The organism is Streptomyces sp. NPDC045998 (genome assembly GCF_056430285.1).
On sequence record NZ_JBWKLJ010000002.1, the window covers coordinates 792,319 to 847,425 of the forward strand.

Annotated in this window: 53 protein-coding genes (1 of these 53 only partly in view); 29 read left to right on the forward strand and 24 right to left on the reverse strand. The window is 73.1% G+C overall.

Annotated elements, in window-relative coordinates:
- Window positions 1-98: 98 nt before the first annotated feature.
- Together AC07FJ_RS08510 and AC07FJ_RS08515 are read right to left on the reverse strand one after the other, a co-directional pair.
- Complete coding sequence (locus AC07FJ_RS08510) at window positions 99-1,415, reverse strand: SWF or SNF family helicase (protein WP_479046698.1); 1,317 nt, start codon at window positions 1,413-1,415, stop codon at window positions 99-101.
- Window positions 1,412-4,399, reverse strand: coding sequence for an SNF2-related protein (locus tag AC07FJ_RS08515; RefSeq protein ID WP_479046700.1), 2,988 nt, complete (start codon window positions 4,397-4,399; stop codon window positions 1,412-1,414). The genes AC07FJ_RS08510 and AC07FJ_RS08515 overlap by 4 nt, the downstream gene beginning before the upstream one ends.
- A gap of 253 nt (window positions 4,400-4,652) precedes the next feature.
- Between AC07FJ_RS08515 and AC07FJ_RS08520 the strand changes: the two genes are divergently transcribed.
- The 4 genes from AC07FJ_RS08520 (at window position 4,653) to AC07FJ_RS08535 (ending at window position 6,932) form a co-directional block, all read left to right on the forward strand.
- Entirely contained in the window at window positions 4,653-5,738 is a 1,086-nt protein-coding gene (locus AC07FJ_RS08520) for a fatty acid desaturase family protein (RefSeq protein ID WP_479046701.1), read from the forward strand.
- Between the two features lie 82 nt (window positions 5,739-5,820).
- Window positions 5,821-6,003 (forward strand): hypothetical protein, encoded by a 183-nt coding sequence (locus AC07FJ_RS08525; protein ID WP_361427255.1) that lies wholly within the window; start codon window positions 5,821-5,823, stop codon window positions 6,001-6,003.
- Between the two features lie 86 nt (window positions 6,004-6,089).
- Window positions 6,090-6,635: an MOSC domain-containing protein gene (locus AC07FJ_RS08530; RefSeq protein ID WP_479046703.1), complete on the forward strand. Its 546-nt coding sequence runs from the start codon at window positions 6,090-6,092 to the stop codon at window positions 6,633-6,635.
- Between the two features lie 51 nt (window positions 6,636-6,686).
- Window positions 6,687-6,932, forward strand: a complete 246-nt coding sequence (locus AC07FJ_RS08535) for a hypothetical protein (RefSeq protein ID WP_479046704.1) — start codon at window positions 6,687-6,689, stop codon at window positions 6,930-6,932.
- 23 nt (window positions 6,933-6,955) lie between these two features.
- Here the strand turns inward: AC07FJ_RS08535 and AC07FJ_RS08540 are convergent, their stop codons facing one another.
- The 5 genes from AC07FJ_RS08540 to AC07FJ_RS08560 form a co-directional block, all read right to left on the reverse strand.
- Window positions 6,956-7,813, reverse strand: coding sequence for a hypothetical protein (locus tag AC07FJ_RS08540; protein WP_479046954.1), 858 nt, complete (start codon window positions 7,811-7,813; stop codon window positions 6,956-6,958).
- A gap of 204 nt (window positions 7,814-8,017) precedes the next feature.
- Window positions 8,018-8,323 (reverse strand): hypothetical protein, encoded by a 306-nt coding sequence (locus AC07FJ_RS08545; RefSeq protein ID WP_479046706.1) that lies wholly within the window; start codon window positions 8,321-8,323, stop codon window positions 8,018-8,020.
- 72 nt (window positions 8,324-8,395) lie between these two features.
- Window positions 8,396-9,004 carry a class I SAM-dependent methyltransferase gene (locus tag AC07FJ_RS08550; protein WP_479046708.1) on the reverse strand — a complete coding sequence of 203 codons (609 nt, stop codon included), beginning with the start codon at window positions 9,002-9,004 and terminating at the stop codon, window positions 8,396-8,398.
- Window positions 9,005-9,098: 94 nt separating this feature from the next.
- The gene (locus AC07FJ_RS08555; protein WP_479046710.1) at window positions 9,099-9,272 is read right to left on the reverse strand and encodes a hypothetical protein; all 174 of its coding nucleotides are present in this window, start codon (window positions 9,270-9,272) and stop codon (window positions 9,099-9,101) included.
- Window positions 9,273-9,392: 120 nt separating this feature from the next.
- On the reverse strand, window positions 9,393-10,820 hold the full coding sequence (locus AC07FJ_RS08560) for a UDP-glucose dehydrogenase family protein (RefSeq protein WP_479046712.1): 1,428 nt from the start codon (window positions 10,818-10,820) through the stop codon (window positions 9,393-9,395).
- A gap of 329 nt (window positions 10,821-11,149) precedes the next feature.
- On the opposite strand from AC07FJ_RS08560, the gene AC07FJ_RS08565 reads away from it, so the two are divergent.
- The 3 genes from AC07FJ_RS08565 to AC07FJ_RS08575 all read left to right on the forward strand — a co-directional run bounded on the left by AC07FJ_RS08565 (window position 11,150) and on the right by AC07FJ_RS08575 (window position 14,526).
- Window positions 11,150-11,545, forward strand: coding sequence for a roadblock/LC7 domain-containing protein (locus tag AC07FJ_RS08565; RefSeq protein ID WP_479046714.1), 396 nt, complete (start codon window positions 11,150-11,152; stop codon window positions 11,543-11,545).
- A 98-nt stretch (window positions 11,546-11,643) separates the two neighbouring features.
- Window positions 11,644-12,666 carry a DUF6397 family protein gene (locus AC07FJ_RS08570; protein WP_479046717.1) on the forward strand — a complete coding sequence of 341 codons (1,023 nt, stop codon included), beginning with the start codon at window positions 11,644-11,646 and terminating at the stop codon, window positions 12,664-12,666.
- Window positions 12,667-12,969: 303 nt separating this feature from the next.
- Entirely contained in the window at window positions 12,970-14,526 is a 1,557-nt protein-coding gene (locus tag AC07FJ_RS08575) for an ATP-dependent DNA ligase (RefSeq protein WP_479046718.1), read from the forward strand.
- Here AC07FJ_RS08575 and AC07FJ_RS08580 read toward each other — a convergent pair.
- Window positions 14,502-15,050, reverse strand: coding sequence for a DUF6328 family protein (locus AC07FJ_RS08580; protein ID WP_479046720.1), 549 nt, complete (start codon window positions 15,048-15,050; stop codon window positions 14,502-14,504). The genes AC07FJ_RS08575 and AC07FJ_RS08580 overlap by 25 nt on opposite strands.
- Before the next feature lie 309 nt (window positions 15,051-15,359).
- Between AC07FJ_RS08580 and AC07FJ_RS08585 the strand changes: the two genes are divergently transcribed.
- Complete coding sequence (locus AC07FJ_RS08585; RefSeq protein WP_479046722.1) at window positions 15,360-16,031, forward strand: HAD family hydrolase; 672 nt, start codon at window positions 15,360-15,362, stop codon at window positions 16,029-16,031.
- 34 nt (window positions 16,032-16,065) lie between these two features.
- Here AC07FJ_RS08585 and AC07FJ_RS08590 read toward each other — a convergent pair whose 3' ends face one another.
- Window positions 16,066-16,452, reverse strand: a complete 387-nt coding sequence (locus AC07FJ_RS08590; protein ID WP_361427290.1) for a plasmid stabilization protein — start codon at window positions 16,450-16,452, stop codon at window positions 16,066-16,068.
- Window positions 16,453-16,620: 168 nt separating this feature from the next.
- On the opposite strand from AC07FJ_RS08590, the gene AC07FJ_RS08595 reads away from it, so the two are divergent.
- The 4 genes from AC07FJ_RS08595 (at window position 16,621) to AC07FJ_RS08610 (ending at window position 19,777) form a co-directional block, all read left to right on the forward strand.
- Window positions 16,621-17,007 (forward strand): hypothetical protein, encoded by a 387-nt coding sequence (locus AC07FJ_RS08595; RefSeq protein WP_361427293.1) that lies wholly within the window; start codon window positions 16,621-16,623, stop codon window positions 17,005-17,007.
- Window positions 17,008-17,095: 88 nt separating this feature from the next.
- The gene (locus AC07FJ_RS08600) at window positions 17,096-17,575 is read left to right on the forward strand and encodes an SRPBCC family protein (protein WP_479046724.1); all 480 of its coding nucleotides are present in this window, start codon (window positions 17,096-17,098) and stop codon (window positions 17,573-17,575) included.
- 23 nt (window positions 17,576-17,598) lie between these two features.
- Window positions 17,599-19,272, forward strand: coding sequence for a phytoene desaturase family protein (locus tag AC07FJ_RS08605; RefSeq protein ID WP_479046727.1), 1,674 nt, complete (start codon window positions 17,599-17,601; stop codon window positions 19,270-19,272).
- 106 nt (window positions 19,273-19,378) lie between these two features.
- Window positions 19,379-19,777: a response regulator gene (locus AC07FJ_RS08610; protein WP_361427302.1), complete on the forward strand. Its 399-nt coding sequence runs from the start codon at window positions 19,379-19,381 to the stop codon at window positions 19,775-19,777.
- Between the two features lie 143 nt (window positions 19,778-19,920).
- Here AC07FJ_RS08610 and AC07FJ_RS08615 read toward each other — a convergent pair whose 3' ends face one another.
- Both AC07FJ_RS08615 and AC07FJ_RS08620 read right to left on the reverse strand, forming a co-directional pair.
- The gene (locus tag AC07FJ_RS08615) at window positions 19,921-20,913 is read right to left on the reverse strand and encodes a hypothetical protein (protein ID WP_479046730.1); all 993 of its coding nucleotides are present in this window, start codon (window positions 20,911-20,913) and stop codon (window positions 19,921-19,923) included.
- A 334-nt stretch (window positions 20,914-21,247) separates the two neighbouring features.
- Window positions 21,248-21,682: a subtilase-type protease inhibitor gene (locus tag AC07FJ_RS08620; RefSeq protein ID WP_361427308.1), complete on the reverse strand. Its 435-nt coding sequence runs from the start codon at window positions 21,680-21,682 to the stop codon at window positions 21,248-21,250.
- Between the two features lie 660 nt (window positions 21,683-22,342).
- Between AC07FJ_RS08620 and AC07FJ_RS08625 the strand changes: the two genes are divergently transcribed.
- Window positions 22,343-23,881 (forward strand): SulP family inorganic anion transporter, encoded by a 1,539-nt coding sequence (locus AC07FJ_RS08625; RefSeq protein WP_479046732.1) that lies wholly within the window; start codon window positions 22,343-22,345, stop codon window positions 23,879-23,881.
- On the opposite strand, the gene AC07FJ_RS08630 is transcribed toward AC07FJ_RS08625, so the two are convergent.
- Window positions 23,854-24,207, reverse strand: a complete 354-nt coding sequence (locus tag AC07FJ_RS08630; RefSeq protein WP_479046734.1) for a hypothetical protein — start codon at window positions 24,205-24,207, stop codon at window positions 23,854-23,856. The two genes, AC07FJ_RS08625 and AC07FJ_RS08630, sit on opposite strands and share 28 nt — an antisense overlap.
- 186 nt (window positions 24,208-24,393) lie before the next feature.
- On the opposite strand from AC07FJ_RS08630, the gene AC07FJ_RS08635 reads away from it, so the two are divergent.
- Together AC07FJ_RS08635 and AC07FJ_RS08640 are read left to right on the forward strand one after the other, a co-directional pair.
- A complete protein-coding gene (locus AC07FJ_RS08635) occupies window positions 24,394-24,861 on the forward strand; it encodes an SPW repeat protein (RefSeq protein WP_468282487.1) in 468 nt (155 codons plus the stop codon).
- Between the two features lie 195 nt (window positions 24,862-25,056).
- Window positions 25,057-26,349 carry an MFS transporter gene (locus AC07FJ_RS08640; protein ID WP_479046736.1) on the forward strand — a complete coding sequence of 431 codons (1,293 nt, stop codon included), beginning with the start codon at window positions 25,057-25,059 and terminating at the stop codon, window positions 26,347-26,349.
- 25 nt (window positions 26,350-26,374) lie between these two features.
- Here AC07FJ_RS08640 and AC07FJ_RS08645 read toward each other — a convergent pair whose 3' ends face one another.
- Genes AC07FJ_RS08645 through AC07FJ_RS08655 form a run of 3 tightly spaced genes read right to left on the reverse strand, consistent with a single transcriptional unit; the run spans window position 26,375 to window position 29,325 of the window.
- Complete coding sequence (locus tag AC07FJ_RS08645; RefSeq protein WP_361427322.1) at window positions 26,375-26,938, reverse strand: cupin domain-containing protein; 564 nt, start codon at window positions 26,936-26,938, stop codon at window positions 26,375-26,377.
- Window positions 26,935-28,185: a cytochrome P450 gene (locus tag AC07FJ_RS08650; protein WP_479046738.1), complete on the reverse strand. Its 1,251-nt coding sequence runs from the start codon at window positions 28,183-28,185 to the stop codon at window positions 26,935-26,937. The genes AC07FJ_RS08645 and AC07FJ_RS08650 overlap by 4 nt, the downstream gene beginning before the upstream one ends.
- A gap of 51 nt (window positions 28,186-28,236) precedes the next feature.
- On the reverse strand, window positions 28,237-29,325 hold the full coding sequence (locus AC07FJ_RS08655; protein WP_479046740.1) for a type III polyketide synthase: 1,089 nt from the start codon (window positions 29,323-29,325) through the stop codon (window positions 28,237-28,239).
- A gap of 319 nt (window positions 29,326-29,644) precedes the next feature.
- Between AC07FJ_RS08655 and AC07FJ_RS08660 the strand changes: the two genes are divergently transcribed.
- Genes AC07FJ_RS08660 through AC07FJ_RS08670 form a run of 3 tightly spaced genes read left to right on the forward strand, consistent with a single transcriptional unit; the run spans window position 29,645 to window position 30,623 of the window.
- Window positions 29,645-29,872: an acyl-CoA carboxylase subunit epsilon gene (locus AC07FJ_RS08660; protein ID WP_479046741.1), complete on the forward strand. Its 228-nt coding sequence runs from the start codon at window positions 29,645-29,647 to the stop codon at window positions 29,870-29,872.
- A 14-nt stretch (window positions 29,873-29,886) separates the two neighbouring features.
- Entirely contained in the window at window positions 29,887-30,381 is a 495-nt protein-coding gene (locus AC07FJ_RS08665) for a metallophosphoesterase family protein (protein WP_479046955.1), read from the forward strand.
- A 29-nt stretch (window positions 30,382-30,410) separates the two neighbouring features.
- Complete coding sequence (locus AC07FJ_RS08670) at window positions 30,411-30,623, forward strand: hypothetical protein (RefSeq protein WP_479046743.1); 213 nt, start codon at window positions 30,411-30,413, stop codon at window positions 30,621-30,623.
- 129 nt (window positions 30,624-30,752) lie between these two features.
- Here AC07FJ_RS08670 and AC07FJ_RS08675 read toward each other — a convergent pair whose 3' ends face one another.
- Together AC07FJ_RS08675 and AC07FJ_RS08680 are read right to left on the reverse strand one after the other, a co-directional pair.
- Window positions 30,753-31,139, reverse strand: a complete 387-nt coding sequence (locus AC07FJ_RS08675; RefSeq protein ID WP_479046745.1) for a rodlin — start codon at window positions 31,137-31,139, stop codon at window positions 30,753-30,755.
- A 210-nt stretch (window positions 31,140-31,349) separates the two neighbouring features.
- Entirely contained in the window at window positions 31,350-32,345 is a 996-nt protein-coding gene (locus AC07FJ_RS08680) for a zinc-binding dehydrogenase (RefSeq protein ID WP_479046748.1), read from the reverse strand.
- Between the two features lie 114 nt (window positions 32,346-32,459).
- Between AC07FJ_RS08680 and AC07FJ_RS08685 the strand changes: the two genes are divergently transcribed.
- Together AC07FJ_RS08685 and AC07FJ_RS08690 are read left to right on the forward strand one after the other, a co-directional pair.
- Complete coding sequence (locus AC07FJ_RS08685) at window positions 32,460-32,933, forward strand: hypothetical protein (protein WP_479046751.1); 474 nt, start codon at window positions 32,460-32,462, stop codon at window positions 32,931-32,933.
- 17 nt (window positions 32,934-32,950) lie between these two features.
- The gene (locus tag AC07FJ_RS08690) at window positions 32,951-33,568 is read left to right on the forward strand and encodes a flavodoxin family protein (RefSeq protein WP_479046754.1); all 618 of its coding nucleotides are present in this window, start codon (window positions 32,951-32,953) and stop codon (window positions 33,566-33,568) included.
- Between the two features lie 30 nt (window positions 33,569-33,598).
- Here AC07FJ_RS08690 and AC07FJ_RS08695 read toward each other — a convergent pair whose 3' ends face one another.
- Entirely contained in the window at window positions 33,599-34,870 is a 1,272-nt protein-coding gene (locus AC07FJ_RS08695) for a glycoside hydrolase family 10 protein (protein WP_479046755.1), read from the reverse strand.
- Between the two features lie 422 nt (window positions 34,871-35,292).
- Entirely contained in the window at window positions 35,293-36,327 is a 1,035-nt protein-coding gene (locus AC07FJ_RS08700) for a LacI family DNA-binding transcriptional regulator (protein ID WP_479046757.1), read from the reverse strand.
- A gap of 177 nt (window positions 36,328-36,504) precedes the next feature.
- On the opposite strand from AC07FJ_RS08700, the gene AC07FJ_RS08705 reads away from it, so the two are divergent.
- The 4 genes from AC07FJ_RS08705 (at window position 36,505) to AC07FJ_RS08720 (ending at window position 42,040) form a co-directional block, all read left to right on the forward strand.
- Window positions 36,505-37,809, forward strand: a complete 1,305-nt coding sequence (locus AC07FJ_RS08705; RefSeq protein ID WP_479046760.1) for an ABC transporter substrate-binding protein — start codon at window positions 36,505-36,507, stop codon at window positions 37,807-37,809.
- 12 nt (window positions 37,810-37,821) lie between these two features.
- On the forward strand, window positions 37,822-38,715 hold the full coding sequence (locus AC07FJ_RS08710) for a carbohydrate ABC transporter permease (RefSeq protein WP_479046762.1): 894 nt from the start codon (window positions 37,822-37,824) through the stop codon (window positions 38,713-38,715).
- A complete protein-coding gene (locus AC07FJ_RS08715; RefSeq protein WP_479046764.1) occupies window positions 38,715-39,533 on the forward strand; it encodes a carbohydrate ABC transporter permease in 819 nt (272 codons plus the stop codon). Before AC07FJ_RS08710 ends, AC07FJ_RS08715 begins: the two co-directional genes overlap by 1 nt.
- Window positions 39,534-39,676: 143 nt before the next feature.
- Complete coding sequence (locus AC07FJ_RS08720) at window positions 39,677-42,040, forward strand: beta-xylosidase/alpha-l-arabinosidase (RefSeq protein WP_479046957.1); 2,364 nt, start codon at window positions 39,677-39,679, stop codon at window positions 42,038-42,040.
- On the opposite strand, the gene AC07FJ_RS08725 is transcribed toward AC07FJ_RS08720, so the two are convergent.
- From AC07FJ_RS08725 to AC07FJ_RS08735, 3 genes are all read right to left on the reverse strand, one after another.
- A complete protein-coding gene (locus AC07FJ_RS08725; RefSeq protein ID WP_479046767.1) occupies window positions 41,973-43,058 on the reverse strand; it encodes a DUF4185 domain-containing protein in 1,086 nt (361 codons plus the stop codon). The genes AC07FJ_RS08720 and AC07FJ_RS08725 overlap by 68 nt on opposite strands.
- Before the next feature lie 77 nt (window positions 43,059-43,135).
- Window positions 43,136-44,374 (reverse strand): MFS transporter, encoded by a 1,239-nt coding sequence (locus AC07FJ_RS08730; protein ID WP_479046769.1) that lies wholly within the window; start codon window positions 44,372-44,374, stop codon window positions 43,136-43,138.
- A 144-nt stretch (window positions 44,375-44,518) separates the two neighbouring features.
- Window positions 44,519-46,123, reverse strand: a complete 1,605-nt coding sequence (locus AC07FJ_RS08735; RefSeq protein WP_479046770.1) for a TROVE domain-containing protein — start codon at window positions 46,121-46,123, stop codon at window positions 44,519-44,521.
- Between the two features lie 373 nt (window positions 46,124-46,496).
- Between AC07FJ_RS08735 and AC07FJ_RS08740 the strand changes: the two genes are divergently transcribed.
- The 5 genes from AC07FJ_RS08740 (at window position 46,497) to xdhC (ending at window position 53,996) form a co-directional block, all read left to right on the forward strand.
- Window positions 46,497-48,515 (forward strand): hypothetical protein, encoded by a 2,019-nt coding sequence (locus AC07FJ_RS08740; RefSeq protein ID WP_479046771.1) that lies wholly within the window; start codon window positions 46,497-46,499, stop codon window positions 48,513-48,515.
- 4 nt (window positions 48,516-48,519) lie between these two features.
- Window positions 48,520-48,870, forward strand: a complete 351-nt coding sequence (locus AC07FJ_RS08745; RefSeq protein ID WP_479046773.1) for a DUF3592 domain-containing protein — start codon at window positions 48,520-48,522, stop codon at window positions 48,868-48,870.
- A 440-nt stretch (window positions 48,871-49,310) separates the two neighbouring features.
- Window positions 49,311-50,795 (forward strand): xanthine dehydrogenase small subunit, encoded by a 1,485-nt coding sequence (locus tag AC07FJ_RS08750; protein WP_479046775.1) that lies wholly within the window; start codon window positions 49,311-49,313, stop codon window positions 50,793-50,795.
- On the forward strand, window positions 50,792-53,173 hold the full coding sequence (gene xdhB, locus AC07FJ_RS08755) for a xanthine dehydrogenase molybdopterin binding subunit (protein WP_479046777.1): 2,382 nt from the start codon (window positions 50,792-50,794) through the stop codon (window positions 53,171-53,173). The genes AC07FJ_RS08750 and xdhB overlap by 4 nt, the downstream gene beginning before the upstream one ends.
- 1 nt (window position 53,174) lies before the next feature.
- The gene (gene xdhC, locus AC07FJ_RS08760) at window positions 53,175-53,996 is read left to right on the forward strand and encodes a xanthine dehydrogenase accessory protein XdhC (protein WP_361427373.1); all 822 of its coding nucleotides are present in this window, start codon (window positions 53,175-53,177) and stop codon (window positions 53,994-53,996) included.
- 101 nt (window positions 53,997-54,097) lie between these two features.
- Here xdhC and AC07FJ_RS08765 read toward each other — a convergent pair whose 3' ends face one another.
- On the reverse strand, window positions 54,098-54,739 hold the full coding sequence (locus tag AC07FJ_RS08765) for a carbonic anhydrase (RefSeq protein ID WP_479046778.1): 642 nt from the start codon (window positions 54,737-54,739) through the stop codon (window positions 54,098-54,100).
- A gap of 109 nt (window positions 54,740-54,848) precedes the next feature.
- Window positions 54,849-55,107 carry the final stretch of a TetR/AcrR family transcriptional regulator gene (locus tag AC07FJ_RS08770; RefSeq protein WP_479046780.1) on the reverse strand. Its footprint extends 527 nt past the window's final position, so 259 of the gene's 786 nt are visible here — the last part of the coding sequence; its start codon lies beyond the right edge, outside the window; its stop codon occupies window positions 54,849-54,851.

The window sequence follows — 55,107 nt, forward strand, 5'->3', positions numbered from 1 at the left end:
TACGCTCCACCCGTCACCCCCCACCACCCCCCCCCCCCCCCCCCCCCCCCCCCCCCCCCCCCTCCCCCCCCCCCCCCCCCCCCCGGGCCGGGCGCTCATCAGCCGCCGGCCTCCGCCAGGGCCGACGCCGGGTCCGGTGCCGCCGGGCCCGCCGGCGCCCAGCGGGCGCCCTCCTTGCGGTACGGCCACCAACGGCCGTCCCCGCCCAGACGGAGCTGGACGTCGGCGCCCGGCACCGTCCAGCGGCCGGGGGCGGACGCCCGCAGCGCGGGACGCTCGCCGTCCTCCCACGCCTCCGCCAGCAGCGCCTCCGCCCGCGCGAGGAGCTCCGGGGCGGGCGCCGCGTCCTCCTCCAGTACGGCGAGAGCGGCGGCCCCGCCGAGGCGCCACGCGCGCGTGGCCAGGGCCAGGTCCGCCTGGCGCCGGCCGGTGGCGGCGGCCAGCCGTACGGCGGCCCAGGAGGACGCACCGTCCGGCTCCAGCGCCGCCGCCAGCCGCACCGCGTCCTGAGCAGGCGTCAACTCCGGTTCCCAGGGCTGGTCCTCATGGCCGGGGCCCAGCGCGTCCGCCAGCATCCGGTGCGCCCGCGCCGCCGCGTCCGCCGCGAGGAGCTCCAGGGCGGCCGCGTCGACGCCCGGCGCCGGCTTCGCCTCCGTGTCGAGCGAGGGCGGCTCGCCCGGCTGTCCGGGCAGCGGGGGAGGGGCGGGCAGGGGCGGCAGGATGTCCCGCGCGGCGAAGGCCTCGTCGGCGCGTACGCCCGCGGACACGGCAGCCTCCGCGCGGTCGCCGTCGCCTTCCCCTCCCGCGTGTTCCTCCTGTGCGGCGCGCGCCGCGCTCCGTACCTGCAACTCGTCCAGCAGCCGCCGCTCCCCGCGCCCCCGTACGAGCAGCAGCACGAAAGGATCCCGGTCGAGCAGCCGCGCCACCTGGTAGCAGAGGGCCGCCGTGTGCGGACAGTGGTCCCAGGCCTCACACGCGCACTCCGGCTCCAGGTCGCCGATGCCCGGCAGCAGTTCGATGCCGGCCGCCGCCGCGTCCTCCACGAGGTGCGGCGGCATGTCCCGGTCCAGCAGCGCCGCGATGTGGCCCGCCCGGTCCACCGCCATGTCGAGGAACCGGTCCCACTCCTCGTCCGTCAGCTCCTGCAGCAGGACATCGCTGCGCAGCGCCGTGCCGTCCCGGTCTGTCACGACCGCGGTGATCCGCCCGGGCCGTACCGACACCGCCCCCACGGCGCCGTCACGCGCGTGCTTGCGGCCCTTCTTCAGCTGCCGGCCGTCGAGAGCCGTGTCCTCCAGGGCCTTCAGCCACGCCCGGCCCCACCAGGTCTCGGCGTAACCCCGGCCCCGCGCGGGAGGGAGCGCCGCGAACGTACGCTCCGCGTCCGTACGCGCCGTGTCGTCCCGATGGTTCATCGTCCGCTCCCTCGCAGCTCCACCAGTTCCGCCAGTTCGGCGTCGGTCAGTTCGGTCAGCGCGGCCTCGCCGGCGCCGAGGATGGCGTCGGCCAGCTCCTTCTTGCGCGCCAGCATGGCGGCGATCCGGTCCTCGACGGTGCCCTCGGCGATGAGCCGGTGCACCTGCACGGGCTGGGTCTGGCCGATCCGGTACGCCCGGTCCGTGGCCTGCGCCTCGACGGCGGGGTTCCACCAGCGGTCGTAGTGCACGACGTGCCCGGCACGCGTGAGGTTGAGCCCGGTGCCGGCCGCCTTCAGCGACAGCAGGAAGACCGGCACCTCACCCTCCTGGAACCGGGCCACCATCGCCTCCCGCGCGGCCACCGGCGTGCCGCCGTGCAGGAACTGGGTGCGTACGCCCCGCGCCGCCAGGTGCCGCTCCAGCAGCCGCGCCATCGCCACGTACTGCGTGAACACCAGGACGCTCGCCCCCTCCGCGAAAAGGGTGTCGAGCAGTTCGTCCAGCAGTTCCAGCTTCCCGGACCGGCCGGCGATCCGGGGGTCGTCCTCCTTCAGGTACTGGGCGGGGTGGTTGCAGATCTGCTTGAGCGCGGTGAGCAGCTTGACCACCAGGCCCCGCCGCTCCATCCCGTCCGCCTCGGCGACGGCCGCCAGCGTCTCGCGCACCACCGCCTCGTACAGCCCGGTCTGTTCCGCCGTCAGCGACACGGCGCGGTCGGTCTCCGTCTTCGGCGGCAGCTCCGGCGCGATCCCGGGGTCGGACTTGCGGCGTCGCAGCAGGAACGGCCGGACCAGCGCCGCGAGCCGCTCGGCGGCGGCCGGGTCGGTGCCGCCCTCCACGGCGTCGGCGTAGCGGCTGCGGAACGTCCCGAGCCGGCCCAGGAGTCCGGGCGTGGTCCAGTCGAGGATGGCCCACAGTTCGGAGAGGTTGTTCTCCACCGGTGTGCCGGTCAGCGCCACGCGCGCGCGTGCGCCGATGGTGCGCAGCTGGCGGGCGGTCGCCGAGTAGGGGTTCTTCACGTGCTGCGCCTCGTCGATGACGACCATGCCCCAGTCCACCCCCGCGAGCCGCTCCGCGTCGAGCCGCATGGTGCCGTAGGTGGTCAGGACGAACTCGCCGTCGGCCAGGCCGTCCAGGACACGCGTGGGCCCGTGGAAGCGGCGCACCGGGGTGCCCGGCGCGAACTTCTCCACCTCGCGCTGCCAGTTGCCCATCAGGGACGTGGGGCAGACGACGAGCGTGGGGCCGGCTGCGGACGGATCGGTCTGCCGGTGCAGATGCAGCGCGATCAAGGTGATCGTCTTGCCCAGGCCCATGTCGTCGGCGAGGCAGGCGCCGAGGCCGAGAGAGGTCATGCGGTGCAGCCAGTTCAGGCCGCGCAGCTGGTAGTCGCGCAGGGTCGCGGTGAGCGCCGTGGGCTGGCCGACCTCCGGCGTCCCGCCCTCCGGGTCCGCGAGCCGGTCCCGCAGCGCCCGCAGCCATCCCGTCGCCTGTACGTCGACCCGGCGGCCGTCCACCTCGGTGCTGCCGGTCAGTACGGCGCCGAGCGCGTCGACCGGGGTGAGGGACCGGTCCCGCGTGTCACAGGCCCGCCGTACCTCCTCCGGGTCGATCAGGACCCACTGGTCGCGCAGCCGCACGACGGGACGGGCGGCCTCGGCCAGCCGGTCCAGCTCGGCTCGCGTGAGGGGCTGGTCGCCCAGCGCGAACCGCCAGTCGAAGGCGAGCAGCGCGTTGGCGGAGAGGAACGCGGGCAGCGCCGAGGTGTCTCCGTACGCTCCGCCGCCCGCCGCGTTCCCCGCGTCGTCCTGCGCGTTGTCCTCCGGCGGGCCGATCACCACGCGCGCGGTCAGCGAACGCGCCAGCTGCTTGGGCCAGTGCACCTGTACGCCGGTCGCCGCCAACGCCCGTGCCGCCTCGCCCAGCAGCTCGGCGACCTCGTCGTCGGCCAGGTCGACCGCGTCGGGGACGGCGGCCGAGAGCAGCGGTGCCAGCGGCGGCCAGGCACGCGCGGCGCGGCGCAGCGCGACCAGCGCGTCCATCCGGGCGCCCGCGTCGCCGATCTCGGGGGCCGCACCCGACCACACGTCGGCGGCGTCGGCGACCAGCGCCGGATCGTTGACGCTGTGCATCTGCACCACGGCACGGAAGGCGGGACCTTCGGCGGTGTCCAGCGCTTCAGTCGTGTCCAGTCCTTCGGCCGTGTCCAGTCCCGTCGCCTCGACGCGCAGCGACACCCGTACGCCCGCGTCGTGGCCGGCCGCGACGTCCGCCGCCCACGCGCGCTGCTCCGGCACATGCTGGGCGGCCCGCTCCGCGTACGCGCCGCCGCCCGCGAGGAGGGGCGCCGCGGGTGTACGCGGCAGTGCGTCGGCGACCGCGTCCAGGAACGCCCGCAGCAGCCGCTCCGGTTCGGGCAGCAGGACCATGCCGTCGTCCGCCGCGCCGACGGGCACCGCGTGGGCGTCCGGCGGCATCGAAGCGGCCAGCGTACGGAGCCGCTCCAGGTCCTCTGCGGCGAGCGGTCCCACCCGCCAGGCGTCGTGGTCCGTCGCGCTCAGGCCGGGCAGCAGGCGCCCGCGTGCCACCAGTTGCAGGGCCATCAGGGCGGCCGCGCCCCAGAACGCCACGGAGGGGGAGGCGTGGGGGGACAGGCGTGCCCGGGTGAGGAGGGGCAGAGCGTCGGACACGGGAACCGCCAGTGCCCGTACGGTCCGGGCGGCCGGCCCACCGCCGTCACCGCCCTCGCCGTTCCCGTCGTCCTCGCCGTTCCCGTCGTCCGTGACGACGGTCAGGTCCTCGACCGCGGCGGCGCGTGTCACCGAGGGCTCGACGCCGTCAGGGAGCAGGAACCCGAAACGCCCCGCACGGGCGGGGTCGGCGGCCAGGAAAACCGTGGAGCAGCGGAGCAGTAGGGGCAGTTGAGTGGGTCGGGCGACGTCGGGGTGAGGGGAGGGCGTTGCTTCGGTGAGTCTCTGCACAGCGCTGACGCATTCCTCAAATTTGACTAGTGCGAGCCGGAGCCGCCGAGAGTACCGGACGGCGTCTCGCCACGCGCCCAAGAACGTCGTGACATAGCCCACTTCGCGCCCGGGGTGCAGGTAGCACCACCCCAGTACGCTGGAAAGCCCCCGCCCGCTTCCGGGTGGTGGTGCCATGGCTCTGGGCGCTCGCTCATCCGTACGTTCATCAGGTCGGCGCATGTCAGCGCACGGACCTACCTCCGGAGAACCCATGCCCCAGGCTTTTGCCACCCTCGCCGCCCCACCGCCCTCACCGCCCGCCACCGCCGCCCGGGGCGCCCAGCGCCCGGCCAGCGAGTTCACGCCCCTGCTGCGCACCGTCAAGGAGCAAGGGCTGCTGCAGCGCCGCACCGGCTGGTACGCGCTCGGCATCACCGCCAACCTGCTCGCGCTGACGGCCGTCGCCGTCGGGCTGATGCTCTTCGGGCACTCCTGGTGGTCCCTGCTGCTCGCCGTCCCGCTCGCCCTGCTGTCCGCCCGCGCCGCCTTCTACGGCCACGACGCGGGCCACGCCCAGATCAGCGCGGACAAGCGCACGGACCGCCTGATCCAGCTCCTCCACGCCAACCTGCTGCTCGGCATGAGCCAGGAGTGGTGGAACGACAAGCACAACCGCCACCACGCCAACCCCAACCACGAGGACAAGGACCCGGACGTGGCCCCGGACGTCCTCGTCTTCTCCCCGCACCAGGCCGAGGGCCGCTCCGGACTGCGCGGCTGGCTCACCCGCCACCAGGCGTGGCTGTTCTTCCCGCTGACCACGCTCGAAGGGCTCGCCCTGAAGGTGTACGGCTTCCAGGCGCTGTTCTCCAAGGACGGACCGCGCCAGACCCCGCGCGAGCGCCTCGTCGAAGGCGGCCTGCTGTTCGCCCACGTCGCCGGGTACGCCACGCTGCTGCTGACCACCATGTCCGTCGGACAGGCCGTGGTCTTCGCCCTGATCCACCAGATGCTGCTCGGTGTCCACCTGGGGATGGCCTTCGCGCCCAACCACAAGGGCATGGAAGTCCCCGACCCGGACGGCGAGCCGTGGGGCCATCTGCGCCGCCAGGTGCTCACCTCCCGCAACATCCGCGGCGGAGCCCTCACCGACTGGTTCCTCGGCGGCCTGAACTACCAGGTCGAACACCACCTCTTCCCGAACATGCCCCGTCCCCACCTGCGGCTCGCCCAGCCCCTGGTCCGCGCCCACTGCCGCGCGCTCGGCGTCCGGTACACCGAAACCGGCTTCGTCGACTCCTACCGCCAGGCGCTGGGGCATCTGCACCAGGTCGGCGAGCCGCTCCGCGCCTCGTAGGCACGGGGCCGGGGAACCCGGACGCCCGATCCGGCGTTCTCCAGGGCAGAGAGCGGCCCCGGCCGTCAAGGAGGCGTCGAACATGTCGACACGGACAAAAATCATCATCGGGGGAGTGGCCGTCGGCCTCCTCCTGATGCCGCTGATCGGATTCTGGCTGTCCCTGCTGGTACTGCTCGGCGTGCCCGCCGTGGCCTACCTGGCCCTGGACCCCGGCCAGCGACGCAGGCTCCGCCGCGTCGCCCGCAAGGAACTGGGGCGCTAGCCGGCGGCCGTCCAGTAGGCGGCTAGCATGTTCATGATCATTGATCGTTCAATGATCATCCGTAGGGGAGAGGGGAGCTCCACGCGATGGGCGGGACGGTCACGACGGTCAGCAGCCATGGAGAGCACGCGTTCAGCAAGACGAACCGGCCGGCGATCACCCTGCTGGCCGGGCTCGGAGTGGAGGGTGACGCCCACGCGGGCGTCACGGTCAAACACCGCTCCCGCGTCGCTCAGGACCCCACCCAGCCCAACCTCCGCCAAGTGCACCTGATCCACGATGAGCTCTTCGACGAGGTCGCCGCGGCGGGCTTCACCGTCGCCCCCGGCGACCTCGGGGAGAACATCACCACCCGCGGCATCGACCTGCTCGGCCTGCCGACCGGCACCCTCCTGCGCATAGGCCGGGAGGCCGTCGTCGAGATCACCGGCCTGCGCAACCCCTGCGGGCAGATCGACGGCTTCCAGCACGGACTGCTGAAGCAGGTCGTCGGCCGCGACGAGGAGACGGGCGAGATCGTCCGCAAGGCCGGGATCATGGGCATCGTCAGGACCGGCGGAGTGGTCCGCCCCGGCGATCCCATCGAGGCCGAGCTCCCGGATGGACCGCACCGCCCGCTGGAACGGGTCTGAGCCGCGCACACGTGGGTACCCGACCGTGACACACGGTCGGAGGGAGACACCATGGAAGAGGACGACGAGCGGCGTCAGGGGCCCGGTGCGGACGGGCCCAGGGAGAGCCAGGCCGGCATCCCGAGGGATCTTCCCGACGAACAGGCGGGGAACGGCTCCGACCACTGGGACGCCGACCTCTCACGAGCGGCGGACGACACCCGCGGCGGCACCCCCGCCGGAGAACCCGCTCCCGTCGACGACCCGGAGGGCGGTCAGCCCGCCGAGGAGCCCGCCCCCGACGAGCCCACCGGTTAGGCGGTCTCTCGGTCTCCCGCCCGTCAGGCCGGACGTACCGCCATCGCGTCGAGGGCCGCCAGCAGACCGGGCAGCCGCGGCCCACGCCCCACGGGGAGCACCTCGCGCGGCAGGTCGTCGAGGAGGACGAAGGCGATGTCGTCGGTCCGCGCCACCAGCGACCAGCCCGGCCCGTCCGCCCGCAGCAACCGCGCCCCGTCGGGTGCGAAACCGGAGCGCACCCGCCCCAGCGGGGGCGGGTCCTCCAGATAGCCGCCCAGCTCGTCCAGCACGCGCCGCAACGCGGCCTTGCCGCGGTCTCCGGTGCCCTCGTCGCCGCCGAAGGCGCCGATAGGTGTCCCAGCGTCCCCGGGAGTCTCCGATGGCGGCGCGAAGTCGCCGTCGCCGAGCCGGCTCCGCCAGGACGCCCAGTGCAGCGCGACCTCGTCCGCGCCCAGCCGCCGCAGCGCCGGGCCCCAGGTGCCGGCGTCCGGAGGGCGCAGCGGGGCCGGCTCGTCGGGGCCCGTCACCGGGTCGTGCGGCGCGGGCAGCCCCGGCGCGGCGACCGCGAGCTCCAGCGGCCAGCCAGGCAGGGCCATGACCACGCTGCGCTCGTCGGGGGAGAGGTCGTACTCCATCCCGCAGTCCCACGACGCGATCGCGACGGCGACCAGCGACACGTCGTCGACGGCCACCGTCCACCGTGCGCCGTCGCCGTCCTGCCCGAGCACCAGCCCGTACCCGTCGGCGTACGGCTCCAGGCCCAGCGCGGCGCACGCCGCGGGATAGTCGTCCCCGAGCACACTCGGGAACTGCGCGGGCGTCAGCAGCGCGGCCGTCAGCACGTACAGCGCGTCATCCTCCGCCGCCTCGCCCGCCTTCCGGCCTGGCGCCTCATCCACCGTCCCGCCCTCGGCGTCCCCGAGATCCCGCGTACCGGCCACGACACCCTCCCCTCCGGTTCCCCGGTGCCCGGTCCTCCGGTATCCCCGGCCCTCCGGTTCCTCCGACCGGTGTTCCGGCCGCTTGCCGGCGCACCTTAACCAGCGAGTAACCCCCGCGTCGAGAGGCGGCCGCCCGAAGAACGGGCCGGTACGCCGACGACGTCAGGCGGCGGGCAGGCCCAGGAGGCTCCGCGCCACGCTCTGGGGCGACTCGTTCCGCTCCCGCGCGAGGGCGATGACCGCGCGGCAGGCCAGCTCGCTGACCCCGAACGACAGCGCCTCCGGCGAGACCCAGCCCGTCGCCTCGTCGGCCCTTTCCTGGTCGTCGTCCGCGCACGCGGACACGTACACCGCCGCCGCCTCGAAGAGGTTGTGCTGCCGGGAGCGGGGGGAGCCGTTCCCGCCCCCCGGTGCCGGGGACTTGGGGAACCTGGGGTACCTGAAGAATGTGCGGAGTCTGCTGAACACCGGGCCCACCTTCCCCTCGACCTGGACTGCCCCTCCAACGTAGGGCCCGCTCCCCGGCTGCAGAAGAGGACGTCAGTACTGATGTTCGTCCCGTACGGCGAGGGCCAGGAAGCGGTCCTCCTCGTCCGCGTACGACACCATCCGCCACCCCGAACCCGCCAGCAGCGGGCGCAGGTTGGGTTCGGCCCGCAGATCGTCGGCGGAGAGCGGCCGCCCATGACGCGCGGCCAGGGCGGCGCGGCCGACCGCGTGGAACAGCGCCAGCCGCCCGCCGGGCCGGACGACCCGTGCCAGCTCCCGCAGATCGTCCGCCGGCCGCGGCAGGTGCGAGACGAGGCCGGCGCCGAAGACGGCGTCCAGTACGCCGTCGCGCAGCGGCAGCCGGGCCACATCGGCGAGCAGCAGCGTCCCGCTGCCGTCGCGCCGGGCCCGTACCGCCGCCGCCAGCATCGCGGGGGTCACGTCCACCCCGATGACCGTGCCCGTCGGGCCCACGGCGTCCCGCAGGGGCGGCAGGGCGCGTCCGGTGCCGCAGCCCGCGTCCAGGACCGCGTCGCCGGGGCGCAGCCCGAGCTCGTGGACGGCCGCCGCGAAAGCGGGGCCGTCGTCGGGGAAGCGGGTGTCCCAGTCCGCCGCCCGGGCGGTGAAGAACTGCTGCACATCCGTGTGGTCATCGGCCATACGGACATGATCCCTCACGCCGCGGCCGCCCGGGCGGCCCCGTCCGCGACCAGGAGGCCGCGGGCTACGGGCCACGGGCCACGGGCTACGCGGGCTACCTCGCCTCGTAGTCGTCCCGGTCGACACCGGCCTCTTCCAGCGCCTCGCGCATGGAGCGGCCACCCTCCTGCCGTTCCCGGTCACGGTCCCGGGTCTCCTTGTCCGGACGGACGGCCGGGGTGTCGTCGGTCGTCCTCGTCTTGGGGCGGTTCTCCTCGGGAACGGTCATCGCGGAACCCTTCTGTGTCGTCGTCGGAGGTCCGGGCGGCCGCTGCCGCCCGCGACCGGGTACCCAGGCCCCCGGCACCGGAACGGTCACCCGGCTCACCTGCTCACCCGGCTCACCTGCTCACCCGGTCGGGTCGCCGGCCGGCCGGGCGCGGTCGTCCCGGGGCGGGGCGCCCGGCTCGCCGAACAGCACGTCCCGGCCGGCCGCGGCCGTGGGGAGCCCCCCGGCGGCCCCGGTGACCTCGCCGCGTGGGTGCATCCGGTTGCCGACGCTCCGGTACGTGAACGGCAGGCCGGCCAGCCGCTCGGGGAGCAGGCAGTTCTTGCCGTCCACCACCACGGCGGGTGATGCCATCCGGGCACCGAGCGCCGACCAGTCGGCCTCGATCGTCTCGGGCCACTCGGTGAGGATCACCGCCGCACGGGCGCCCTCGACGGCCGTACGGAGGTCCGGGCACGGCCGGGCACCGGGGAAGAGGCGGCCGAGGTGCTCGGCGTCCATGGCGGGGTCCCAGACCCGTACCCCTGCCGCGTCCTCGAGCAGCTGCGGCACGACGACGCGGCTGGGAGCCGCCCGCATGTCGTCGCTCCACGGCTCGTAGCGCGCCCCCAGCACCGCGACCTCACAGCGCGCCAGGTCGTCACCGAGCTCCGCGCGCAGCGTGTCGCGGACCAGCCCGGGCTGCGCGCGGTTGACCGCGACCGCCGCGTCCAGCAGCGGGGTGGGCAGGCCGCGGGCCACCGCCCAGTGCGTCAACGCGGCGGTGTCCTTGGGCAGGCACGAGTCACCGAAACCGAGCCCGGGCTGGAGGAAGGCGTGCCCGATGCGCGGGTCGAGGCCCACGCCCTGCATCACGTGGTCGATGTTCAGCTCGGGAGCCGTGCACAGCCGGGCGAACTCGTTGGCGAAGCTGATCTTCATGGCGAGGAAGGTGTTGCTGGCGTACTTGACCATCTCCGCCGACGCCGGTGTCGTCACCACCCAGGGGCAGGCCAGCGGTCCGTACAACTCCCGCAGCGCCGGCAGGACGAGAGCCTGCGACCACAGGCCCACGACCACCCGCGACGGCGTCGACCAGTCGTCCAGGGCGCTGCCCTGGTTGAGGAACTCGGGGGTGTAGGCGTACCGGTCCCGCAGCTGCGGATACGCCACGAGGAAGCCGTCGCTCGTGCCGGGCGGCACCGTGGACTTGAGCACCACGTACGGCGCCGGGAGCAGGGCGGCCGCCTCCGCGAGCGCGACACCGACCTGGGACAGGTCCGCCGAGCCGTCCTCGGTGGGCGGGGAGCCCACGGTGATCAGCACCACGTCGAAGGGCTCGCGGAGGTGCGTGTGCGCGAGATCGGGGGCGAACCGCAGCCGCCCGGTTCCCAGGGCGAGGGACAACTCCTCCTGGAGGCCGGGCTCCGACACGGGCGTCCGGCCGGCCGTCAGCGACTCCAGCCGCGTGGCGTCCCGTTCGATGCCGGTCACGTGGTGGCCCTGCCGTGCGAGGGCGACCGCTCCGGCCACTCCCACGTAGCCCTGCCCGACGACGGCGACACGCATGGGAGGCTCCTGACGCTGGTCCGGTGTGGCGGCCATGCCCAGCTTCACCGCGCCTTCACCACCCGGCCACCCGCCACGGGCGGAAGGGTGACCGGCCCGGACGGCGCGGCCGTCCGGTCGTGGTGACGGAGCACTCTTGCCCTGCTCACGTCATTGCGGAAGGCTTACGGACGCAGGACGACCGAAGGGCACGGGCCGGCGGGCAAGACGCCGACGGGGAACGCAACGACAGTCGCAAGATCGGCCGCAACAACGGTCGCAACGACGCTCGTAAGAACGGGCGCGGGACCGCACGCGGGACCGAACGCGGACGAGGGGGAGATGCGCACATGGCTCCGGACAAGGGACTCGACTGGTTGCTGGACGACCTGACGCAGCGGGTCGCGTACATACGGCACGCCCTGGTGCTGTCCAACGACGGCTTGGTGACCGGGGCGAGCAGCGGTCTCGCCCGCGAGGACGCGGAGCACCTCGCCGCGGTCTCCTCGGGGCTGCACAGCCTGGCCCGCGGGTCCGGGCGCCACTTCGGGGCCGGCAACGCGCGGCAGACGATGGTCGAGTTCGACGACGCGATGCTGTTCGTCACCGCCGCCGGCGAAGGCAGCTGCCTGTGCGTGCTGAGCGCCGCCGAGGCCGACGTCGGCCAGGTCGCCTATGAGATGACGCTGCTCGTCAACCGGGTCGGCGAGCACCTCGCGGTCGCCGCGCGGCGGCCCGGCACCTGAGTTATCCACAGGCCTGACGCGACCGGCCTCCTCCGCGTTACCTTCGTGACACAGAGTGATGACGCACAGTGTGTCACCTTTCACGGGGGAGGACCGTCATGACGGCCACCGAGACCACCGCACGCACCGTCGCCTTCGGGCGCGCCGCGCAGGAACTCGCGCTGAAACCCAGCGAGTTCGACCTCGCGGTCCAACTCGGACTCGTGCGCACCGTGCCCGTCACCGGTACCAGTACCGGCGCGGGGGGTGGGCGGCGGCGCGTCGCCCAGGCCGAGATCGACCGGCTGCGCGGCGCGCCCGACTTCCCGGACGGCCTGCGCGAGCGCGTCCGCACCGTCGGCACGGCCGAGGCGGCCGAGCTCGTCTCGATCACCGCCGATCGTTTCACCAAGCTCGCCAGGACCGGGCACTTCACGCCGGTGAGGTTCTACCTCAACCGCTACCGCGCCATCGTCTGGCTCTATCTCGCCGGTGAGGTAAAGGAGTTCGCCGCGCACCACCCGGAGCTCCTTACCGGCAGGCTGCCCGACACCCTGCGCACCAAGCTCGACGCCGGGGACGACGCCCGTCCGCGCAACTGGCGCGCCCGCCGCCTCGGCCTGCTGCTGCGCAGGGCGGAGGACCCCTGGGCTGCCGCGGCGGCCATCGCCACGCTGCTCGACCCCATCCAGCTCGCCGAGGTGGTCGACGACCCGTACGAGCGCGCCTACCTCGACCGCCTGAGGCCGGCACCTCCCTACGGCCGCCCGGAGTCCGTCTCCGCCCGCGAGATCGGCGACCGGCTGCTGCTGGCGGACGAGCCGGACGAGATCCTGTGGCACCGCCTCAACCTCGCGCTCACCCTCGACGAGGCCCGCGCGGCACGGCAGGCCCCACGCCCCGACGGCGGCGTCACCCCGGCACCCGGCCCTGTACGGACCTCCACCCCACCGGTCACCGGGGCGGCCTCCGCGCTTCCGCCCGCGCGATCCGCGCCCGGGCGCAGCGGCCTGCTCGCCCGCCTCCGGCTGCGGCGCCGCAAGGCGGTGCCCGGGGGCAACGGGGCGCCCACCGGCCCCGGCCGCTCCAGCGGGCGGCGAGCGGCGACAGGGACCGAGGCCTCTGCGTTCGGGGGTGAGTGACAGGGTCCGAGGGTCGGCGCCCGAGGCGGGCGAGGATCGGCAGCGCCCACGAGGCCGTCCGGCGAGAGACGGGCGACGGGCGACGAGCGACAAGCGGCGAGGGCGGACGGGCGCAGGCGGGGCGGGCGGCGCGGGCGGCGCAGGGAACCCGCGGCCCGCACGGCGTGGACGGGCGCGGCCGGCACGCGCGGGCACGCGCGGGCGCGGCCGGCGGTTGCGGGCGGTTGCGGACGGCGGGTGCGGGTGCGGCCCGAAAGCGGCGGTCCGCGTGCGTGCGGCGCGCCGGGCGTGCACCATGGCCGCATGCTGCTGGCCCGTCTCGCGGAGGTCTCCCGCCAGGTCGCCGCCACCTCCGCGCGCTCGCGCAAGACCGCCGCCCTGGCCGACCTCTTCGCGGCGACCCCGCCCGAGGAGGCGCCGCTGGTCATCGCCTACCTCGCGGGACGCCTCCCGCAGGGGCGGATCGGCGTCGGCTGGAGCACGCTCAAGGACCCCGTCCCGCCGGCCGCCGAGGCCACGCTGACCGTCGCCGCCACCGATGCCGCGTTCACGGCCCTCGCCCGGGTCGCCGGGCCCGGCGCGCAGGCCGAGCGGCAGCGCCTCGTACGGGAGCTGATGGGCGCCGCCACCGCCCCCGAGCAGGAGTTCCTGCTGCGGCTGCTCACCGGAGAGGTCCGGCAGGGCGCGCTGGACGCCGTCGCCCTCGAAGGGGTCGCCCTGGCGGCCGCTGCACCCGCCGCGGACGTACGGCGTGCCGTGATGCTCGACGGGTCGCTGCCACGGGTCGCCCAGGCGCTGCTCGCCGAGGGTCCGGCGGCCCTGGAGCGGTTCCGGCTGCGGGTCGGCAGCCCGGTGCAGCCCATGCTGGCGCACACGGCCAAGAGCGTCACCGAGGCGATCGCCGCGCTCGGCCCGTGCGTGGTGGAGGAGAAGCTCGACGGCATCCGCGTCCAGGTCCACCGCTCCGGCGGCGACGTCCGCGTCTACACCCGCTCACTCGACGACATCACCGACCGCCTCCCCGAGATCACCACGACCGCCCTCGGCCTGGCGGGCGACGAGTTCGTGCTGGACGGCGAGGTGATCGCCCTCGACGCGGCCGACCGCCCGGTTCCCTTCCAGGACATCGCCTCCCGCGTCGGCTCGCGCCTCGACGTGACGACCGCGGCGGCCGCGCTACCCGTGTCCCCGGTCTTCTTCGATGTCCTCGCAGCGGACGGCCATGTCCTGCTGGACCTGCCCGGCCACGAGCGGCACACCGTGCTCGCCCGCCTGGTCCCCGAACCGATGCGGGTACGCCGTACCGTCGTCCAGGACCCCTCCGACCCGGCCGGCACCGAGGCGGCGGAGGCCTTCTTCGCCGACACCCTGCGCCGCGGCCACGAAGGCGTGCTGGTCAAGGCGCTCGACGCGCCGTACAGCGCGGGCCGACGGGGCCGCTCCTGGCTGAAGGTGAAGCCGGTGCACACCCTCGACCTGGTCGTGCTCGCCGCCGAGTGGGGCCACGGCCGCCGCACCGGCCTGCTCTCCAATCTGCACCTGGGGGCGCGCGCCGCCGACGGCTCGTTCGTCATGCTGGGCAAGACGTTCAAGGGCCTGACCGACGCCATGCTCCACTGGCAGACGGAACGGCTGCGTGACCTGGCCGTCGAGGACGACGGTTTCACCGTCCGTGTCCGCCCGGAGCTCGTCGTGGAGATCGCCTACGACGGCCTCCAGCGTTCGCCCCGCTACCCCGCCGGGGTCACCCTGCGCTTCGCCCGCGTCGTACGCCACCGCCCCGACAAGCGGGCCGAGGAGGCGGACACCGTCGACCGGGTGCTCGCGAGCGGCCCTCAGGGGGCGTCCCGCATCGTGTAGCGGTGCCGGACCCACAGCGGCAGGACGTACCAGCACACCAGGTACCAGCCCACCACGCCCGCGACCAGCCACGGCACGAAGTGGTCGCTGGTGGCGACGCGCAACACCAGGAACAGCGCCGACACGAGCGTCGCCAGCAGCAGCAGAAGCCCGATGAAGGTCAGCCGGGACGCCCACTGCACGGTCTGCGGTTTGATCCGCCGCCCGGCCACGATCCGGTGGAAGGAGACCGGGCCTATCAGCGCCCCGGTGGCCGAGGCGCCGAGCGCGACCGTCGCGATGTAGATGCCCTTGTCGGTGGAGGCCAGCTCCTGGTACCGCGGGGTGAACACCACCGTGAGCAGGAAACCGAAGAGGATCTGCACGCCCGTCTGGGCCACCCGGATCTCCTGGATCAGCTCACCCCAGCGCCGGTCCGCGCGCTCCTCCTCCGTCTCGTTCCGCCCCCGTGCCAGCCCCGAGGCGCTCTTGGCGTCGCGTCCGGCGGCACGCCCCGAAGCGCCTCTCTCGTCCTGGTCCGCCATGTCTGCCTCCCGCGGTCGGCTTGAGCACTTCCCTTGTATCCCGGCGGAACCCGCTCAACCAGGGTGGTACGGCACCCGACGGAACTCCGCGGGTGTCGCGCCGCCCGGTAAGGGCCGACGGCCCCCTCGCACCCATGCTCGTACGAAAAACGGAAACGGAAACGGGAACAGCACGGAAACCGGCACCGGAAGCCGGCACCGGAAACCGGCGACACCGACACCGGAAACCGGCACCGGAAACCGGCGACACCGGCACTGGAATCCGGCGCCGGGATCCGGAAGCGGAAGCGACGAAGGAAGAGAGACGACATGACGACCCGCGCGGCGGTCTTCGACGTGGACGGCACCCTCGCCGACACCAATCACCTGCACGTCGTCAGCTGGTGGGAGGCGTTCCGGCAGGCCGGGCACCACGTACCCATGCACGCCGTCCACCGCTCCATCGGTCTCGGCTCCCACGACCTGATCGCCCGCGTCCTCGGCGAGGACCGCGACCGCGACCGCGACGACGAGCTCAGCGCCGCCCACAAGACCCTCTACGGCACCTACTTCGACCGGCTGCCGGCCTTCCGGGACGCGGGCCGGCTCCTGCGCACGCTGGCGTCGGACGGCTGGACGGTAGTCCTCGCCACCTCCGCCGGGGGTGCGGAGCTGTCCGCCCTGCGCCGTGCCATCGACGCCGACGACGCCATCACCGCCACCGCGAGCGCCGACGACGTGGAGGAGGGCAAACCCGCACCGGAGCCGGTGCGGCACGCGCTGGAGCTGGCCGGGGCACCCGCCGACACGGCGGTCTTCGTGGGGGACACGGTGTGGGACATGCGCGCGGGGACCCGCGCGGGCGTCACCTGTGTGGGGCTGCTGTGCGGCGGCATCCCGGGCGCCGACCTGACGGAGGCGGGGGCCGCCGTGATCCACGACGACCCCGCCGACCTGCTCGCGCACCTGGAGGACGGTCCGTTCGGCCGCCCCGCCCCCTGACCCGGCCGCCCCGCCGCCTCCCGGCGCGCACTCGTCACTTGCCGAGTTCGCGCTGGAGCTCGGCCTTGTTCATGGACGACCGGCCCTGGACGCCCTTGCGCTTGGCCTCCTCGTACAGCTGGTCGTACGTGGCCTCCTTCGACCCGCCGCCGCCCGACTGCCGACCGCCCCGCTTGGCGCCGGACGACGAGGACGTGTCCTTCGACGACTGGCTCGACCGGCTGGACTTGTTCGACTGGCTCGACTTGCCCGAGCGGCTCGACCCACCAGAACTCTTGGCCTCACCGCTCTGCGCCCGCTGCTTGTTCACCGTCCGGGCGGCGATCTCCTCGGACCGCTCCTCGCTCGCGCCGCGCTTCTTCGAGCTCTCCTTGATGTGCTCGTACTGCCGCTCCCGCTTGGGGCTGGATCCTGCGGGCATCGTTCCTCCTTACGGCCCCCCTTGCCTGCCCTCACCCTCGTACCAGGCGCCCACCCCCGCAAACGCGCGCCCCGGATCCAGATTGGAGCTCCGGAGGCGAGGTATACGTGCCTGTACGACGCTGAACGGGTACTCCCTGCGGACCAGCGGACCAAGGAGTGGAGCGACGTGGAGAACAAGGCAACGAAGAACCACCCTGCGGACTGTGACGTCACCGTCCAGCTGAGCGACTGCGGACGCGAGGAGGCGCGCATCGTCTTCGACACGCTCGACCACGTCTTCTCGGCCTGCGACGCACCCGCCACCGGACCGGAGCAGCGCCACGACCACGAGCCGACCGTCTGGGTGGCGACGTTCGACAGCTCGGCGCACTCGAGCGAGCAGCCCCCCGGCCCGCCGCACCTCGGACACCCCGTCCAGGCCCTGCTGACGGGCGACCACCAAGCGGTGGCCGAGGTGGAGAAGGCGCTCGGCCGCCTCTTCGAGGTACGCACCTCCGAGTCGGTGTCCGGCGAGCACGAGAAGGAGTCGCGCCTGCTGCTCGCCCCGCGCTGAGCCGCCGCTCATCCTCATCCCCGCGACCGTCCGACCGTCTGAAGGACGCCTGGAGGCTCTGAAGGACGCCTGGAGGCATGGAGGCACCATGGCTGTACGGCACCGGTTGATCAGAAGACCCCCCGAAGCGGTGTGGGCCGTCCTCGCGGACGGATCGCGGTACGCCGACTGGGTCGTCGGCACCGACTCGTCCCACCAGAAGGACGACAGCTGGCCCGAGGTCGGCTCCGAGATCGCGTACACCGTGCGCCTCGGCCCGTACACGGCCGAGGGTGACACCGTCGTACGCATCTGCGACCCGCCCCGGACCCTGGAACTGGAGGCCCGCAGCGGCGCCCTCGGCACCGCCAGGATCGCCATCGAGCTGCGCCCCTGGGGAGACGAGACGCTCCTCGTCCTCGACGAGCACCCGCTGCGCGGGCCCGGCGGGTTCCTGCACAACGCGGTCCTCGACGCCCTGCTGCAACTGCGCCACCGGGCCATGCTCGGCCGCCTCGCCGACGTGGTGGAGCGGACCGCCCCCGACGCGCCGCGGACCGCCGAAGCCCGCACCGCCGGCACACCCTGAGGGCCGACCGGACGGAGAGAGCGATGCCACGGACACCGGACCCGGCCTGGCACACCCCCGCCCTGGAGACCACCGCGCCCGACGCGGTCGTCATCGGAGCGGGCCCCAACGGGCTCGTCGCGGCGAATGTCCTCGCCGACGCGGGATGGCGCGTCGAGGTCCTGGAAGCCAACGACGAGCCCGGCGGGGCGGTCCGCAGCGACCGCGGCGTGGACGCGGGGTACGTCAGCGACGTGTTCAGCGCCTTCTACCCGCTCGCCGTCGCCTCGCCCGTGATCGCTCGCCTGAACCTCCACGAGGAGGGCCTGCGCTGGAGCCACGCGCCCCGCGTCCTCGCCCACCCCCTGGGCGACGGCCGCTGCGCCGTCCTGGAGCGGGACCGGGCGGCCACGGCGGCCGGCCTCGAACGGTTCGCCCCCGGCGACGGCCTCGCCTGGGACGGCCTGTGCGACATCTGGGACCGGGTCGGCGAGGACATCCTGGGCGCCCTGTTCACCCCCTTCCCGCCGCTGCGCTCCTCGGGCCGCCTGCTCGCCCGGCTGCGCGCCCCCGGAGGCCTGCACCTCGCCCGTACGCTGCTGCTGCCCGCGCGCCGCCTCGGCGAGGAGGAGTTCCACGGCGAAGGCGGCCGGCTGCTCCTGGCGGGCAACGCCCTCCACGCGGACCTCGCGCCCGAGTCCGCGGCCAGTGGCGGCTTCGGCTGGCTGATGTCCATGCTGGGCCAGACCGTCGGCTACCCGGTCCCGGTCGGCGGCTCCGGCGCCCTCATCGCGGCCCTCGTACGCCGCCTGGAGCGGCGCGGAGGGGTGCTGCGCTGCGGGGAGCGGGTCGCGGAGGTCGTCGTACGCTCCGGACGGGCCGTGGCGGTCCGCACCGACGACGGGGAGACGGTGCCCGCCGGCCGGGCGATCCTGGCCGACGTCGCCGCGCCGGCGCTGTACGGGGAGCTCGTCGGCCCCGAGCACCTGCCCGCACGGCTCCTGGACGACCTGCGCCGCTTCCAGTGGGACTGGGCCACCTTCAAGGTCGACTGGGCCCTGTCGGGGCCCGTGCCGTGGACCGCGGAGCAGGCCGCCGGGGCGGGCACCGTGCACCTGGCCGACGGCATGGACGAGCTGACCCGCTTCGCGGCCCAGATCGCCATGGGCCGGGTGCCCGACCGGCCGTTCCTCCTCGTCGGCCAGATGACCACCGCCGACCCGACCCGCTCGCCGGCGGGGACCGAGTCGGCCTGGGCGTACACCCACGTGCCGCACCGCGTACGCGGCGACGCGGGCGACGACGCCCTCACCGGCACCTGGGACCCGCGCGAGCAGGAGGCCATGGCCGACCGCGTCGAGGCGCAGGTCGAACGGTTCGCCCCCGGCTTCCGCGCCCGGATCCGCGCGCGCCGCGTCCTCGCGCCGCCCACCCTGGAGGCCCTGGACGCCAACCTCCGCGACGGCGCCGTCAACGGCGGCACGACCGCCCTGCACCAGCAGCTCGTCTTCCGGCCCACCCCGGGCACCGGCCGCCCCGAGACGCCCGTCGAGGGCCTGTACCTCGCGTCGGCGGGAGCACACCCCGGGGGCGGCGTGCACGGCGCCCCCGGCGCGAACGCCGCGCGCGCCGCCCTGCGCAGCACCCGCCCGGTCCGCCGCACCCTGGCCCGCGCGCAGAGCGTTCTGGCGAGGAGGGGCCACCGCGGCGGTTTCTGAGCCGAACGACCTGCCACGGACGGCGTAAGGAGCGCATGCTGGGTGAGTGGGGTCGCGCGGCCGCCCGCCGGCCCCGTCGAGCGGCATGGAGCGGAGGTGAGGAGCCATGGCCGTCGGGGACAAGGTCCTGCTGGTGGACGACCACGAGGACAACCTGCTCGCACTGCAGTCCGCCATCGCGCCACTCGGCCACCCCATGGAACTGGCGACCAGCGGCGACGCGGCTCTCAAGGCGGTGCTGCGCGGTGGGATCGCCGTCACCGTCCTCGACGTCGTCATGCCGGTGCTGGGCGGACTGGACGTCCTGCTCTACATGCAGCGGCTCGAACACACCCGGCACATCCCGGTCATCCTCATCACCGGCTGGGGCGCCAGCGCGCAGCTGCAGCGTGACGCGCTGCGCCTGGGCGCCGCGGACCTCCTCGTCAAACCGATCGACCCGTGGGCGCTCCGCATCAAGGTGGGCTACCTCCACGGCACCAGCCGGCGCCTCTCACCGGCGTAGAGCGCCACCCGGACCCCGCCGCGCCGTCGCTCCCTGCCCACCCCCGGGCCCCGCCGCGCGGTCGCTCGTTGCCCAGCCCGGACCCCGCCGCGCGGGTGCTCACCCGCCCCTGCCGGCCTGCCCGGGCTCCGCCGCGCGGGTGCTCACCCCGCCCCGGCCGGCCCACCCGGGGGCCGCTCCTCGCGGGCCGCCTCCCCGGCCGCGTCCTCGGCCCGACGGCGCGCCCGGCGCGCCTCGCGCTCGGTCTCCCGGGCCCGGTCCCGCGCCTCCCGGGCCCCGGCGGCGGCCGTGCGCCGCCGCTCCTCGGCGGCTCTCAGCTCCTCGGCGAGGGCGGCTGCCCGCCGTTCCGCCTCGTGCAGCTCCTCGGCCAGCCCGGCTGCCCGCTGCTCCGCCTCGTGCAGCCTCTCCTCCGCGCGCTCCCGGTCCTCCCGCGCCCGCCGGTGCCGCTCCTCCCGCTCCCGTGCCTCCCGCTCGGCCGCCGCGGCCTGCCGGCGGGCCTGCTCCAGCCGCGCCTGCCGTTCCAGCCCCTCGCGCCGCCGCCGCTCCTGCCGTTCCTCCCCCTGGTGCTTCCGCTTCGCCTCCCGGGCCTTGTCCCCGGTCCCGGGCGGCGGCGGAGGAGGAGGGCGCCGCGGCCGCTCCGCCACCGCGTCCGGCGAGGCCGCCGTGAAGCCGACCGGCGCGCTCAGCGGTCTCGCCAGCCGCCCGGCCGCCCACTCCTCGGCCGCCCCCGCATCGACGAACGCCGCGTTCAGCGTCCCTTCGACCTCGTGCAGGACGTCCTCGCCGACCGGTTGCCCCGCCTCGGCCGCCAGCTGCCCCGCCTCCCGCGCAAGCGCCCTGACCACGAGATGGCGGCGGTGGCCGAGCACCCGCAGCCGCTCCCCGTCCAGTTCGTGGTGCGCCCGCCGCAGGGCCTCGCCGAGGGCGACGAGCGACCGTGTCTCCTCCGGCCGCTCCCGTACGAGCAGATTGCCGGCCCACGCGGCCAGGGTCGGTTTGCGCAGGGCCCTGATCCGGTCCGCGAGAACCTGGTCGCCGGCCTTGCGAGCTTCGGCGGCCCGCGCGTTCCGGGCCGAGGTGAAGCGGTCAGGCCGCAGCCCGTAGAGCTCGTCGGCGACGCTGTCCAGATCCCGCATAGGACCACTGTGGCCGTCCGCGCCGGGTTTCTCCTCCCGGGAGCGTGGCAGTCGTAGCACGCGGGAGCCGGGCACCTCCCGAGCGGACCGGACCGCCGCCGGGTCAAGGGATGGTATACGAAACGTAATGCCGCGGAGCGGTGAACGACCCGGGCGAAGACCCCGGGGAAAGGACGGGGAAACTCCGGCCGTCACGCAGGGTACGCACGCATGGCGACGGCCCGCACGGCCGTCTTGGTGCCGGCCGTGCGGGCCGCGGGGGAGGGCACACCCGGGCAGTCCGTCCCGCCCGTTCGCCCCTCACGCGTAGGACCGAAGAAGTACGGAGGCGGGATCAGAAAGCGAAGACGCTGTCGCTTTCGGTCTCCATCACGCAGGAATTGGGGAATGTGCGGGTGTAGTCCACACGTCGGCCTTCCCAGACGCCTTGCGCGGTGACGACCACCGGGTCGTAGATCTTGATGCAGGGGCGCTGTTCGTCTCCGCCGAGCTGGTCGAACCGGCCCTGCGCCGCACGCAGTTCCTCGCACGCCCGCTTCGGTGCCGGGTGCGTGCCGCCGGGGGTGGGGGCGCAGGTCAGCGTGGTCGCCCGCAGGGGCGTCGAGGACGCGACGTCCTCGCCCTGCCCGATGGTGAGGACGAGCGCGCTCGGGGCGTAGAGCCGCTGCCCGGCCTCGGCGGACTCCGCGGCCTCCGCAGCGGTCAGCGGTGCGACGGCGGCCACAGTGGCCAGGCCGCATATGAGGGCGCGCTTTACCAGCGTCCGCATGGCATGAATCCTCTCGTTCGGTTTCCCGGATGGGTGCGGTGGACACACTGCCTGGTACGGGCTGTTGACGCACATTCAGCGATGCTTTTCAGTTTTGTCTGTTATTCAAGCAGTGACGCGAAACCGCCTGCCCGAAAGCCTCCGCCGACTCACCCGACGCCTCGTCACCAGGCCGGACAGGACCGCCCGATACGGTTCAAAAGTTCACGATGCGTAGAACCCTGCGGACCGGCGCCGGGTCAACACGGCTGAAACGTAACGGCAACATGGCTCAGGGTGGCGCTGGAGCCGGCTTTCATCTGAAGGTAATGTTCAGGCAAAGTCGGCGACGTCGCAGTGGGGCACGCTCGCATGGACACCGCACCACGGTGTCGCGCCCCCCGACGCAGCCGCGGAGACCCCGCGGTCCGCCGGCCCCGTCCATGACCCGACCACACCGCGCCCCAGGCCACGGCCCGGCGCGCAGGAGGCAGGCCAGATGTACCACCCGAAAGCCGCTGTTCCTGAACGGGCGACCGCCCACCGGCCGTACCCACAAGGGGAGTTCGGGTCGCCGTGAGGCGCTCGGCCCCCTGTCCCGGCCCGCTCGGCCTCCTCGCCGTCCGACGTCCGCTGCCCGCCGCCGTTGTCGGCGGACCGCAACGCTAGGAACACACCGTCATGCTCACCGCTTTGAAAGATCCTTCCGTATTGCGCCGCGACTTCCTCGCGTCGCTCGTCGTCTTCCTCGTCGCCGTGCCCCTGTGCGTGGGCATCGCGGTCGCCTCCGGCGTACCGGCCGAACTGGGCCTGATCACCGGCATCGTCGGCGGGCTCGTCGTCGGCGCGCTACCCGGCAGCTCCCTCCAGGTGAGTGGCCCCGCCGCCGGCCTGACGGTCCTCGTCTTCGAGGCCGTGCAGGAGTTCGGCGTCGGCGCGCTCGGCGCCATCGTCCTCATATCGGGGCTGCTCCAACTCGCCCTCGGAGTTCTGCGGTTCGGCCGCTGGTTCCGGGCCATCTCCGTCGCCGTCGTCCAGGGCATGCTCGCGGGCATCGGCCTCGTCATCGTGCTGGGCCAGGTGTACGCGATGGCCGACACCACCCAGCCCTCCGGCGGTCTCGGCAAGCTCGCCGGACTGCCCTCGCTGGCCGCCGCCGTCGCCTCCGGAGGCACCGCGCTCACCGCGTTCCTCATCGGCGCGGGCACCGTCGCCGTCCTCGTCCTGTGGCCGCGGCTGCCCGCCCGGATCCGGGCGGTGCCCGGCCCGCTGGCCGCGGTGGGGCTGGCCACGGCCGTCGCCGCGCTGTTCGAGCTGCCCGTCGCCAAGGTGGAGGTGCAGGGGCTGCTGGAAGCCGTCCAGCCGCCAGGCCTCGGCGACTTCACCGACCTCGCCGGAGTGGCGGCGATCGGGACCATCCTCGCCTTCACCCTGATCGCCTCAGCCGAGAGCCTGTTCAGCGCGGCGGCGGTGGACCGCATGCACGACGGTCCGCGCACCGACTACGACAAGGAGCTCATGGCGCAGGGCGTCGGCAACACGATCTGCGGGGCGCTCGGCGCCCTGCCGATGACCGCCGTGATCGTACGCAGCGCCGCCAACGTGCAGGCGGGCGCCCGCACATCGCTCTCACGCTTCCTGCACGGTCTGTGGCTGCTGCTGTTCGCCGCCCTGCTGCCCGCGACGATCGGCGCCATCCCGCTCGCCGCGCTCGCCGGCGTCCTGGTCCACGCGGGCTGCAAGCTCGTACCGGTCAAGGATCTCGGCCCGCTGTGGCGTGAACACCGGGGCGAGGCGGTCATCCTCGCCGTCACCGCCCTGGCCATCCTGTTCACCAACCTCTTCGAAGGGGTGATGCTCGGGCTGCTGCTCGCCGTGTGCAAGACCGCGTGGGAGACCTCCCACCTCCACGTCGAGATCCGGGAGCTCACCGGGGGGCGGCTCGTGGCCGCCATCACCGGCAACGCCACCTTCCTGCGGCTGCCGAAGATCCTGGAGCAGCTGGAGAGCCTGCCCCAGGACCGTCCCATCGAGCTGGACCTGTCCGGGGTGCGCCACCTCGACCACGCGTGCCGGGTCGCCCTGGAGAACTGGGCACTGCGCCACAACGACGCCGGCACCGAACCGGTCCGCCTGCTCCACCCGGCCCCGGTGGGCCCGGGGGCCCCTGCGGCTCCCGAGGATCCGGCGGGTCAGCCCTCGGCCGTGTCGAGGGCGTAGCCGACGACGGACCAGGGCGTCAGCCGGTCTTTCTTGACCAGCCCGACGGCCTGGTCCGACTCGTGCCCGCCGGCCTCTCCCGAAGGCTGCCCCACAGGCTGCGCGGGCTGCGCGGCGGCCTGCGCCGTGGTCGCGGTCCCGGCGCCGAGCAGCGCGCCGGCGACCGCGGCCACGGCGGCGGCGCGGAGATTCACGGTGCGGGCGGTGCGGGCGGTACGGGCGGCACCGGCGATACGTGCGGCACCGGCGGCACCGGCGGCGCCGGTGGTACGGGCGGCGCCGGTGGTACCGGTCGCACCGGTCGTGCGGGCGGAACGGAGATTCACGGTTCCCCTCTCGACTTCGTCAGTCCTCAGTCCTCGGTCCTGCCGGAGATCAACGACCGGGAGCCCCGCAGGTGTCGTGACGCGGGTCGCGGAGAGGGGGATCTCCGCCTGTTGACCAAAAGGTCCGAAAGGAGTTTTATGGGGTTAAAGGGCAGATAAAGTCTTCCACAGGAGGCAGGGCCCGCAATGACCACTCATCCGAGCATCGAGCAACACCCCGATCTGGCCGAGATGCGCTCCCGCTTCGAGCGCGCGACCAGCAACCCCCGTAGCCAGGCGGTCGAGACGCTCGGCCTCCTCACGGGTGTCTACCTGGCCGCCTCGCCCTGGATCGCCGGGTTCAGCGGCCTCACCGCTCTCGCCGTGACCAACTTGATCACCGGTATCGCCTACGTGCTGTGCATGGGCGGGTTCACCTCGGCGTACGAGCGGACCCACGCCATGGCCTGGTGCGCCTGCGCCATCGGCGCATGGACGATCGTCTCCCCGTGGGTCGTCGCCGGCAACGTCGACACGACCCGCAGTGTGGTCAACAACATCATCGTCGGCGTCGTGGCTCTGCTGCTCGGCGCGGCCATGGCCGCAGCCGCCAAGAGCGAAGCCCGCTCCGGACGCGCCCGCGTCCGCGGAGGCCCCGGCCCGACCATGGAGTGAGGAACGGAACGAGGAGCTGACACGCTCAACATGAGGTGACGCGCACCGACGCGCCCCCCGTACGGCCCCGACGCCACCCACGGCGCCGGGGCCGCCGCGTGCCGGGAACCCGGCAACCGGCCCCGCGCACCGACCACACGAACACGTAACACGGGACAGGTGTGCGACGACCCCGGCGCGGGGAGGGCCGTGATCATGACATCGACTTCCGCCCCGGCCCGCCAGGGCCCCGGCCACCGCCCCGCCCGGCAACTCCTCGCGGCCTCCGTCGGCAACGCCGTCGAGTGGTACGACTGGTACGCCTACACCTTCCTGGCCACGTACATCGCCGGCCAGATATTCCCCAAAGGGGCCGAGACCTCCCTCGTCCCCCTCCTCGCCACCTTCGCCGTCTTCGCCGTGGGCTTCTTCATGCGCCCCGTCGGCGGCCTCCTCATGGGCGCCGTCGCCGACCGGCACGGCAGACGGGCCGCCCTGACCGTCACCATCCTGCTCATGGGCGGCAGCAGCCTGCTCGTCGGGCTCACCCCGACGTACGCGACGGCCGGCCTCACCGCCCCCGTGATCCTCGTCGCCGCTCGGCTCCTCCAGGGACTGTCGGTGGGCGGCGAGTTCGCCGCCTCCACCACCTTCCTCGTCGAGTCGGCCGGCCCGGGCCGCCGCGGACTGTTCTCCAGCTTCCAGTACGTCTCGACGACCGCCGGCCAGCTCGCCGCCTCCGGCATCGCGGCCGTCCTGGTCGGCACCCTCAGCGCCGGCGCGATGGAGAGCTGGGGCTGGCGCGTCCCCTTCCTCCTCGGCGCGGCCCTCAGCCTGGTCGGGTTCTGGATCCGGCGCGGCGCGCACGAGACGCTCACCCCCGCCGACGGCGAGGGCGGCCGCCCCCGCCCCGGCCTGTTCGACGCCCTGCGCCACCACCCGCGCGCGTCCCTGCTGATCTGCGGCATCACGGCCGGCGGCACCATCGCGTACTACACGTGGACCTCGTACCTCCCCACGTACGCCGAGCTCAACGCCGGTGTCGCCAAGGCCGACGCGCTCCTCGCGGGCACCCTCGCCCTCGGCTTCTTCGCGCTGCTGCAGCCGCTCGGCGGCCTGCTGTCCGACCGGTACGGCCGCAAACCGCTGCTGCTCTTTTTCGGCGTCGGCTTCGCGGTCCTCAGCGTGCCGCTCCTGCGCTCCATCAGCGGCTTCGGCACGCTCCTGCTGGTCCAGTGCGCGGGCATGGTGCTCCTGACCGGCTTCACGTCGATCTCGGCGGCCGTCAACGCCGAGATCTTCCCGGCCCGGGTGCGGGCGGCCGGCATCGGCTTCCCGTACTCCCTCACCGTCGCGCTCTTCGGCGGGACGGCCCCCTATGTGGGCACCCTCTTCAAGGACCTCGACCGCCCCGGGCTGTTCCCCTGGTACGTCTCCGCCCTCTGCCTGCTGTCCGCACTCGTCTACCTGCGGCTGCCGGAGAGCGCCCACAAGGAGCTGGAACGATGAACCCCGCCTGCTCCGGACCCGACTCCTACGTCGCGTCGTGCCGCAACGGCGTCAGCTGCTCGATGTCGTACCGCGCCCGCAGCGCCGCGATCGCGTCGTGGTCCGGCGGGCCGCCCTGGTCCAGGATCTCCAGCAGCTCCTCGAAGTAGCGTTCGTGGTCCGGCGGCGGCGACGCCTGGAAGAACATCTTGGCCGGGGTGTCCGTGCGGTTGGCGAACGCGTGCGGACAGCCCGGCGGCACGACGATGACCGTGCCCGGTGTGGCCCGCACCGTCCGCTTCCCGGACGCCGACTCCCAGTGCCGCCAGTCGTCCGGTGTGCGTACGCGCGGCTCGAACGCCAGGACGTCCAGCTCTCCCTCCAGTACGTAGAAGAGCTCCTCGCTCCGTGTGTGGAGGTGGGCCCCCACGTCGAAGCCCGGCGGCACCACCACCTCGAAGCTGGACGCCGCCCGCGAGTGCTCGCCCGTCACCTTGAACGTCACCTGCTGGGCGGGCGTACGCAGCGTCCGGCCGTGCCCCGTCGGCACCAGCAGCCCGTCGGGCGCGCCGGCGAGCAGGGCCGCCGGCGTCCCGTGGTGCGCCGTCACCAGGTCACCGGGAGGGACTCGGGCCCACGGATCAGCGCGCCTCGGCGGAACCGGAGCCGCTCCACCGGGACCGCGAACCGGAGTCCGGGGAAACGATCCGCCAAGGCGTCGACGAGCAGCTCCGACTCCAGCCGCGCCAGCATGGCGCCGACGCAGTAGTGCGGCCCGTACCCGAACGCCACATGGGGGTTGGGGCTCCGGTCGAAGTCGATCGTCTCCGGGTCGGCGAACACGTCCGGGTCCCGGTTGGCCGCCAGGTACGACACGTAGACCGGCTCACCCGCCCGGATGCGTACGCCGGCGACCGTCACGTCCTCCAGCGCGATCCGGGACAGGCCGACGGCGCTGCGGTGCGGGATGTAGCGCAGCAGCTCGTCGATGGCGCGCGGGCGGATCCCCGGCTCGGCGCGCAGCCGGGCGAGGTGCTCGGGGTGCGTGAGCAGGATGAAGACCATGTTGCCGACGTTGTTGGTGACCGCCTCCCCGCCGATCTGGATCAGCAGCGCCAGCCCCACCGCCTCCGAGGCGGTGATCTCGCCCGCCTCGACCGCCGCCCCCAGCAGGCCGATGACGTCCTCGCCGCCGCCCGCACCCCGCTCGCGCAGCACCTCCGCGAAGTACGCGCACATCTCGTCCTTGGCCCGCTGGCTGCGCTGGGCACCCTTGGCCGAGGACAGGATCAGCGACGTCCACTCGTGCATCTGCGGCCGGTCGGCCTGGGGCACGCCCATCAGCTCGCAGACCACGGCCAGCGGGAACGGTTCCAGCAGCCGCTCGGTGAAGTCCGCCGGCGGCCCGTCCCGCAGCACCTCCTCGACGAGCTCGTCGAGGCTCTCCCGGGCCCGTTCCCGGACCCGCTCCACACCGCGCGTGGTGAACGCCGGCGCCACCGCCCGGCGCAGCCGGGTGTGGTCGGGCGGGTCCTCGAAGCCGACCGCCCCGTCGACGGGGATGAAGTGCGGGGCGAGCCGGGTGACGTTGTGCTGGGCCACCAGCTTGCGACTGAAGCGCGGATCGTTGGTCACCATCCGCACGTCGTCGTAGCGCGTCACCAGCCAGGCCCAGCCGTCGCCGTTGGGCAGCTTGATCCGGGTGACCGGCCCCTCCCGCATCAGCTCGGCGAGCACCGGGTCGAAGTCGACCCCGAACAGGTCGAGCGCGGGCCAGGGGCGTACGGGCGGCAGCGTGGCCGTGTCGGCCGTGTCAGCCGTTTCGGCCGTGGTGGCCGTGGTCGTCTCATCCAGCACGGTGCGAATCCTCTGTTGAAGACGCGGTCGGGAACGGTGTCCGGGGCCCGGTCAGCGTTGATCGGAGATGGTCCAGCGGCCGAGCGACATCTCGGCCGTGATGCCGGGGCCGAACCCGGCCAGCAGGCCGCGCGCCTCATGCTCCGCGCTGCCCTCGTCGAACAGCCGGCGCAGCGCGTCCAGGACGACGGCGCTGGCGATGTTGCCGTACTCGGTCAGCGTCGCCCGGCTGAAGCGGAACGCCTCCGGTTCCACGCCCAGGAACTTGCTGAGGTCGTCCAGGATGCGTGGCCCGCCCGCGTGGATGATGTAGAAGTCCAGGTCGGACGCGTCCCAACCGTGCTGCCCCGCCAGCTCCTTGAGCGCCGGAGCCAGTGGCTCCATGGTGCCCGGCACCCGCTTGTCCAGCTTGAAGTGGAACCCGGTGTCCTTGATGTCGTACGCGATCCACTCCTCCGTCTGCGGCACCAGGTATGAGCCGTTGCGCTCCAGCGAGATCCCGGTACCGCCGCGCCCGCGCATCACCGCCGCGGCGAGGCCGTCGCCGAAGAGCCCGTTGGACAGCAGGTTGCCGACCTCCAGGTCGGTGGGCTGGTAGCACAGCGAGCAGAACTCGCAGGCCACGATGAGGGCGTTGGCCTCGGGGTAGGCGGTGCAGAAGTCGTGGGCGCGGTTGATCGCCGCGCCGCCGGCCGCACAGCCCAGCTGTGCGATGGGCACCTGACGGGTGTCGGATCGGAAGCCCATGGTGTTGATGAGCCAGGCCGTCAGGGACGGCATCATGAAGCCGGTGCAGGAGACGTAGATGATCACGTCGATGTCCTGGGCACGCAGCTCGGCATCTTCCAGGGCCTGGCGGATGACGGCGGGCACACGGGCCTTGGACTCCGCCTCGTACACGGCGTTGCGGGCCTCGAAGCCGGGGTGCTTGAGCGTCTCCTCGATCGGTCGCAGGAGATGCCGTTTACGTACGCCGGTGTTCTCCATCAGTCGCAGCGCCAGCGCCAGCTGCGGGTGGTCCGCGTGGATGGAGCGCGCCAGATCGAGCGTCTGCTGCATGGTGATCACATGCTCGGGGACCGCCACCGCGGGTCTGCACAACGTGGCCATGACGTAAGCCCTTTCGTCGCGTTTGCTCAAAGGATCACGGACCCGCGGCGAGGGCGCGCGTCGAGGAATTCCGGCCCCGTTGAGCCGATCCGGTGAGCGCGGCCCTCCCAGGGGCCGGTGAACCGCCACCGCGGCCCGGGATGCCCGGCGGCCGTTTTCCGCCCGGCGGACCCGCTCATGGGCCGCATCACGACGTCAGGCCCCGCTGCACCGGCGGCCGTGGCGCACGGCACGGAGAAGTGGCGTGCGCGGCGCGCGCAACAACAGCGACGGCGTGGCGTGCCCACGTCTCACCCGTGCGGCCGAGCACGGCATGCCCCGGCCGAGGGCGTCGGCGCAGCATGAGTGAATGCCGCACCACCTCCGCATCGTCCACGGCCGCCCGACCGCCACCGAGCTCGCGGCCCTCACCGCCGTGCTGACCGCACTCGCCTCCCGGTACGCCACCGACCACACGGCAGCCGGACCCTCGGCCGCCCCGCGCAGGGCCGAGTGGGACCGCGGCTGGCGGGCGCACCCCTCGCCCGGATCGTGGCGCGCCCGGTTGGGCGCGGCCGTCCACCACCACCGGCGATGAGCGACGGCGACGCCCTGCGGCTGCTGCTCACCTCCGACACCCACGTGCCCAAACGCGCCCGGCAGCTGCCCGCCGAGCTGCTCGACGCCGTCGACCGGGCCGATGTGGTGCTGCACGCGGGGGACTGGGTGGACGCCGCCACACTGGACCTGCTCGAGAGCCGCGCCCGGCGCCTGATCGCCGTGTACGGCAACAACGACGGCCCCGAGCTCGCCGCCCGCCTTCCCGAGGTGGCCCGCGCCGACCTCGGCGGCCTGCGCTTCGCCGTCGTCCACGACACCGGCCCGGCCCAGGGCCGTGAACGGCGCTGCGAGGAGCGGTTCCCCGGCCTCGACGTCCTCGTCTTCGGACACAGCCACATCCCGTGGGACACCACGGCCCCGGGCGGCCTGCGGCTGCTCAACCCGGGCTCCCCGACGGACCGGCGCCGCCAGCCGTACCGCACGTACATGACGGCCCTGGTGACCGGCGGCCGCCTCACCGAGGCCGAGCTGCACCGCCTGGGTTAGTCCGGCGCGAGCCGAGGAACACGGAGACCATGAACGAGCGGAAGCACACGCCCGAGACGGCGACGGAAGAGGTCCTGCACGAGTTCGAGGAGGCCGAACTCGACATCGACGAGGAGAAGCGGGACCGCAGGGGGAAGAACGGCGAGGCGGCCGACACCCTGACCCCGAGCCCCACGGCCCAGGAGTCGGTGCGCCGCGAGAAGGACCGTGAGAAGGACCGCGAGAAGGACCGCGAGAGGTAGGCCCCCTGCGGCCGCACAGCGGCGGACCGCCGGGGCGGCACTGGTGCCATCCCGGCGGTCCGGTTTCTACGGCCCGCGAGCCGATCGCGTGCGGAGTGCTACGCGGCGTCGTCCGCGTGCGGGGCCGGGCTAGTTCCCGGTGGCCGCCGACCCGTTCTCGGAGGCCACGTTCTCGAGGATGTGCGACAGGGCGCTGTCACCCTTCACGGCCGTGGAATTCTCGGTGCACTGCTGGTTCTGCGAGTCGGTCAGGACGTCCTGAACACCGATGTTGAGCAGCAGGATGTTCTGGAGGTTCTGGACCGGCACACCGGCGCAGAGCTTGTTGAGGGACCCCTGCACGAGCCCGAACTGGCCGCTCTGGTGGCCGCCGGTGACGGTGTTGCCGTACACCTGCTGCGAGTGGTTGCCGTTCTGCGTGTCGACGCTGCCGTCCCCCACGCCGACGGCCATCGGAGCCGACGCGCCCAGCAGTACCGCGGCGATGCCGGCGCTCGCCAGAACCTTCTTGATCATGTTCCGTCCTTCGGAGTCGACAGACCCGACGACCGGGTCTGCTTGCGTAACAGCACAACCCCTCCGGTGCCGCGGCCCGGCGAGCCGCCGCGCCCACTTCACTCCTTTGCCATACATCGGGACACTCCACACGCGTACTGCGCCGTGCCGGGCCGCCCCGCGTCGTACGAGATCACCGCTCCGGTGTGCGGGTGGCGGCGGACGACCGCGTCACGCGGTGAGGCCGACGAGCTTTCCCACCTTGCGGCCCTCCTCCAGGTCCCGGTGGGCGGTGGGTATCTCGTCGAGGGAGTAGGCGTGGACGGGCCCGAGCCCGATCCCGCCGGTGGCGATGCGGTCGAGGTAGCCCTGCAGGACGGCGGCGGGCAGGTCGGCGGCGTCGCCGGAGTAGGCGGTCAGCCGCACCCCTGTGGGCAGGTAGGCGATCGGATAGAAGTCGCGCACGGTCCACTGGTTGGACAGCATCCCGGTGAAGCACACCGTGCCGTGGACGCGGGTGGCCGCCAGCGTGTCCGGGAGGGTGGGGGTGCCGACCAGTTCGAGGGCGGCGTCCACACCGGCGGGGACGAGCGCGCGTACCCGGTCGGCGACCGTGCCGTCGTCCACCAGGGCGTGATCGACACCGTGGGCGGTGAGGGCCGCGGTGCGCCCGGCATCGCGGGTCGTGGCCAGGACGGTGGCGCCCATGTCCTTCGCCAGGGCCGTCGCGGCCAGGCCCAGGGCCGAGGTTCCACCGCGGATCAGCAGCGTCTGGCCGGGCTTCAGGTCCAGGCCCACCGTGAGGGAGCCGTAGGCGGTCTGGAGGGTCTCGGGGACGGCGCCGAGGGTCTTCCAGGGGAGGTCCGAGGCGAACGGGATCACCTGGGAGCGCGGCACCACGGTGTACTCGGCGTAGCCGCCGTCGAAGGTGCGGCCCATGCCGCCCATCATGGCGGCGACCCGCTGCCCGGGCTCCAGCACGCCGTCCGGGTCGGCATCGACGGTGCCGGTGGCCTCGATACCCGGTACGCGCGGGAAGGTGACGCCCTCCGCCAGCCCGAGACGGGTGTGCAGCTCGGAGCGGTTGAGCCCGAACGCCTCGACCTTGATGCGCACCCACCCGGGGCCGGGCTCGGGGACGGGCAGCCGGCACAGCCGCAGGTTCTCGACCGGCCCGGGCCCGTCCAGCACGACGGCCCTCATGGTCGCGTTGACGGTCGTACGCATGACGCCTCCTCAGAAGCCTTGTCCGGGGCGGCTGTTGATCTGCCGCCCGTACGGGGATCAGGCTACGGGCGCACATGCCGTCAACCTAAGCTGTCACGATCGCGGTAGCGACGGATGGCGGAGACGGGCGGAACGGACGGAGGCGGACCGGTGGGAGAGGGCGGGAAGGCGTCGTACGTGAGGTTCCAGGGAACGATCCGCAGCCAACGGGGCCACTACCCGGGCGTGTTCGCGCTGGCCAACGGGCTCGCCAGGGACGGCAGGCTCTCCGAGGAGGAGTACCGGTTCTGGCGGGCGGGCAACGACTGGTACGACGCCGCCTACCCCGACCCGTCCGCCACCGACCCCGGCGTCTACGACCAGGACGTGAACCCCGGTGCCGTCGCGTGGTTCAAGACCACGGCCGTACACCTCATCGACCGGGTGACCGGTTACCTGGACCTCCTGGCGGCCCACGGAGTGGCCTGCGAGCGCGTGGAGTCGTCGTCCCCGGGACGGATCGTCTACGAGGACGACGTACAGGTCGTGGTCGTCCCGTGGGGGACGGAGCCGCCGCACCGGTCCGCCGCCGGAATACCCGCGGAGTGACGCGGTTGTAAGACAGCATGACCACCGACACGACGCACGACACGGACCGCTCGTTCCTCTTCGTCCTCGGCAGCTCCCGCCCGGACGGCAACACCGAGATCCTCGCGAGAGCCGCCGCCGAGCAACTGCCGCACGGCACGCCCCAGCGCTGGGTGGACCTGTCCCGACTGCCGTTGCCCGACTTCCAGGACGGACGGCACGAGACCGCCGGCTGGTCGACCGGAGAGACCGAGGAGATGCTGCGGCAGGCCACGCTGGAGGCCACCGACATCGTCATCGCCTCGCCCCTGTACTGGTACACCCTCTCCGCGCACACCAAGCGGTACCTGGACTACTGGTCGGGCTGGCTGGTGGCGCCCGGCTCGGACTTCAAGGAGCGGATGGCCGGCCGGACCCTGTGGGGAGTGACGGTCATGGCGCACCGGGAGGAGGTCGTCGCCGACGGCCTGGTGACCAGCCTCCACAACTCGGCCGCGTACATGGGGATGCGGTTCGGAGGGGTGCTGTTCGGCAACGGTTCCCGGCCCGGACAGGTGCGGAACGACGAGCGGGCGCTGATACGCGCCAAGACCTTCTTCCAGCGTGAGGCCCCGCTCGCCCGGTTCCCCTACGAGGAGGAGGCCGGGGAGCGGTAGCCTCACGCTGGAGCGGTGGGTGACGGTGCGTCAGGAGGCGGTGCACCCGCCGAGGACCGGGGCCGAGGTGTTGCCGTTGGTCATGACGGTGAAGCCGAAGCTGGTCGAGGCTCCGGCCGCCAGGCTGCCGTTGCCGTTCGGCCTCATCGTCATGACGTTGCCGCTGCCGTCCCAGGTGGGTGAGCCGTTCCAGGTCGCGGACACCTTCTGCGGCGGCGTCACCGTGACCGTGGTGGTCCAGCCGGTGATCGGCGCGGCGCCCGCGGTCACGGTCACCTGACCGTTGAAGCCGCCGTTCCACTGCGCCGTCCTGGTGTACGACACGGAGCAGGTGGCGCCGCCCCCGCCGCCTCCGCCGCTGCCTCCGAGCGCGGCCAGCACGGCGTGGTACGCGGGCTTCTTGGCGTAGTTGCCGTCGAAGAGCAGCGGCGTGCCGCTGCTGCGCCAGGAGTACTTGTCGGTGACGCCCCAGACGGTGATGCCGGTGCAGCGCGAGACGGCCAGGCACGCCTTGACGACGGTGCCGTAACTCGTGGCCTGGGCGGTACCCGAACCCTCGATGTCGAGCTCCGTGATCTGGACGTCGACGCCGAGGTCTGCGAAGCGCTGGAGGTTGGCCTGGTAGTCGGCGGGCACCGGCGACGCGCTGTTGAAGTGCGACTGGAAGCCCACGCAGTCGATCGGTACGCCACGCGCCTTGAAGTCCCTGACCATGGCGTAGACCGCGTTGCTCTTCGCGTTGACGCCGTCGGTGTTGTAGTCGTTGTAGCAGAGCTTGGCGCCGGGGTCGGCGGCACGGGCGGTGCGGAACGCCTCCTCGATGTACCCGTTGCCGAGCTTGTCCTGGAAGGGCGAGCTCCGCCGGGCGCCGCTGCTGCCGTCCTGGAACGCCTCGTTGACCACGTCCCAGGCGACGACCTTGCCCTTGTAGTGCTGCATGACGCGGGTGATGTGGTTGTTCATCGCCGACCGCAGGTCGGCGGTGCCCAGACCGCCGACCCAGCCGGGCAGCTGCGAGTGCCACACCAGGGTGTGGCCGCGGACCGTCATGCCCCTGCCCAGGGCGTGGTTGACGATCCGGTCGGCCGAGGTGAACGTGAACGAGTTGCGGGTGCCCTCCAGGGCGTCCCACTTCATCTCGTTCTCGGGCGTGACCGAGTTGAACTCGGTGTTGAGCGTGGAGACGTACGGCGCTTCTCCCAGGTACTGCGCCGACACGGCGGTCCCGAAGTAGCGGCCCTTGGCGGACGCCGCCGACGCGAGGGTGCTCGCGGCCTCGGCCGTGCCGGACAGGGCGGTCACGCCTGCCGCGGCGAGCAGGAAGGCCGTACCGGCGGTGAGTAAGCGACGCGCCCGGAAGCGCCGGCCCGGGCGTGCGGGCGCCGGCGCGGATACGGATACGGGTGCGGATAAGGGGGTCGAGGCGGGTTCGGGGCTCACGGAGGTACGCATGACCATGTCGTGGTCCTCTTCTGGCGGTGCCGGACGACCTGAGGAGCGTCCGGACGGCTGATGGGTCGGCTGCCGTTCGTCGACAGACATGCCGGGCAGGGCGCCCCGCCGAATGGCGCGTGCGTCGGCATGCACTCCCTGTTTCGAAGCAGTGTTCCTGTCAGTCCTGTCAGGATGACCGCTTCGAAACTTTCGGAACTTCTTCCGAAGGTTGGCCAGACCATACGGCCGCCGCTCCGGGCGGTCAACCGCCGGGACGAGAGTGCCTCGCCTCAGGCCGAGGTCCCTCGCGGGAACGGCGGCGCGGTGCTCTTGCGCACCACCAGCTTCGTGGCCAGCTCCATGCGCAGCGCGGCCTTCCCGGGATCGCGCGGACGCAGCAGCATCTGGGCCGCCTCCTCGGCCATCTGCCGCAGCGGCTGATGGACCGTCGTCAGGGCCGGGCTCGACCACTGGGCGAGCGGGACGTCGTCGTACCCGACGACCGACAGGTCCCCCGGGACGCTCAGGCCCTTCAGGCGTGCCGCCTCCAGCACCCCCAGCGCCTGGAGATCGCTGCCGGCGAAGATCGCGGTGGGCCGGTCCGGCCCGTCGAGCAACTCCATGGCGTGCGAGAAGCCGCCTTGGACGTGGAAGTCGCCGAACCGCACGTGGCGCGGGTCCACCGCCAGGCCGGCCACCGTCATGGCGGAGCGGAAGCCGTCGAGCCGCGCGAGCGAGCACATCATGTCCTCGGGCCCGGTGATGATGGCGATGCGCTCGTGCCCCTGGTCGATGAGGTGGCGGGTCGCGGCCATGCCGCCCGACCAGTTGGCGGAGCCGACGGAGGGCACGTCCGGCTCGGGATCGCCGGCCGGATCGATGATGACGAACGGGATGGCACGGGACCTGAGCTGCTTCTTGACGGCGTCGGGCAGGGTCGAGAAGACGAGCACGACGCCGAGCGGGCGGCGCCGCAGGACCCCCTCGACCCAGTCGGGCCCGGGGGAGTGGCGGGTGCCGCTCTCCGTGAGGACGACTCCGGCGTTGTGCTGCTTCGCGACGTTCTCGACCCCGCGGATGAGCTCCATCGCCCAGACGCTCTCCAGCTCGTGGAAGACCAGCTCGATCAGCGGTGCGTGGGGCGTGCCCTGCGCGCGGCGCCGGTAGCCGTGGGTGACCAGGAGCCGCTCGACCTTGGTGCGGGTCGCGAGGGAGACGTCCGATCGGCCGTTGAGGACTTTCGAAACCGTCGAGAGGGAGACACCGGCCTGCTCGGCCACCTCCGCCAGGGTCACCCGGCCGTCCGCACCGTCGTCATCACGCATGCCCGAAGGATAGGGCACCTCCCGACGGCCGTGGTCCGGCCGCCCGGCCGCCCGGTCGTCCCGGTCGTCCGTCCAGTCGTCCGCTCGTACCCCGTTGACGGCTGCGGGAGGTTGACCTACTGTCCAGGCTCGCAGCGACTTTCGCTCATACGCCGGAAACTTTCGAGAGGCTAGGCGATGAAGACACGTGCGCGCTCCCCCCGTATGCTCGCGGCCGGCGTGACCCTGGCCATGGCCCTGAGCCTCGCGGCCTGCGGGGGCGGCGCCGGCGAGGCCTCGTCCGGCGAGGGCGAGTTCCACGTCCTGGTCTACGGAGACGCCACCAACAAGGTCGAGAAGCGGCTGGTCGACGAGTTCAACAAGACGTCGAAGGTCAAGGCCGTCCTGGACACCATCCCGGGCGCCGACTACCAGCAGAAGCTGCAGACCGTCATCAGCACTCCGCAGGCCCCGGACGTCTTCTTCAACTGGGGCGGCGGCAGCATCGCACCGTACGTCAAGGCAGACCTGCTGCTGCCCCTGGACGAGTTCACCAAGAACGACCCGCAGCTGCTGTCCCGGTTCCTGCCGTCCGTCTTCAACACCGCCGTCGTCGACGGCACGCCGTACGGCATCCCCATGCGCGGCACGCAGCCGGTCCTGCTGTTCCACAACAAGCAGGTGCTGGCCGACGCAGGCATCGCGCCGCCCCGCACCTGGGACGAGCTGCTCGCCGCGGTGAAGACCCTGAAGGAGCGGGGCGTCACGCCCATCGCGCTTGGCGGCGGCGACAAGTGGCCGACCCTCATGTGGTTCGAGTACCTCTACGACCGCGTCGCGGGCCCCGAGCTCTTCCAGAAGGCGCTGGACGGCGACAAGAGCGTCTGGGAGAGCGCCGACAGCAGGAGGGCCCTGCGCATGCTCCAGGAGCTCGTCGAGGCCGGCGCCTTCGGCTCCAACGTCGACTCGGTGAAGTTCACCGACGGAGGCTCCCCCGCCCTCCTGGCGAGCGGCAAGGCGGGCTTCGAGCTGATGGGCTCGTGGGCGTACGCGACCCACCAGGACGCCGACGAGAAGTTCGCCGAGAAGCACCTCGGCTACACCGCCTTCCCCGCCGTCCCGGGCGGCAAGGGCGACCAGGCCAACCTCGTCGGCAACACCAACAACTTCTACTCGGTGCTGAAGAAGACCAAGCACCCCGAGGCCATAGCGGAGTTCCTGAAGCTGATGTACTCCGACACCTTCGTCAAGGAGCAGCTCGCCGTCGGCAACCTGCCCACCACGACCAACACGGAGAAGTTCCTCGGCACCGCCGCCAACCCGGCGTACTCCCGCTACCAGTTCGACCTGGTCAAAAAGGCACCCTCGTTCCAGCTGTCCTGGGACCAGGCCTACCCGCCGGCCGCCATCACGCCCATCCACCAGGCCGTGCAGAGCTTCCTCAACGGCCGGACCGACGCGGACGGCTTCATCAAGGCCATGCAGGCCCTCCCGACGGTCTGACCCCGAACCGACATGACCCCACGGCCCCAGACGACCCGGATGGGCCGCCCCGGCTTCGGCTGGGCGCTCCCCGCCACCGTGTTCTTCGCCCTCTTCGCGCTCGTCCCGCTCCTCATGGTCGCCGTCCTGTCCTTCACGACCTGGAACGGCCTCGGACCACCCGAGTTCGCCGGCACGGCGAACTGGACCAGGGTCTTCCGCGACCCCGTCATGATCGAGAGCATCTGGCTCAGCCTCCTGCTCACCGCGCTCGGCGTGGCGGTCCAGACCCCGCTGAGCATCCTGCTCGGTGTCTGGGCCGCGGGACACCAGCGCAACCGCGGGGTACTGTCGGCCATCTACTTCGTCCCGCTGCTGCTCTCCACCACCGCCGTCTCGGTGCTGTGGCGCGCGGTGCTCGACCCGAACTTCGGCGTGCACTCCCGGGCCACCTGGCTCTTCGGCGACGGCAACCTCTTCGGAGGGCAGGCCACCGCCATCGGCGTCCTGGCGTTCGTCTCCACCTGGCAGTTCACGCCGTTCCACACGCTGATCTACCAGGGCGCCGCCCGGGCCATCCCGCCCGTCCTCTACCAGGCCGCGCTCATCGACGGCGCAGGGCGCTACCGCCGGTTCTTCCACATCACCCTGCCCCAGCTGCGCAACGCGATGATCACCTCGGTGGTCCTCATGGTCGTCGGCGGGCTCACCACCTTCGAGACCGTCCTCATCCTGACCCAGGGTGGCCCCGGCACCGACACCACCATCAGCGCCTACTACATGTACCAAAAGGCGTTCAAGGGCTTCGACTTCGGCGCCGGATCGGCCGTCGCCCTGGTCCTCGTCGCCGCGGCGACCGTCGTCTCGCTGGTCGTGGTGCGGGCTTCCGGCTACGACAGGATGCGCAGCTCCACGGAGGGCCTCTGATGAAGCCACGACCCCATTACCTCGCGGGCGTCGGCTCCCTGCTGTGGCTCGCGCTCGTCGGACTCCCGCTGTACGTGATGCTCACGGCCACGGTCCGCACCCGCTCCGACTACGCCCGCAACGGCCCCCTGGCCCTCCCCGAGGCCCTCACCCTCGACAACTACCGCAGCGCCCTCACCGGCGGCTTCGGGCAGTACTTCCTCAACACGCTCCTCGTCACCGCCGCCGTGGTCGGCCTGGTGCTGCTGCTCGTGCCGCCGCTGGCGTACGCGATCGTGCGCGGCGGCGGCCGGATCACCTCCGGCGCCTTCCGGCTCTTCCTGCTCGGCCTGGCCATCCCGGCCCAGGCCGTGATCGTCCCGATGTTCTACCTCATCAGCCAGGCCGGTCTGTACGACAACCTCATCGGCGTCGTCCTGCCCACCGCGGCGTTCTGCCTGCCGGTCTCCGCGCTCGTCCTGAGCGGTGCCATGCGGGACATCCCGCCCGAGCTGTACGAGGCCATGGCCGTGGACGGCGCCTCGCCCCGCCGGATGTTCTTCCGGCTCGTGCTGCCCCTCTCCAAGGGCGGCCTGTCCACGATCGTGGTGTTCTCCGCCCTCCAGGCGTGGAACGGCTTCCTGTTCCCGCTCGTCCTGACCCAGTCCGACTCCACCAAGCTGATCACGCTCGGTCTGTACGACTTCCAGACCGAGCACGGCGTCGACATCCCCGGACTGCTGGCCGCCGTGGTCCTGTCCATGCTGCCCGTCCTGCTCGTCTACCTGTTCGCCCGTCGTGCCCTGGTCCAGGGCCTGATGGGTGTGGGAGGAAAGTGACCACCAACCCGGCCGACACGGCCGAAGCCCAGCCACCGTCCGCGGCCCCCGCCCCGTCCGTCCCGGCCCAGGACATCGACACCCGCGCCCCGTCCGGCCCGGCCCAGGACATCGACACCCGCGTCTCCGCCCTCATCTCCGCGATGACCCTCGAGGAGAAGACCGCCCAGCTCTACGGGATATGGGTCGGGGCCTCGGACCAGGGCGGCGAAGTCGCCCCCCACCAGCACGACATGGAGGAGCCCGCCGACCTCGACGCCCTCCTGCCCGCCGGTCTCGGACAGCTCACCCGCCCCTTCGGGACCGCCCCCGTCGACCCCGCCCTCGGCGCCCTCTCCCTGATGCGCACCCAGCAGCGCATCGCCTCCGCGAACCGCTTCGGCATCCCCGCCCTCGCCCACGAGGAGTGCCTCGCCGGATTCGCCGCCTGGAAGGCCACCGCCTACCCCGTCCCCCTGTCCTGGGGGGCCACCTTCGACCCGGGCCTGATCCGGCGCATGGCCGCGGCCATCGGCGCCGACATGCGCTCCGTCGGCGTTCACCAAGGCCTCGCCCCCGTCCTCGACGTCGTACGGGACGCCCGCTGGGGCCGCGTCGAGGAGACCATCGGCGAGGACCCGTACCTCGTCGGCACCCTCGCCACCGCGTACGTCCAGGGCCTGGAGTCCGCCGGGATCGTCGCCACCCTCAAGCACTTCGCCGGCTACTCCGCCTCGCGCGCCGGACGCAACCTCGCGCCCGTCGCCATGGGCCCGCGCGAGCGCGCCGACGTCGTCCTCCCACCGTTCGAGATGGCCGTACGGGAGAGCGGGGCGCGCTCGGTCATGCACGCCTACACCGACACCGACGGCGTCCCCTCCGCGGCCGACGAAGCGCTGCTCACCGGGCTGCTGCGCGACACCTGGGGCTTCGGCGGCACCGTCGTCGCCGACTACTTCGGCATCGCCTTCCTCAAGACCCTCCACGGGGTCGCCGGCGGCTGGGCCGACGCGGCGGCCACCGCCCTGCGCGCCGGTGTCGACGTCGAACTGCCCACCGTGAAGACCTTCGGCGCACCCCTCCGCGACGCCGTCACCACCGGACGGGTGCCCGAGGAGCTGATCGACCGGGCCGTGCGCCGAGTGCTCACCCAGAAGGCGCAACTCGGGCTGCTCGACGCCGACTGGAGCCCCGTCCCACCCGCGCTGGAGGGCGCCGACCTCGACGACCCGGCCGCACTGCGCGGCACGGTCGACCTCGACTCGCCCGCCAACCGGGAGCTGGCGGCACGGATCGCCGACCAGGCGATCGTCCTCCTCGCCAACGACGGCACCCTGCCGCTGACCCCGTCCCCGTCGCCGCTGACCCCGTCCCCGTCCCGGCCGCGCACCATCGCCCTCGTGGGCCCCAACGCCGACGAGCCGACGGCCGTCCTCGGCTGCTACTCCTTCCCCGTCCACGTCGGTACGCAGCACCCCGGCACCCCGGCCGGGCTCGAGCTGCCCACCCTGCGCGAGGCGTTGGAGCGCGAGTTCCCCGCCGCACGGATCGTCACCGCCCGCGGCGCGGACGTCGACGGCGACGACACCTCCGGCATCGCCGAGGCCGTACGCCTCGCCCGGGACGCCGACGTCGTCGTCGCGGCGCTCGGCGACCGCGCCGGGCTCTTCGGCCGCGGCACCAGCGGCGAGGGCTGCGACGCCGACTCGCTCGCCCTGCCCGGCGTACAGCAGGCCCTCCTCAACGCCCTCCTCGACACCGGTACGCCGGTCATCACCACGCTGCTGGCCGGACGGCCGTACGCGCTGGGCCGCGCCGTGGCGGAATCGGCCGCGATCGTGCAGACCTTCTTCCCCGGCGCGGCCGGTGCGACAGCGCTGGCGGGCGTGCTCAGCGGCCGGACCAACCCGTCGGGCCGACTGCCCGTCAGCGTCCCCCGCACACCCGGCGCCCAGCCCTCCACCTACCTCGCCGCCCGCCTGGCCCAGGCCACCGAGGTGTCCAGCATCGACCCGACCGCCGCCTTCGCCTTCGGCCACGGCCTGTCGTACACCGCCTTCTCCTGGAGCGGCCTCACGGTCGTGAACGAGGAGACCGGGACGGACGGTGAGTTCGCGCTCGCCTTCACGGTCCGCAACACGGGCGAGCGCGAGGGCACCGAGGTCGTCCAGCTGTATCTGCACGACCCGGTCGCATCGGTCGTCCAGCCGGTGCAGCGCCTCATCGGGTACGCGCGCGTACCGCTGCGCCCGGGGGAGTCGCGCCGGCTCGAGGTGACGGTCCCGGCCGACCTGGCCTCCTTCACCGGCCGCGACGGACGGCGCGTCGTCGAGCCGGGCGAGCTGGAGCTGCGCCTGGCCGCCTCCAGCTCCGACCCCCGCCTGGTGGCGAGGGTCCGCCTCACCGGGGCCGCCCGGTACGTGGACCACACGCGGCGGCTCCACGCGCACATCGGTCCCGTCAGGCGAGCCCGTCCACGGGCAGGCGCATCAGCAGCACGTGATAGGGATCCCAGCGGGACATCGTGAAGTACACCTCCGCCCCGGTGGTCGCCGGGTGGAGGAACCCGCCGTAGAGGCCCGGGTGGTCCCGGCCGTCGACGACCACCCGCCCCTCGCTCCAGGGCCCCGTCGGCTGCGGGGCGGTGCGCGCCACGATCGCGGCACGGGACTCGTCCAGGTGGAGCGCCAGCCACTGGCCCAGATGCGTGTTGTACTGCACCGACAGCTCACCCACGGGACCCCGCATGACCGGTACGGCGTCGGCCTGCGCGCCCACCCGCCAGCCGGCGGCGGTCCAGTACTCGTACGCCGCCGGCTCCAGCAGGCCCGCCGCCGTGGTCCTGGCCAGATGGGCGTCGTCGAACCGGCCGTTGGGGGTGCCGAAGAGGTAGACGTGCTCGCCCGACGGGACCAGCGCCCCCATCTGGAAGGCGCTGGTGCCGCCCGCGTTGTCCCACCGCGCCGTGGAGGGTCTGGTCCAGGTACGGCCGCCGTCGTCGGACCATGCCATGCCCGCGTGGTGCGTCACCCACCTGCCGGGCGGCCCCCAGGACCGTACGGACATGTAGTGCACGTAGTCCCGGCCCAGCGCGCTGACACCGGCCGTGGGGATGACGGTGACCTCGCCGACGGCGGGGTCACCGGGCAGGAATGGGGCCGCGTGTCCGGGCCGGTCGGTCACCATGGAGTCGAGGTACATGCCGTCGTCCAGCCGGCCGTCGGTGGAGTGCGCCAGCGTGTTGAAGCGCCAGTCCGCGGTGGCGGGCCCGGCGCCCTTGCCTCCCCAGCCCTCTCCGTAGGTGTCGCCGAAGGCGACCGCCACCCGGCCGCGGCTGTCCCGCCACAGCACGCCCAGGTCGGTGGCGTGCACGGCGAACCGGTCGCGGGTCCGGTTGACGTCCCCGTCCCCCTGACCCGCCACCAGGGCCACGACCTCCGCCCGGGGCGCCGGGGCCGAAGGCGCCTCGTGGTCCCGCGCCCGGTCGGCCGGGCGGGCCGTCCGTGCCGACGCCCACGCCGCCACCGGCAGTAGCGCGAGACACACGGCGAGGGAGACACCCCACGCGGTACGCCGGCGTCGCGCCGTACGACGCTGTGCCGCGGCCGCTTCACGACGCCGCCTCACCGCGTGGAGTCCACGCGGCGGGGCCCGGCCGGGTGCCGCGCCAGGTGCAGTCCGACGACGGCGACCAGCACCGTCACGCACGCGGTGAAGATCAGTCCGGCCTGCTCGAGCCCCCGCCACATCGTCAGCGCCCCCACGCCCACCACGGGCAGCGAGATCCCGGCGTACGCCACGACGAAGAACGACGAGATCGTGCCGGCCCGCCGCTCGGCGGGCGCGGCGTTCCCGACCGCGGTCACCGCCGCCCGGAACGCGAGCCCCTGCCCGAACCCGCCGCAGACCGCGCCCGCCACCAGCAGCGGCATGGCCTTCACCCACAGGGACGCGCCGACGAGGAGCAGCCCCACCACGAGCACCAGGCAGCCGAGCGGTGCGGCGGTGGCCAGGGTGAGCCGGCCCGTCAGGGACTGTCCCACGGTCGAGGAGAGGAACACGGTGAACACCACCAGACCCGCGACGGCCAGGTTGGTCACGCCCAGGGTCTGCGCCACGAAGCTCGGCGCGACCGCCGTGAACAGACCGAGGAGCGAGAAGCCCGCGAACGCGGCGAGCGCCGACGGCACGAACACCCCGCGCGTCTCGGGCGGTACGTGCAGTCCCTGGGGCCGCAGGCGCGTCCGGAGGTGTGGATCGGCCACCGTCTCCGGCAGCAGCAGCACGAGGACGCAGGCGACCGCCACCAGCACCAGATGGGCGGCGAACGGCAGCCGGAGCGGCAGCGGGGCGTACTCGGCCAGCAGCCCGGCCAGCAGGGGGCCGCAGCCGAGGCCGCCCATGTTCGCGGCCGTCGCGGCGAACCCGGCGCGGGACTTCCGCCCCGCCGCGGCCAGCTCCATGACGGTCACCGTGCCGACACCGCTCAGCAGCCCGGCCGAGAACCCGGACAGCAGGCGGCCGGCGAAGAGCAGCGGCAACCCGCCTTCGAGCAGGAAGCACACGGCGCTCGCCGCGGCGAGCCCCAGGGCGTACAGCAGGACGGGGCGGCGCCCGGCCCGGTCGGAGTAATTGCCGGCGAGCAGGAGGGTGGCGATCACGCCCACCGCGTAGACGGCGAAGACGACCGTCACCATCAGCTCGGAGAAGCCCAGTTCCCTGCGGTACAGCCCGTAGAGGGGCGTGGGCAGGGTCGTCCCCGCCATGCCGATGGCGAAGACGGCGGCGGCCGCCGGGTAGCCGAGGCGTCGTCGCCGGTTACGGGGGGAGCTGCGCGCGATCCGAGAGGACGTACCGGTCATACCGGTCACCCTAGGCACGCGAACCGGGCCTTCCCGGAACGCCATGAGCGGTGAGGACGCCCGCCCGGCGGCTCTCGCCCGATCGGCGGTACGCCCCCGGCGCCCGCGCCCGCGAGCGCGGATCAGGCCCGCTCCAGGCCCGCGTCAAGCCGGGTCGGCGGTCCACGGCCAAGCGGCCTCGCGGCCCGCCTCGATGAGGCCCACCATCCGGAACGCGGCGTCCGTGAGGCCGCCGAAGGTGTGGCGGCGCGGGCCCCTGAGTCCGTGGGCGGGCCGGTAGCCGGCCAGGTTCCACGTGTAGACCGGGATGTCCGCCGGGACGGGTTCGGCCGGTCCGCCCGGGTCGTAGCCGGCGGTCTGCTCGTCGGTGACGATCAGGACCCGGTCGTGCTCCCGGTAGTGCTTCCGCAACGCCTTCGCGGTGTAGGTGCCCCCCATACTGCGGAACCGTTTCATCACGTCCAGCACCGGCTCACCGCGCTCGAACGGCACCGCCGCGCTGCCCCAGCCGAACTCCACCAGATCCGCCCGCTCGGCCCGCATCGCCAGCGCGGTGCCGAACACGGCCGCCGCGTCCGCCCGGGTCAGCGTGGACCGCTCGGAGACGGTGTCCCAGAACATGGAGTCGGACCGGTCCACCAGGATCAGCGTCCGGCCGGGCAGGGACGGCACGTTGGCCAGCGAGTGGCCCAGCGCCCGTTCCAGCGCGTCCGCCCAGCGCGGTGACGGCGCGTGCTGGTGGGCGGCGAGGTAGCGGAAGGGGAACTGCCGGGACCGGGCGACCTCGGCGGGGTCCGAGAGCCGCGCGGCGACCTGCGCCGCGACCTCGTCCGAGACCCCCGCCTCGTCGAAGTTGCGCAGGTTGCGCAGGAGCGCCATCGGGCCCATCGCGGGGATCACGGCCTCCCAGGCGGCGGCGTCCATCGGCCCGTGGAGCCAGCCCGCCAGGGCCTCCCACGTCATGCCCGCCTCGGCCAGCCGCTCGGCGCCGCCCGGCCCGGTCACCACCGCCCGGCGCTCCTCCACCGGCATCTCCATCAGCACCCGGTGCGCGGTCAGCAGGTGGTCGGAGGCCGGCGGCACCGCTCGCTCCGGGTGGTGGCGGCGGTCCAGGGCGTACCGGAAGAGCGCGCCCTGCCAGGGCTTGCCCGGGTCCGGGGAGGCGTGCACCAGGTTGAGCACGTCGCCGAAGCGGAACCACCTGCCCGCGGTGTCGTACTTGAGCAGGGACCGCGAGGTGTACAGCCGGCGTACGGCGTCGGCGACGCCCCGCTTCACCGGCTGCGGCACGTTCCGCCCGTACGCCGTGAACCAGTGGGCGAGCAACTCGCCGGGCTCGTCGGCGCGCTGGAGCACCGAGTCGATCACTGACCGGTTGGACGGACCCTCGGTGGCCCCGGCTTCGAGCCGGGCCCGTACGTACGCGGCGGCGCCCACCAGGGACGCGGTACGCATGTTGCCCTCGCCGCGCAGCCAGCGCAGCAGACCGGCGGTCCACACCGGGTCCTCGACGGCGAGTTGGCGGACGAGCCGGACGTACCGGTCGTCCCGCTCCCGGCCGCCTTCGTAAAAGGTCTCCTGGGACACGAAGTTGCCCACGGCGAGGAGGAACAGCTCCTCGCGGGGCTCCCGGACGAAGGCCGGACCGCCCGGGTACGTGCGGAACTCCGGCGCGGCGAGCCTGGGGAGGCGCGGTGTCGGGGCGGGCATGGCGCGAGCGGCCGCCGCGACATGCGGCGCCACGAGCATCTCGGACCACATCTTCGAGACGCGTCGGGTGTAACGAGGCAGCGAATCCCCCCGGATTCAACGAATGGTACGGCCCCGGCCGCGAGACCGCCGGGGCGAAGACGCCCGCGCCTGGCGAGATCAAAGGGGCGGCGGCGTCACTTGGTTGTCGAAAGAAGTAGCCGCAGCCGAGCGCATCGTCAGGCGCGGTCGCGACGCCGACCCTACACAGGCCGCCGAGCCTCACGCCACCGAATTCAGTGGGGGGCGCCCTGGGAGTCGGCGCGCTCGGAGCACCTGGCCCTGTCCCTCGGGTCCCGCCGTCCCACCCCATTGTCAGACCTCCGTGGTCCACTGTTCTTGATCGGAGAACAACCATCGGGGGAGACACATCATGGGCAACCGTCCGTACGACGCACGGTACGTGGAGGTCCACCGGGCGGCGGTGGCCGCCATCGACCTCCTGCGTCGCCTGGCCGCCGAAGAGAACGGGGGCGTCGCCCCTCCGCTGCCCGCTGATGCCGAGGTGGTGCGCCGTCTGGGGGGTACGCCTCGCAACAGGTACCCCCGGTCGGTGGGCCGCCCCGAGTGGCTGGCCGAGGCATGGCGCCGCTGCGACCTGCCGGCGGACGCGCAGGTGCTCCAGCCGACGCCTCCGGCCGACGGGCGCGAGGCGCTCGAGCGCTTGCGGCGTGACGTGGCGGAATTCCCGCTCGCCGCCGGCCGCCGCTCCGCCCTCGATCACCGGCTGGCGACGGCGTACGAGGCCGGGACGCTCACGGCGGGCGACGTCGTCGAGGCGTACCCGGCGCGCTGGACGATGCCGGTCCCCATGGAGTCCCACCTCAGCCGGGCCCGCCGCGCCTTCGAGCGGGAGGTGCGGAGGTACCTGACGACCACTCTGGGAGCCGAGCCGGCCGCCTGGCTCAAGCTGCTCACCACCGTCGACGCCCTGTGCCGGCCCGGCGGCGCAGGCCCCGACACCCGGCTCAGCTGGCCCGCCCTGGCACAGCGGTCCCAGGACACGGAGGCGGTCGACCCCGCCCGCCTGCTGCCCGACCGCCCGCCCACGGGCCGCGCGATCGAGGACCGGCTGTTCCACGGCCAGTGGTGGTGGCCGACGGGCGAGGTACTGCTGCGGTGCGACGCCGACGTCCTGGACGCCCTGATGCCCGAACTGCCGCCCGGCGCGGGCAAGTTGCTGGCGCAGTACGTCGTCGCCCTCCGCCACGGCACGCCCAGGGCAGTCCTCGAGCACCTCCTGCGCAGCCGTGACCGTGAAGCCCTGCTGGTGATCGCCCGCGGAATCGACCTGACCCGGGGCACCGCGCTACGGCTCCTGGAGCAGGGCGATCCGGAGATCCACCTCGCCGTCCTGGACAATCACTTCTACGTCTGCGCCGAGGAGCGCCGCCAGGCCCTCACCGACCCGGCGGTGCCGCTCGCACCGTACGTCGACCGCATCCCGTGGGGCGCGCTCCCCGACTGCCTCCACGCCATCGAGCCGGAACTCGTCGAGGCGGCGTTCGCCAGCACGCACCGGGAGTCGTTCAAGATGCCGGAGCAGCTGACAGGCTGCCTCAACCTGCTGCGGCACGGGGGACCGGCCCGGTTGTCGGCCCTGCTCGCCACCGGACTCGTGGGCCCGGCGGTCACCCGCATCTGCGAGAAGGCGCTGGCCACCGCCGACCCGCTCGCGGCCCTCCGCGCCCGGGCGGACAAGGAGCTGACCACGCCGAAGCTCGCCTCGCGCCTGCGCCGCCTCGGCCCGCGGGCCGGCGCGCGCGCCGCGGACCGGCTGATGGAGCTCCTCGCGAACCCCGACTGGGATTATCTGGAGGCGGAGCACGCCCGCGAGCCGTTCCGGTACTGGCCACAGATGGTGAACCGCCCCGGCACACCGCCCGACGTGGCGGCCCGCCACATCGACGCGATACGCGGCGACTACCGCAGGCACCGCTCCTACGCCGCGACCTGGCTCGCGGACGGGAGCACGCTGTGGGCCGGACTGGGCTACAGCAGCGATCAGGAGAAGGAGACGGGCCCCCTCGAGGAGTTGCTCACCCAGGGGCTCGTCACCCCCGAGGACCTGCTGCGGCGGGTGGGCCGGGGCCCGTGCGTCCTGCGCCACCTCGGCGACGCCCGATGCCGACCGGACGCCCCGCCGCAGATCGGCGAAGCGGTGGCGCAGCTCAAGGCCCTGGTCCGTACGCACCTGCCGGTCACGGACGAAGCCGCCTGGCATCGGCTGTACCACCGAATGGCGGGCTGCGATCCGCGGAGCCCGGAACTCGGCACGATCGAGGAGCTGCTGACCGCGGAGTACCGAAGCACCGGACACGACGCCGCGGTCGGCGGAGATCTCGCGGACTCTCCGGCCCCTGGGGACCGGCTCGCCCACGGCCTACGATGAGGCCGTGGGGGACCTGCTCGCGGGATGGCTGCTCTTGGTCCTCGGCGTGGCCGGGTGCGCGGGCGGGGTCGCGTGGATGCACGGGGACGTCCGCCTGATGCGCCGAGGTGTACGCGTCGAGGCGGACGTCGTCGGTGTGCGGGAGCACGAGGACGGTGACGGCGACGTGCACCACTACCCGATCGTCCGCTTCACCGCCCCGGACGGGACCGAGGTCGAGGGCGAGACGCACGGTCGCGTGCACGAGTACCACGCCCCGGCCACGATCGGCGTGGTCTACGACCCCGCAAACCCCGAAGGTTCCGGGAGGACCTGGGGATCGTCGGGCCCCTGGTGCTCCTCGCCGTATCGGTAGCCGCGGCCGCCGTCGGCCTGCCGGTACTGCTGGGGTAGAGCGGGAGGCGGGGACCGGCCGCATCGCTGACGGCCTGTCAGGTCCGTAGGTCCCCCCCGGAGCTTGACCGATGGACGTGCGGGGACGTAATTTCAGCGCACCGACCCGTGAGCGCTGGAAAGGAGGCGAAGTCGGATGTCCATCTTCTCCGACCTGCATCGCCTCGTCCAGCAGGCCGCCTGGGTTCCGGGTCGCGTAGCACACGGCTGCTAAGCAGCCCTTTTCCGGTCTGCCCCCACGCGGGCCCGGTATCTTGCCATCCTTTTGGTTTCCTTCACCGCCTGCGGCACGTCGTTACGTGCCGGTTTGCGCGGGTTCTTGAGCTGCGCCACCGAAATAGAAGGCTTTCACATGGCGACTTGGACCATCAGATCGACCGCGCCCGGAAATGAGGACGTGCCATGGTAGCGGCGCGGATCACGGTCAATGGGAAAGAAGCACCGATTTCCCCGGCAGCACCCCACACCACGGTGCTGGATTTCCTGCGCGAGCGCGGCCTCACCGGCACGAAGGAGGGCTGCGCCGAGGGTGAATGCGGCGCGTGTTCCGTCCTTGTGGCCCGCCCCGGGACGGACAAGCCCACCGACTGGGTGGCGGTCAACGCCTGCCTCGTCCCGGTCGCGGCCCTCGACGGTCAGGAGATCGTCACCTCCGAGGGTCTCGCCACCCCCGGCGAAGCCGGCGAGCCCGCCGTGCTGCACCCGGTGCAGGAGGAGATGGCGGTCCGCGGCGGCTCCCAGTGCGGTTACTGCACACCGGGCTTCATCTGCAGCATGGCCGCCGAGTACTACCGGCCCGGCCGCTGCGCACACGCGGAACCGGCCGGCGGCGACACCGGCACCCATACCGACACCGACCCCGAGCACGGGCCGAACGGCTTCGACCTGCACGCGCTGAGCGGAAACCTGTGCCGCTGCACCGGTTACCGCCCGATCCGCGACGCCGCGTTCGCCGTCGGCGCGCCCGCCGAGGACGACCCGCTGGCCCAGCGCCGCGAGCAGTCCCCGCCCGCACCGGTCGCCACCGCGTACACCCAGGGCGACAGCACCTTCCTGCGGCCCGGCACCCTGGCCGAAGCGCTGCGGCTGCTGCGCGAGCGGCCCGACGCGGTGGTGGTGGCGGGATCCACCGACTGGGGCGTGGAGGTGAACATCCGCTCCCGCCGGGCGAGTTGCGTGGTCGCCGTCGACCGGCTGCCCGATCTGCGGCAGCTGCGCGTCGAAGCCGGCCACATCGAGATCGGGGCGGCGCTGACGCTCACCGAGATCGAACGCCGCCTCGACGGCAGCGTGCCGCTGCTGGCGGAACTGTTCCCGCAGTTCGCCTCCCGGCTCATCCGGAACAGCGCGACCCTCGGCGGCAACCTGGGTACCGGCTCCCCGATCGGCGACAGCCCGCCGGTGCTGCTGGCGCTGGACGCGTCGGTGGTGCTCGCCGACGCCGACGGAGAGCGCGAGGTCCCCCTCTCCGACTACTTCACCGGCTACCGGCAGAGCGTGCGCCGTCCCGATGAGCTGATCCGCGCGGTACGCGTCCCGCTGCCGCTGTCGCCGGTCGTCGCCTTCCACAAGATCGCCAAGCGGCGTTTCGACGACATCTCCAGCGTGGCCGTCGCCTTCGCGCTCGACATCCAGGACGGCGTCGTCCGCAGGGCACGCATCGGCCTGGGCGGCGTGGCCGCCACCCCGATCCGCGCCCTCGCCACCGAGGCGGCCCTGGAGGGCGAGCCGTGGGCGGCGGAGACCGTCGAGGCCGCGGCCCAGGTGCTGCGGGCCCAGGGCACGCCGATGGACGATCACCGCGCCAGCGCCGGCTATCGCTCCGCGATGCTCGGCCAGAGCCTGCGGAAGCTGTACGCGCAAACCACCGAGGCGGTGTCGTCATGAGCCAGTTGTCCGAGCGTCCCGAAAACCCCGCCGTCGGCGTGTCGATGCCGCACGAGAGCGCCCACCTGCACGTCACCGGCGCCGCGCTCTACACCGACGACCTGGTCCACCGCACCAAGGACGTCCTGCACGCCTACCCGGTCCAGGTCATGAAGGCCCACGGCACGATCACCGCGCTGCGCACCGAGCCCGCACTCGCCGTGCCCGGTGTGGTCCGCGTCCTCACCGGTGCCGACGTGCCCGGCGTCAACGACGCCGGAATGAAGCACGACGAACCGCTCTTCCCCGACGAGGTCATGTTCCACGGCCACGCCGTGGCCTGGGTGCTCGGCGAAACCCTGGAGGCGGCCCGGCTCGGTGCGGCGGCCGTCGAGGTGGAACTCGACGAACTGCCCTCCATCGTCACGCTGCGGGATGCCATCGAGGCGGGCAGCTTCCACGGCGCCCGGCCCATGATGGAGACGGGCGACGTGGACGCCGGCTTCGCCGACTCCGCGCACGTCTTCACCGGCGAGTTCCAGTTCTCCGAGCAGGAGCACTTCTACCTCGAGACGCACGCGGCGCTCGCCCATGTGGACGAGGCCGGGCAGATGTTCGTCCAGAGCAGCACCCAGCACCCGTCCGAGACGCAGGAGATCGTCGCGCACGTCCTCGGCCTGCACAGCCACGAGGTGACCGTGCAGTGCCTGCGCATGGGCGGCGGCTTCGGCGGCAAGGAGATGCAGCCGCACGGCTTCGCGGCCGTCGCCGCACTCGGCGCCAAGCTGACCGGCCGCCCGGTGCGGCTGCGGCTCAACCGCACCCAGGACCTGACCATGTCCGGCAAGCGGCACGGGTTCCACGCCACGTGGCGGATCGGCTTCGACGCCGACGGCCGCATCCAGGCCCTCGACGCCACCCTGACCGCGGACGGCGGCTGGAGCCTGGACCTGTCCGAGCCGGTGGTGGCCCGCGCGCTGTGCCACATCGACAACACGTACTGGATCCCCAACGCCCGCATCGCCGGTCGCATCGCCAAGACCAACAAGGTCTCCAACACCGCCTTCCGCGGCTTCGGCGGCCCCCAGGGCATGCTGGTGATCGAGGACATCATGGGCCGGTGCGCGCCGCTGCTCGGCCTGGATCCGACGGAGCTGCGCGAACGCAACTTCTACCGGCCGGGCCAGGGCCAGACGACGCCGTACGGACAGCCGGTCACCCACCCCGAACGGATCTCCGCCGTCTGGCGGCAGGTCAAGGACAACGCCGGCATCGACGACCGCCGACGCGAGATCGCGGCCTTCAACGCCGCGCACCCGCACACCAAGCGGGCGCTCGCGATCACCGGCCTGAAGTTCGGCATCTCGTTCAACCTGACCGCCTTCAACCAGGGCGGCGCGCTGGTACTGATCTACAAGGACGGCTCCGTCCTGATCAACCACGGCGGCACCGAGATGGGCCAGGGCCTGCACACCAAGATGCTGCAGGTCGCCGCGACCTCGCTCGGTATCCCGCTGCACAAGGTGCGGCTGGCCCCCACCCGTACCGACAAGGTGCCCAACACCTCCGCCACCGCCGCCAGCGCCGGGGCGGACCTCAACGGCGCGGCGGTGAAGAACGCCTGCGAGCAGCTGCGCGCGCGCCTGCTCCAGGTGGCCGCCACCCAGCTCGGGGCGAACGCCTCGGACGTACGCATCGTCCAGGGCGTCGCACGGGCGCTCGGCAGCGACAAGGAACTGGCCTGGGACGACCTGGTGCGCACCGCGTACCTCCAGCGCGTCCAGCTGTCGGCGGCCGGCTTCTACCGGACCGAGGGCCTGCACTGGGACGCCAAGACCTTCCGGGGCTCGCCGTTCAAGTACTTCGCCCACGGCGCCGCCGCGACCGAGGTGGAGGTGGACGGCTTCACCGGCGCGTACCGCATCCGGCGGGTGGACATCGTGCACGACGTGGGCGACAGCCTCTCCCCGATGATCGACATCGGCCAGGTCGAGGGCGGTTTCGTGCAGGGCGCGGGCTGGCTGACGCTCGAGGACATGCGCTGGGACACCGGCGACGGACCGCACCGAGGCCGGTTGCTGACGCAGGCGGCGAGCACGTACAAGCTGCCGAGCTTCTCGGAGATGCCCGAGGAGTTCCACGTCACGCTGCTCGAGAACGCCACCGAAGAGGGCGCGGTGTACGGGTCCAAGGCGGTGGGGGAGCCCCCGCTCATGCTGGCCTTCTCGGTCCGGGAGGCGTTGCGGCAGGCCGCCGCGGCGTTCGGGCCCGACGGGGTCAGCGTGGAACTGGCCTCCCCGGCGACACCGGAGGCCGTGTACTGGGCGATCGAAGCGGCCCGCGGTGGCGGCAAGGGCGGCGAGGCCCCGGCCCACGCGACCGCTCTCAGCAATGCCTGACATGACCTGGGTGTCCGCGGTCGCGCGGTTGCGAGCCCGCCGGGAGTCCGGCGTGCTCGTGACCGTCGCGACCGTGCGCGGCCACGCACCCCGCAAGGCCGGCGCCAAACTCGTCGTGGGACGGACCGACACCTGGGGTTCGATCGGCGGCGGCAACATCGAGGCGGTCGCGATCGACCGGGCCCGCGAACTGATCGCCACGCCCGACGCGGAGCCGGAGCTCATGGAGTTCGCCCTCAACGACAAGGTGACCGGCCGGCACGGTGTGCAGTGCTGCGGCGGCGCCGTCACCGTCCTGCTCGAACCGCTGCCGGTGGTCCCCGCGGTGGCGGTCTTCGGCGTCGGACACGTCGGGCTGGAGCTGGCCCGCATCCTGGCGCGCCACGACCTCGACCTGCACCTGGTGGACACTCGCCCCGACATGCTCACCGACGAACGGCTCGGTGTGCTCGCGGACGCGGTGGCGCAGGTCCACGTGCACCACACACCGCTGCTTCCGGAGGAGGTGCTCGGCGAGCTGGCGCCCGGCACCCACGTGCTGATCATGACGCACGATCACGCCGAGGACGCGGCGCTGTGCGACGCCGCCCTGCGTACCACCGGTCTCGGCTCGATCGGACTGATCGGCTCGGCCGCCAAGTGGACGCGGTTCCGGCATCGTCTGGCCACCGAGGGCGGCCACGACGCCGCCACCATCGACCGGATCAGGACCCCGATCGGCATCACCGGGATCACCGGCAAGGAACCCGCCACGATCGCGGTGAGCGTCGCGGCCGACCTGCTCCTGACCTTCGAGCGGGAACACCGCCCACCGGCGCGGTAGCCCTCGCCGTCGGCCGTCGGGCCCGTGGACACGACGGGTGGGCCGCCGACCCGCGGAGAGGGGCCGGCGGCCAGGAGGGCAGGGGTCAGGAGGTCAGGAGGTCAGGAGACGGAGGCGGTTTCCGGGTCGAGGCCTCGGGCGGTGACCAGCTGGGCCGTGCCGTCGGCGAGCCGGTACGACAGGCCCACGACGGCGGCCCGGCCGCCCGCGACGGCCTCGGCCAGGACCTTGGAGCGGTCCAGCAGGAGATCGACGGTGTGCCGGATGTGCCCGGTGATGAAGTCCGCGTCCTCGGTGTGGCCGGCGGCGCGGGTGGCCAGCACGCTGGGGGTCACCCTCTCGATCACGTCCCGCACGTACCCGCCGACGGCCGTGCCCTCCTCGACGGCCGCGCGGGTGGCCGCGACCGCGCCGCAGGCGTCATGGCCGAGGACCACGACCAAGGGGCTGCCGAGCACGCTGACCGCGTACTCGATGCTGCCCAGCACTTCGGATCCGACCACGTGCCCGGCGGTCCGTACGACGAAGAGATCGCCGAGCCCGCGGTCGAAGACGATCTCGGCGGCCAGCCGGGAGTCCGAGCAGCCGAACATCACGGCGAACGGGTACTGGGCCGGCGCGGTCTCGGCCCGGCGGGCGGCGTCCTGGTTGGGGTGCTCCGGCGAACCAGCGACGAATCGCTTGTTGCCGACCAGCAGCACCTCGAAGGCTTCACGGGGCGTCAACGTCTGGGCAGGAGTCATGGGACCAGATTACGGCCCTGACCTCGCAGGGAGCTGCAGCGGGGCCCGCGGATGTCCGGATGATCCGCGAGTATCCCGGACCGTGTCCCCGCACCATGGCCGGCACATGTCACCGCGGGGTCTCACCGGTGAACGACTCGTCTGCGTCGCCGTGCCCGGGCGGCGCGGGCAGCCCCTCCAGCAGGTGGCCCAGCGCGCCCCCGACGAGACGGCACACGTCGTCGGCGTCGGCGTCGGCCAGGGGCTGCCTGCCGACCACCACCCGCATCAGGCCGATGCCCAGGAGCCACGACAGCGCGAGATCGGCGCGAAGCCCCCGGTCGTCCGCGGTGCTCAGGGTGGCGAGGGCGCGGGCGTACTCGTCACCC

Coding starts and splice junctions, on each gene's coding strand:
- AC07FJ_RS08510 (WP_479046698.1), bottom strand. CDS start 1,415: ATGAACCATCGGGACGACACGGCGCGTACGGACGCGGAGCGTACGTTC.
- AC07FJ_RS08520 (WP_479046701.1), top strand. CDS start 4,653: ATGCCCCAGGCTTTTGCCACCCTCGCCGCCCCACCGCCCTCACCGCCC.
- AC07FJ_RS08525 (WP_361427255.1), top strand. CDS start 5,821: ATGTCGACACGGACAAAAATCATCATCGGGGGAGTGGCCGTCGGCCTC.
- AC07FJ_RS08530 (WP_479046703.1), top strand. CDS start 6,090: ATGGGCGGGACGGTCACGACGGTCAGCAGCCATGGAGAGCACGCGTTC.
- AC07FJ_RS08535 (WP_479046704.1), top strand. CDS start 6,687: ATGGAAGAGGACGACGAGCGGCGTCAGGGGCCCGGTGCGGACGGGCCC.
- AC07FJ_RS08550 (WP_479046708.1), bottom strand. CDS start 9,004: ATGGCCGATGACCACACGGATGTGCAGCAGTTCTTCACCGCCCGGGCG.
- AC07FJ_RS08555 (WP_479046710.1), bottom strand. CDS start 9,272: ATGACCGTTCCCGAGGAGAACCGCCCCAAGACGAGGACGACCGACGAC.
- AC07FJ_RS08560 (WP_479046712.1), bottom strand. CDS start 10,820: ATGCGTGTCGCCGTCGTCGGGCAGGGCTACGTGGGAGTGGCCGGAGCG.
- AC07FJ_RS08565 (WP_479046714.1), top strand. CDS start 11,150: ATGGCTCCGGACAAGGGACTCGACTGGTTGCTGGACGACCTGACGCAG.
- AC07FJ_RS08570 (WP_479046717.1), top strand. CDS start 11,644: ATGACGGCCACCGAGACCACCGCACGCACCGTCGCCTTCGGGCGCGCC.
- AC07FJ_RS08575 (WP_479046718.1), top strand. CDS start 12,970: ATGCTGCTGGCCCGTCTCGCGGAGGTCTCCCGCCAGGTCGCCGCCACC.
- AC07FJ_RS08580 (WP_479046720.1), bottom strand. CDS start 15,050: ATGGCGGACCAGGACGAGAGAGGCGCTTCGGGGCGTGCCGCCGGACGC.
- AC07FJ_RS08585 (WP_479046722.1), top strand. CDS start 15,360: ATGACGACCCGCGCGGCGGTCTTCGACGTGGACGGCACCCTCGCCGAC.
- AC07FJ_RS08590 (WP_361427290.1), bottom strand. CDS start 16,452: ATGCCCGCAGGATCCAGCCCCAAGCGGGAGCGGCAGTACGAGCACATC.
- AC07FJ_RS08600 (WP_479046724.1), top strand. CDS start 17,096: ATGGCTGTACGGCACCGGTTGATCAGAAGACCCCCCGAAGCGGTGTGG.
- AC07FJ_RS08605 (WP_479046727.1), top strand. CDS start 17,599: ATGCCACGGACACCGGACCCGGCCTGGCACACCCCCGCCCTGGAGACC.
- AC07FJ_RS08610 (WP_361427302.1), top strand. CDS start 19,379: ATGGCCGTCGGGGACAAGGTCCTGCTGGTGGACGACCACGAGGACAAC.
- AC07FJ_RS08615 (WP_479046730.1), bottom strand. CDS start 20,913: ATGCGGGATCTGGACAGCGTCGCCGACGAGCTCTACGGGCTGCGGCCT.
- AC07FJ_RS08620 (WP_361427308.1), bottom strand. CDS start 21,682: ATGCGGACGCTGGTAAAGCGCGCCCTCATATGCGGCCTGGCCACTGTG.
- AC07FJ_RS08625 (WP_479046732.1), top strand. CDS start 22,343: ATGCTCACCGCTTTGAAAGATCCTTCCGTATTGCGCCGCGACTTCCTC.
- AC07FJ_RS08635 (WP_468282487.1), top strand. CDS start 24,394: ATGACCACTCATCCGAGCATCGAGCAACACCCCGATCTGGCCGAGATG.
- AC07FJ_RS08640 (WP_479046736.1), top strand. CDS start 25,057: ATGACATCGACTTCCGCCCCGGCCCGCCAGGGCCCCGGCCACCGCCCC.
- AC07FJ_RS08660 (WP_479046741.1), top strand. CDS start 29,645: ATGCCGCACCACCTCCGCATCGTCCACGGCCGCCCGACCGCCACCGAG.
- AC07FJ_RS08670 (WP_479046743.1), top strand. CDS start 30,411: ATGAACGAGCGGAAGCACACGCCCGAGACGGCGACGGAAGAGGTCCTG.
- AC07FJ_RS08675 (WP_479046745.1), bottom strand. CDS start 31,139: ATGATCAAGAAGGTTCTGGCGAGCGCCGGCATCGCCGCGGTACTGCTG.
- AC07FJ_RS08680 (WP_479046748.1), bottom strand. CDS start 32,345: ATGCGTACGACCGTCAACGCGACCATGAGGGCCGTCGTGCTGGACGGG.
- AC07FJ_RS08685 (WP_479046751.1), top strand. CDS start 32,460: ATGGCGGAGACGGGCGGAACGGACGGAGGCGGACCGGTGGGAGAGGGC.
- AC07FJ_RS08690 (WP_479046754.1), top strand. CDS start 32,951: ATGACCACCGACACGACGCACGACACGGACCGCTCGTTCCTCTTCGTC.
- AC07FJ_RS08700 (WP_479046757.1), bottom strand. CDS start 36,327: ATGCGTGATGACGACGGTGCGGACGGCCGGGTGACCCTGGCGGAGGTG.
- AC07FJ_RS08705 (WP_479046760.1), top strand. CDS start 36,505: ATGAAGACACGTGCGCGCTCCCCCCGTATGCTCGCGGCCGGCGTGACC.
- AC07FJ_RS08710 (WP_479046762.1), top strand. CDS start 37,822: ATGACCCCACGGCCCCAGACGACCCGGATGGGCCGCCCCGGCTTCGGC.
- AC07FJ_RS08715 (WP_479046764.1), top strand. CDS start 38,715: ATGAAGCCACGACCCCATTACCTCGCGGGCGTCGGCTCCCTGCTGTGG.
- AC07FJ_RS08720 (WP_479046957.1), top strand. CDS start 39,677: ATGACCCTCGAGGAGAAGACCGCCCAGCTCTACGGGATATGGGTCGGG.
- AC07FJ_RS08730 (WP_479046769.1), bottom strand. CDS start 44,374: ATGACCGGTACGTCCTCTCGGATCGCGCGCAGCTCCCCCCGTAACCGG.
- AC07FJ_RS08735 (WP_479046770.1), bottom strand. CDS start 46,123: ATGCTCGTGGCGCCGCATGTCGCGGCGGCCGCTCGCGCCATGCCCGCC.
- AC07FJ_RS08740 (WP_479046771.1), top strand. CDS start 46,497: ATGGGCAACCGTCCGTACGACGCACGGTACGTGGAGGTCCACCGGGCG.
- AC07FJ_RS08750 (WP_479046775.1), top strand. CDS start 49,311: ATGGTAGCGGCGCGGATCACGGTCAATGGGAAAGAAGCACCGATTTCC.
- xdhB (WP_479046777.1), top strand. CDS start 50,792: ATGAGCCAGTTGTCCGAGCGTCCCGAAAACCCCGCCGTCGGCGTGTCG.
- xdhC (WP_361427373.1), top strand. CDS start 53,175: ATGACCTGGGTGTCCGCGGTCGCGCGGTTGCGAGCCCGCCGGGAGTCC.
- AC07FJ_RS08765 (WP_479046778.1), bottom strand. CDS start 54,739: ATGACTCCTGCCCAGACGTTGACGCCCCGTGAAGCCTTCGAGGTGCTG.